A 54,627-nucleotide genomic window follows, 5' to 3' on the forward strand; every position below is an offset into this window, starting at 1 on the left:
GGGGTCACATCCATCTTCTGAACCTGGACGATATAGGGCAGCGAGACGATCTCGCGCGGAGCCGATACGATTCCGGGACCGCCCAAGAAAACGAGCGGCATGCTGAATCGAAGCACGAAGAAACCCAGCACGCCGATCACGCCCACGGCATAGATCAGGCGCACGAGGCGCCCTGTCGCCGAGCGGCGGCTTTCGACGGGATCGGGCACGTTGGGATCGAGGCGGCGAAGCTGAATGTTCATGCAGGATCCTTCAGGCACGCCGACCGGTCACGGCTCGCCGCACGCGAGGCGGAACGTAGTCGTCGTCGTGCGAGGCGGAGAACAGGATCTCGGACGAGAACGCCATGAAGCGCGCCACCTTCATCGCGACGCCCTGATAGAGCGGGAAGACCAGGGCGGCTGCGAGACTGAAGAGGCTCAGGGAGCGGCCAAACAGCAGGCTGGCGAGCGCGATGTTGAACAGCGCGAAGCCGAGCAGGAACAGGTAGACGGCCGTGAGGAACAGCAGGGTCTGCGGCCCGAAGAGCAGCGTGCAGTAGACGAGGTAGAAAGGAAACGAGAGAGTCGGCACGAGATCGAAGACGATGAAGTCGAGACGCTGCAGCGTGTCCGACAAGCTCTCCGGCTTGAAGATTTCCATTTCACGGTATTCGATGAGCCTGATGCGCAGGGCGTCCCTGTCCCAGCGCTGGCGCTGGCGAATGAGACTGACAGGATTGTCCGGCACCGCTGTTTCGGCCCATGCATCGGGCACGAAGCGCACGCGGTAGCCGTAGCGCCGCAGGCGCAGGGTCATCTCGAGATCCTCGCCCGGACCGGGATCGAGCCCGCCGCGCTGCACGAAGATGTCGCGCCGATACATGGAGCAAGCGCCGGAACAGCAGGAGATCGCGTTGATCAGGCTGAGGAACGATTTCCCGGCGCTGATCGACATCAGGTATTCGATGCCCTGCAGGGCCGTGCTGAGCGAAGCGTCCTCGTTGCTGACCCCGAGATTGCAGCAGGCTGCGGCCACGTGGGGGTCGCGGAACGCGGCAGCAAGCCGGGCCAGCGTCGTGGGTGCAAAAACGGTATCGGGATCCATGGCCAGGATCAGGTCGCCGCGGGCATAGCGGGCGCCTGCATTCACCGCGGGACTTCGCCCGCAGCGTGTGCCGTGATGGATGACCATGTGGACGAGGCCTGCGGCACGGGCCTGTTCCGCCATCGCGAGCGTCTCGTCGGTGGAGCCGTCGTCCACCACGATGATCTCCAGGGGCTTGAGCGTCTGTCCGTGGAGGGATGCGAGGGACTGAAGAAGACCCGTACCGCCGTTGAAAGCAGGAAGGATGACGCTGACCGTCACGCCTGCCCTGGCCTCGAGGGCCGCAGGCCTCCGCAGCCGTTGCATGAGGACGAGCGAAACGAGAGAAATCGTATAGCGGGGAATGTCGAGAACGAAGACGGCGAGCGCCAGCAGAACCCAGTCCGCCTGACCCACCAGCAGGAACATGTCGTTCAATAGGAAAGCCCGCTTCTGGTTGATGCTGCCGGCCGGCGCCATGCCGGCCGTGTGTCTGCCCCGCTGTCCGGAAGCCGGTTCGTTTCGTAGGCTGTAGACAAATTCACGGAGCCTGGAATTGTTATGACATAATGTTTCGACAGAATGGGAGGTGGTGGGCTCCATACCCATCGGAAAGCGAGGAGATCGTCCTTACAGCGCTACAGCAAACCGGCACCTGCATTGACCGCAAGCGCCAGGATGGTGGTGTTGAAGAGGAAGGACAGGATCGTGTGGGCGAGAGCAAGGCGGCGCATGCGCCGTGAGACGATCACCACGTCCGAGGTCTGCGCCGCGGCGCCGAGATTGAACGAAAAATACAGGAAATCCCAGTAATCGGGCCGACCTTCATGCGGGAAGGCGAGACCCCGTCGTTCGCCCCCGTCGCCGTAATACTCGTGTGCGTAATGAATGGCGTAGATCGTATGCACGAAGAACCATGAGCAGAGGATGGTGACGGCGGCGATCCCGAGACGAAAGGTCTGCTGCCCGCTCGGATCACCCCGGATGCCGGCGAGCTCCACGGCGATGGCGGCAAGACTTGCGACGGAGGCCCCCAGCGTCAGCGCGAGCACCACGATGGCGCTCTCGTCCTCCTGCGCCGCCCGCTCCTGCATTTCGGCGGTGGAGGAGCGCAAGGCCATAGCCCAGGCGAGACCCAGATAGCAGACGACGCCGATGTCCCAGGCGACGAGCAGGCGCGAATTCACCAGCCAGGACACCGGCAGCACGGCAAAGACCAGACATGCCGCGAAAGCCGAGCCGAGAAGCCGTGAACGCAGGCGGGCCTTGAGATGCATCATCGCTCACCTCTTCAGGCAAATGGCAGTCGGCCTCTGGAGCCTATCGCTCCCTGTTCTAGATGACCCAGCGTCACTAAAAAAGGAGATCAGGATGAACCGCAAGGCAAGAGCCGTCTGGCAGGGCACGGGCAAGGAGGGCACCGGCCATCTCACCGCCGATTCCGGCGTGCTGTCCTCGACGCCCTATTCGTTCAAAACCCGCTTCGAGAACGAGAAGGGCACAAACCCGGAAGAGCTGATCGCCGCGGCGCACGCGGGCTGCTTCACCATGGCGCTCGCCTTCCAGCTTCAGGGCGCCGGCTTCACGCCGACGGAGCTCGCCACGGAGGCGGTGGTCTCCCTCGAACAGGAAGGCAGCGGCTTCACGATCAAGAAATCGGCCCTGACGCTCAACGCCAGCGTGCCGGGCATCGACCGCGCCAAGTTCGAGGAGCTCGCCCGTGCGGCCGAGAAAAACTGCCCCGTGTCGAAGGTGCTCAACGCCGAGATCACCATGGACTTCACGCTGGCTTGAGCTCCAAGTGCCGTCATCACCGGCTTTGTGCCGGTGATCTCGATTGCATGAGGCGCGGCGCTCCACAAAAGCGAGATGGCCGGGACGAGCCCGGCCATAACGTGGTGGGTGGCATCCCCGGCGGTCCGCAGTACCGGGAAGGGGATCCACATTTACGATCAGCGCTATGGATTCCCTTCCCCTCCGCTGACGCGTCCTCCCGGGAATGACACGGCGCGTCTTTCGGACCTACGACCCGGCCTTCTTGTAGGCGTCGACGATGGCCTGTCCATCGGGGCCGGCCTTCTTCAGCCAATCCGCCGTGAGCTGCTCGCCGACCTTCAGGAGGCCTGCCTTCAGCTCAGGCCCTGGAGGCTGCACCTTCATGCCCTTTGCGGTCATCTGCTCCACGTACCACTTGGTCTTTTCCTGAGCCGTCTTCCAGCCCCGCTCCTCGGCGGTCTTGGCGGCCTTCAGCACGGCCTCCTGGGTCGGCTTGTCGAGAGCGTCGAAAGCGGCCTTGTTGACGAAGGTGATGTTCTTCGGAATCCAGGCCTGCGTGTCGTAGAAGTGCGTGAGCGACTCCCATACCTTCGAGTCGTAGCCGGTCGCACCCGACGTCATGAAGGTGTTGACCACGCCGGTGGCGAGCGCCTGAGGCAGGTCGGCCGCCTGCACCGTCACCGGCTGCGCGCCGACGATCTCCGCGATGCGCGCTGTGCCGGGATTGTAGGAGCGCCACTTCACGCCCTTCAGATCCTCGACGGTGTTGATGTCCTTCTTGGCGAAGATCCCTTGCGGCGGCCACGGCACCGCAAAGAGAAGCATCAGGCCCTGACTCGACAGCTTCTTCTCGAGCGCCGGACGCTGCACGTCCAGGAGCTTCTTCGCCTGGTCGAACGAGGTGGCCAGGAAGGGCACCACGTCGAGGCCGTAGACCGGGTCCTCGTTCTCGTGCAGCGACATCAGCACCTCGCCGGCCTGAGCCTGGCCGGTCTGCACCGCGCGCTTGATCTCCGGTGCCTTGAAGAGCGAGGCGTTGCCGTGGACCGTGATCTGCAGCTTGCCTCCGGTGGCGTCCGCCACGTCCTTGGAGAAGGCGTTCAGGTTCTCTGTGTGGAAGTTGTCCGGCGGATAGGCGGCGGGCAGGTTCCACTTTGTCTGCGCCAGCGCGGGTGCTGCCATCAGCAGCACTCCGGCGAGGCTCAACGTGAAGCGCGTCATGTGTTTCATCGGTCTGTCTCCCTTTTGCTTTGTAAACGAGCTTAATCCGGAAAGGCCATCTGCGGCAGCAGCATGACGATGCTCGGAAACACCGTGATGATCGCAACCGCCACGACGAGCAGGAAGAAGAACGGCAGCGAGGCCAGGGCCACCGTGTTGGAATCCTTGCCCGACATGGTCTGGAGCACGAAGAGGTTGAAGCCGACCGGCGGCGAGACCTCCGCCATCTCGACCACGAGAATGAGGAAGATGCCGAACCAGATCAGGTCGAAGCCTGCGGTCTTCACCATGGGAATCACCACCGCCGTGGTGAGCACGATCATGGAGATGCCGTCGAGCGCCGTGCCGAGCAGGATGTACATGATCGTCAGCGCCGCGATGAGCGCGTAGGGCGAAAGATTCAGGCCGTCGACCCACGACGCGAGCGCCTGAGGAATGCCCGTATAGGCCATCGAGGTCGACATGAAGGAGGCGCCGGCCAGGATCAGCATGATCATGCAGGTGATGCGCGTCGTGCCCATGACGCTCTTCCAGAACGAGTCCCACGACAGCGAGCCAGACCACCAGGCAATCGCCAGGGAGCCGAGCACGCCCCAGGCGGCGCATTCAGTGGCCGTGGCCCATCCGAGCAGCAGGGTGAGAAACACGAGCGCAATCAGGAGCGCGACGGGAATGAGGTTCGTCGATTCCCTCACCTTCTCGCGAAAGCTCATGCTCGGTTCAGGCGGGGGCGCCTTCTTCGGGTTGAGCAGAGACCACACGGCGATGTAGCCGGAATAGAGCGCCATCACGAGAAGCCCCGGCAGGAAGCCGGCCAGAAAAATCTGAATGATCGAGACGTTCGCCGCCACCGCATAGACCACCATGGTGATCGAGGGAGGAATGAGGATGCCGAGCGTGCCCGCGCCCGCGAGCGAGCCGAGGCTCACCATGTCGTCGTAGCCGCGCTTCTTCAGTTCCGGCAGGGCGATCTTGGCCACTGTCGCGCAGGTGGCGGCCGACGAGCCGGAGACGGAGCCGAAGATGCCGCAGGCCAGCACGTTGACGTGCATCAGCCGCCCGGGAAGCCAGTTGAGCCAGGGGGCGAGGCCGCGGAACATTTCTTCCGACAAACGCGTGCGGAACAGGATCTCGCCCATCCAGATGAAGAGCGGAAGCGCGGCAAGCGTCCAGGAGGCGGAATTGCCCCAGATCGTGGTGGCGAGCACCGAACCCGCCGGAATGCCGCCGCCCACGAACTGCATGCCGACCCAGCCGCAGGCCATGAGTGCAATGGCGATCCACACGCCGCCGGCGAGAAGCACCGCCAGCAGCAGGAGAAGCAGGCCGGAAATCTCGATGAGTTCCATGTCGCCCTACACTCCGCTCTGGATCGCGCGCTCCACCACCTCTTCGGCCGTGGTGGCGGGCGGCTTCTCATAGCGCGGGTCGCCGCCGCGCAGCACGTGGATGAACTCGTCGAGAAAGGCGATGAACAGGATCACGAGGCCGGTGGCATAGCCGATCTGAGGGATCCAGAGCGGGATGGCGAGCACGCCCTGGGCCATGTCGTTGAAACGCCAGCTGTCGTAAGTGAGCTGCACCGCATGCCAGGCGAAGAAGCCCACGAAGCCGAGCCCGATCACGAGGGAGAACATCTCCAACATCCAGCGGGTGCGCCCCTGCACGCGATCGGTGAGCAGCCCCACCCGGATCATCTCGCCGGAGCGGAATGTATGGGCCAGCCCTAGGAACGCCATGGCGGCCATGGACCAGGAGGCGAGGTCGTCACCGGCCGGGATGTTGATGCCCACACCTCGCCCGAGGGAGAGGCCCATCATCAGGAGAAAGATGATGATCAGGAAGAGGCCCGCGAGGTAGCCGGCGAAGAGATAAAGACCGTCGAGAGCGGAACGGAGCATGCAGCCTGTTTCTTTCGCGCCCGATGCGCGAGCCAGAGCTTAACGTGACGGCAGGCAGGGGCAAGGGCCTCAATGGGACTGAATGCACAAGCTTTCCGTCTTTCCTGCGCAAGGCATGGGCAGCCATGATCCTGGGGTATTCTCTGCCATCCCGGATGAAGCGATCTTCCCTGTCCCTTGCGGGGAGGGGCAGCCGCGCAACGGCCGGATGGGGGTCGCAATGCCGGAGCGAGGCGTTCGATCACTGTGTCAACCCTCAGCTGACTACGACATCACCGGCCTTGTGCCGGTGATCCCAATTATCCCAGCCGGCGGAGCCTCAGCGTATCGGGATGGCCGGGACAAGCCCGGCCATGACGTAGTGGGTTTGACGGAAAGGTCTCACCCGGTCGGACCACCCCACCCCTGCCCCTCCCCGCAAGGGGGAGGGATGCGCGGCGCGATCTTCGTCATGCGACCTCCGGCCCTCTCCTCGAACCCTCGCCAGCACCCTATCTTCATGCTAGAACAAAACACGAACAACTCTGCGGAAGACCGATGGACGAGAAGCTTTCGAAGAAGCTGCGCATCCTGGCGGACGCGGCCAAATATGACGCCTCCTGCTCCTCCTCGGGGGCGCCCAAGCGCAAATCGGACCCCGATGGCCTCGGCTCGACGGTGGGGACCGGGATCTGCCACGCCTACACGCCGGACGGGCGCTGCGTGTCGCTCTTGAAAATCCTGCTCACCAACTACTGCCTGTTCGACTGCGCCTATTGCGTGAACCGGCGCTCGTCCAACGTGAAGAGGGCCAAGTTCTCCGTCGACGAGGTGGTGACGCTCACGGTCGAGTTCTACAAGCGCAACTATATCGAGGGCCTGTTCCTGTCCTCAGGCATCATCCGCTCGCCCGATTACACCATGGAGCAGATGATCCTGGTGGCGAAGAAGCTGCGCCGGGATCACGGCTTTCGCGGCTACATCCACCTGAAGACGATCCCCGAGGCGAGCCCCTGGCTCATCGAGGAAGCGGGGCTTTGGGCCGACCGGCTGTCGATCAATCTCGAGCTGCCGACGGAGCAGAGCCTGGAGCGCTTGGCGCCGGAGAAGGACGGCGCCTCCATCGAGACCGCCATGGCCCAGATGTTCGAGCGTATCGAGGAGGCGCGGGAGGAACGCCGCCACTTCTCGCCGGCCGGCCAAACCACGCAGATGATCGTGGGTGCCGACGAGACCACGGACGCGGACGTGCTGCGCACCTCGGCCAAGCTCTACGGCCACTACGCCATGAAGCGCGTGTATTATTCCGCCTTCAGCCCGATCCCGGATTCGAGCGCCATCCTGCCCCTGAAGTCGCCGCCGCTGATGCGCGAGAACCGGCTCTACCAGGCGGATTGGCTGCTGCGCTATTACGGCTTCGACGTGGACGAGATCGCGTCATCGGCCGAGAAGGGCATGCTCGATCTCGACGTCGACCCGAAGCTCGCCTGGGCGCTCAAGAACCGCCATCGCTTCCCGGTCGACGTGAACCGTGCCGATCGGGAGATGCTGCTGCGCGTGCCCGGCCTTGGGGCCCGCGCGGTCGACAAGATCGTGGTGGCGCGAAAGCACACCTCGTTGCGCCTGGAGGATGTGGCCCGCCTCACCTCCGGCCTCAAGCGCGCCAAGCCGTTCCTCATCACGGCCGACCATCACCCGAAGGCCAGGCTCGACAAGCTCGACCTGCGCGAACGGCTGATCGAGAAGCCGGAGCAGCTGAGCTTGTTCGTATGAGCAGAAATGCAACGTGTCATCCCCGGCGGTCCGCAGGACCGGGAAGGGGATTCACTCGCACGCGCCGAGCCATGGGTTCCCTTCCCCTCCGCTGCGCTCCGGCCGGGAATGACACCGGAGAACACCCATGAGCCTCCACCGCATCATTCTCAAAGCCGGCGCGGATCTGCAGAACTTCCGCCGGGCGGTGCGCTGGCTGATCGCCGAGGAGCTGGCGCCCCAGCATGTGGTGTTCGCCATCGACGATGCGCCGGGCCTCTTCGGCGACGGGACGGTCGCTGACGCGGCGCCGGTCCCGCTTCCGAAGGGCGTGTCGCGGCTGATCGAGCAGGTAGTCTGCCATCGGGATCCCGAGCGCTACGCTCTCCTCTACAGCCTCGTCTGGCGCGTGCTGAACGGCGAGCGCGATCTTCTGGAGGTCGCAAGCGACCCGCTGGTCCACCGCATCGACCTGATGGCACGCTCCGTGCGGCGCGACCTGCACAAGATGCACGCCTTCGTGCGCTTCCGCCGGATGCAGGGAGAGCTTGAGCGCTTCGCCGCCTGGTTCGAGCCGGAGCATTTCATTCTCGAAGCGGCGGCCCCGTTCTTCGTCGACCGCTTCCGCTCCCTCGACTGGACCATTCTCACCCCAGTGGGTTCCATGCGCTGGAACCGGCATGATCTGACCTTCGGTCCATCCGCGCAGCGCGAGGATGCGCCTGATGAGGACAGCTTCGAGGAGGGCTGGCGCGGCTATTACGAGAGCGTGTTCAACCCGGCGCGAGTGAACCCCACGGCCATGCGGGCTGAGATGCCCAAAAAGTACTGGCGCAACATGCCCGAGACCGCCGCCATCCCGGGCCTGATCCAAAGCGCCGCCCAGCGCGTTGAACGGATGATCGAACAGGAGGCGACCATGCCCGCCAAACGCACGCCTGAACGCGCCATTGAAGCCATGTGGGACCAAGAACCGAAAACCCTGGAAGAACTCAACGCCATCATCGCGAAGGCAGGACCTCTTGTGCCCGGCGCCACGCAGGCCGTCTTCGGCGAAGGGCCCCAGCACGCGGAGATCGTCTTCGTCGGCGAGCAGCCGGGCGATCAGGAGGACCTGCAGGGGCGGCCCTTCGTCGGTCCCGCGGGCAGGCTTCTCACCAAGGCCATGGGAGAGGCCGGGATCGATCGCGGGAAGGCCTATCTGACCAATGCGGTGAAGCATTTCAAGTTCGAGCAGCGCGGCCACCGGCGCATCCATTCCAAGCCCACCACCGGCGAGGTGAAGCACTACCGGCCCTGGCTGATGAAGGAGCTGGAGCTGGTGCGGCCCAAGCTCGTGGTGGCCCTGGGCGCCACGGCCGTTCTAGCGTTGTCCGGCAAGGCGACGCCGATCACCCGCTCGCGGGGCCGGGCGACGTTCGGCCCCTACGAGGGCTACATCACCGTGCATCCGAGCTATCTGCTGCGCCTGCCGGACGAGGCGACGAAGCGCGAGGCCTACGAGGCGTTTCTGAACGACTTGCGCCGCATTCGCGATCTCGCTCAGGCCGATCTGGAGACCGGCGAGCTGCCGCTTGCGGCGGAATAGGCAGGGGCGCGGCTTACCCCTCTGGGGGAGTTGCCACGCCTTCCACAAGAGCAGACCCTGACCGACGCCGGAGCCGCTTTGGTTCGGCAGAGGGAGGCGCCGGGCAACCGGCGAACAGGCCATGCCAGAATTCGTGATCGAGCGAAACATGCCAGGTGTCGGCAATTCATCTGCTGCAGACATGCAGCAGGCTTCGCAGACTTCATGCAATGTCCTGCGTGAGCTCGGGCCCGACATCCAATGGGTTCACAGCTACGTCACCGACGACAAGATTTACTGCGTGTACCGGGCGCCGAACGAGGACATGATCCGCGAACATGCCCAAAAGGCCGGATTTCCGGCGAACAGCGTTTCCAAGGTTCAGAGGGTCATAAACCCTACGACGGCCGAGATGGATGGCGCACCCATGTACGCGTGACCATAGCGCCGGGGATGCTGCGAGAGCTCAGGCTCTCGCAGCGAGCTTCCGGCGGTGGTCGAGGTGCCGCATCGCGGGCGTTACCGTGATGCCATGGAGGACGATCGACACCAGGATGATGAATCCGGTCGTGCTCCAGAGAAGATGGGCATTGTCGAACTTCGCGTGATTCATGGCATAGGAGAGGTAGTACACCGAGCCGAGACCACGGATCCCGAAGAAACTGATCGCCGCCTTCTCGCCCGGCGGCGGATCGGTTCCGATCAATCCGATCCACCCGGCGAGGGGCCGCACCACGAACAGGGCCAGCAGGCCGAAGACAGCAGCCTGCCATGTGAGGGCGTCGAACAGGTGTCCGCCCGTCATGGCCCCGCCGAGCAGGACGAGAAGCACCATCATCATGAGGCGCTCGAGTTCCTCGGCGAAGTCGTGCAGCTTCTGGTGATAGTCGTGCCCCGGTTCCGTGGCGCGCAGCGCCAGCGCCGCGACGAACACCGCAAGGAAGCCGTAGCCCCTGACCATCTCGGTCAAGCCATAAGCGACGCAGGTGATGCCGAGCGCCACGAACCCGGCGCCGGTACGGGAGAGCTTGGCCCGGTTCGGCAGGTGAAAGGTCAGCCAGCCGAGCGCCCGCCCGATTGCGTAGCCCATGCCGATGCCGGCAGCGATCTTCCAGACGACCGCATAGGCAAACCATTCCGCCACGCTCGTGAGGCTCACCTCGTGCGTCAGGGCAATCGCGAGCAGGATGAAGGGAAAGGCGAGGCCGTCATTGAGGCCTGCCTCCGAGGTGAGCGTGAAGCGCACCTCGTCCTCCTCGCTGTCGCCCGGCGGCCCCACCTGCACGTCGCTGGCGAGCACCGGATCCGTCGGGGCGAGCGCTCCGGCGAGAAGCACGGCGGCGGCGAGGCTCAGGCCGAGAAGGCTGGTGCCGAGCCAGGCGAGGCCGAAGATCGTGAGCGGCATGGCAATGCCGAGAAGCCTCCAGGTAAGCCGCCACCGGTTCCAGCCGAAGGGCCGGTCGATCTTCAGGCCCGCGCCCATGAGCGAGATGATGACGACGAACTCGCTCAAGTGCTCCACGAGGGCGAGTTCCTCGTTGGGGTGGGGCATCACGCCCGGAAGCTTGGGAAAAGCGAAGATGAGCGCCCCCAGGCCGACGCAGAAGATCGGCAGCGACAGGGGCAGTTCCTTCAGGACCATGGGAAGCCAGGCGGTCAGAAGGACCACCACCCCGAACCCTGCCAGCACGACGATGTAAGCGTTCATAAGGCAGCGAACGCGGGCCAGACTCGGCAGTTCCGGACAGGAAGGGGTTAATCCCAGTTAACCGCCCCTTAAACCGCCACATTTAGGGTGCTCCAGAGCATCAAAGGCCGGAACCCACTGGCCATGACAATGCGGGGTTGATCACACGTGGCGAACGGACGTGACCGGCGCGAGCCGGTGTTCGATGCGCCCGCTGGGCAAGCGGGGGAGCTGGATTTTAACCTCTCGCCCGAGGATCGGGCAGGGGGAACGATGGCGCGCAGGCGAGCTTCTGGACAAGGCGGCGGTAGGCCTTCGGGCCCCAAGAAAACCAAGCGCCGGGGCGGCCGCTCCCTCTTCAGCAAGCTCGTTTATGCGGGTCTCGTGCTCTGCCTCTGGGGCGTGATCGGCGTCGGCGGCATCGTCGCCTATTACGCCTCGCAGCTTCCGCCTATCGACCAGCTTGCCGTGCCCAAGCGTCCGCCGAACATCGCCATCCTGGCGAGCGACGGCTCGTTTCTCGCCAATCGCGGCGAGACGGGCGGGCGCACGATGACCCTGAAGGAACTGCCGCCCTACCTGCCCAAAGCGTTCATTGCCATCGAAGACCGGCGCTTCTACGACCATTTCGGCATCGACCCGATCGGCATCGCCCGCGCGGTCTACCGTAACTTAAGCAACAGCGGCGGCCTGCAGGGCGGCTCGACGCTGACCCAGCAGCTCGCCAAGAACCTCTTCCTGACCCAGGAGCGCACCGCCTCGCGCAAGATCCAGGAGGCGATCCTGGCGCTGTGGCTCGAGCGCAACTACTCGAAGGACCAGCTCCTCGAACTCTACCTCAACCGGGTCTATTTCGGTGCCGGCGCCTACGGGGTCGAGGCCGCTGCCCAGCGCTATTACGGCAAGTCGGCCCGCAGCGTGTCGCTGTCGGAAGCCGCCGTGCTGGCAGGCCTCGTCCAGTCGCCGTCGCGGCTCGCCCCCAACCGCTATCCGGAGCGGGCGCAGGCCCGCGCGGAACTCGTGATCGCGGCCATGAACGACCTCGGCTTCATCACGCCGGGCATGACCAAGACGGCTTTGGGCGCGCCCGCCGAGCCCGTGCGCCCGAACGGCGCGGGATCGGCCAATTACGCGGCCGATTACGTGATGGACGTGCTCGACGATTTCGTCGGCACGGTCGAGGCCGACATCGTGGTCTCGACCACCGTCGAGCCTGCGCTGCAATCCGCGGCCGAGCGCGTGCTGGTGGAGGAGCTCAACGCCAAGGGCCAGAAGTTCAACGTGAGCCAGGGGGCGGTCGTGGCCATGCAGCCGGACGGAGCCGTGAAGGCCCTGGTCGGCGGCCGCAATTACGAGACGAGCCAGTTCAACCGGGCCATCGCGGCCCGCCGCCAGCCGGGCTCGTCGTTCAAGCCCTTCGTCTATCTCGCCGCCATGGAGCGGGGCTACACCCCCGACATGGTGATGGAGGACGCGCCCGTCGCCTACAAGGGATGGGCGCCCAAGAACTACGACCGCAAGTATCGCGGGCCGATCACGATCCGCGATGCGCTGGCGCTCTCCCTCAACACCATCGCGGTGAAGCTCAACATGGAGGTGGGCCCCAAGGCCGTGGTGCAGACGGCGCAGCGGCTCGGCATCTCCTCGCCGCTTCAGGCCAACGGCTCGCTGGCGCTGGGCACCTCCGAGGTGACGCCCCTGGAACTGGTGAGCGCCTACGCGGCCTTCGCCAATGGCGGCATCGGCGTGACGCCTTACGTGATCACCCAGGTGAAGACCACCGACGGGAAGCTCATCTACAAGCGCCCGGGATCGGGCGGCCTCGGGCGCGTGATCGATCCGGGCGTCGTGGCCCAGATGAACGACATGATGCACAACACCTTCGTCATCGGCACCGCCCAGAAGGCGCAGGTGCCCGGCTGGCCGATGGCGGGCAAGACCGGCACCACCGACGACTACAAGGATGCCTGGTTCGTGGGATTCACCGGCAATCTCGTGGCCGGCGTCTGGCTCGGCAACGACGACGGCGCGCTCACCAAGCGGGTGACCGGCGGCAACCTGCCGACGGAAGTCTGGCACAACTTCATGACGATTGCCCTCAAAGACCAGCAGCCGGTCCCGCTGCCCGGCCTCGAGCGCATGCGGACGCCGTCGGACGTTCCCGTCGCCGGTACTGGGGGCCCACGCTACGCCAATGCGGATGGCGAGGGCAGCTGGGTCGCGCCTGCACCCCAGCGGCGCGCCAGCCGCGAGAAGAACTTCTTCGAGAAGCTGTTCGGGCTTTAAGGCGCTATCACCGTTAACTCTGACACTGTCATTCCGGGGCCGCGCAAGCGGAGCCCGGAATCCATAAACACGACGCTTCAGAAAAGAATGAGGAGCGTTGCGCCTCTGCTTGCACCATTAGCGGTTATGGATTCCGGGCTCTCGCTCACGCTCGCCCCGGAATGACAGCAGGTGCGCTCAAAGAACTCACAGAGCATTACCCCGCACGTAATCGCCAGCCCTCTCTCCGCACGGCATGCTCGGCTCATCACGCGAGAAGGAGCCTGCCATGTCCACCTATGCCATCGGTCATCTGCACGACGTGAATGTCGGCCCCGACATCGTCGAATATCTCAGGCGCATCGACGATACACTCGCGCCGTTCGGCGGGCGGTTCATCATTCACGGAGGACAGGTGACGGTGATGGAAGGGGCCTGGACGGGAGACCTGATCGTGATCGCGTTTCCGGACAGGAGGAGCGCCCACGCATGGTACGAATCTCCCGCCTACCGCCGGATCCTGCCCCTGCGCACCAGGAACTCGCGCGGGGACGTGTTCTTCATCGAGGGCGTCGACGCCGATCACAAGGCGACTGACGTCCTCGCCGGAATCCCGGCGGATCAGCCCCTGGGCTGATGGCCTCTCGCCCGCCCCGTCATCAGGAAAAGCACGAGCGCCAGCACGCCGGTCGTGGCGATGGTGGCGGGGAGCGGGATCGCGGACGCGTCGAGGTTTCTCCCGAGCAGAATGCCCACGACGGCCGCAAAGGTCATCTGGCAGATGCCAAGCAGGGATGAGGCCGCGCCGGCCCGCTCCGGGAAGGGCATCAGGGCCGAGGCCATGGATTGCGGCATGGTGAGGCCGACGCCGATGCCGTAGATCGCCATGGGGGCGCTGATGCTGAACGAGGACGGCACGTCGAGGAGCACGAGCGTCAGCATGGTCACGCCGCCCACCGCGAGGCAGGCCACGCCGAGTTGGATCGTGCCGTCGAGGCCGCGCCGGCCCACCAGATGCTGCGCGAGATATGTGCCGCTGATGAAGCCCACCACCACGAAGGTGAAGGAAAAGGCGTAGGACATCTCATCCAGGCCGTAGATCGTCTGCAGCACGAAGGACGAGCCGGAGATGAAGGCGAAGAGCCCGCCATAGGTGAGCATGGAAAGGCCCACATAGGTCCGGTAGCCCTTGTGTCCCAGCAGCAGCTTGAAGCCGCGCAGGATCGACCCGAAGGAGATCGGCACCTCCGATTTCCGGCGAATGCTCTCGGGCATGCGCAGGCCGATGACGACCGCCATGGCGATGCCGAACAGGATCGTTACGCCGAAGGTCACCCGCCATCCGCTGAACCGTTCGATGACGCCGCCGAGAATGGGTGCTGCGGCCGGCACCACGCCCATGATGGTGCCCATCCGCGACAGTTCGCGCCCCGCCCGCGGCCCCTCGTAGAAGTCGCGCACGATGGCGCGCCCGAGCACGATGGGTCCCGATGCGCCGAGCGACTGAAGGAAGCGCGCGCCGATCAGGGTTTCGATATTGGGCGCAAAGGCGCAGACGATGCTGGCCAGGGTAAAAAGCCCGAGCCCGAAGAGCAGCACGGGCTTCCTTCCGACCCGGTCGGAAATCGGCCCATAGAAGAACTGGCCGGCCGCGAAGCCGAGGAGGAAGGCCGAGAGCGTGAGCTGCGTCTGGCCCGTGGTCGCGCCAAGCTCCGCCGCGATCACAGGGAGCGAGGGCAGGTACATGTCCGTCGAGAGCGGCCCCAAAGCGGTGAGCAGCGCCAGGACGACGGTAAGGGCCAGGGTGTCGGGCTTGAGCATGTTCTTGGGACGCAGGGATGATGGAAGGTCCCGACTAAGCCGAAACGGAGGACCTGTCACTCGTTAAGACGCCTCTCTCGTCACCACCGGCCTCGCCCCTCCACTCCATCTCGCTCCCTCGGCCCTCATCCTAAGGAGGTCGCGGAGCGACCGTCTCGAAGGAGGCTCCGGAGAGCACTGGACGATCCTTCGAGACGCAGCTGCGCTGCTCCTCAGGATGAGGAAGGGCCAAGAAAGACGTGGATGGCTGGGGCGAGCCCGGCCATGACGGAGTAGGTGTCATTCCCGGCCGAGATGGCGAAGCCATCGGAGGGGAAGGGAATCCATAGCGTTGAGCGTGATCATGGATCCCCTTCCCGGTCCTGACGGACCGCCGGGGATGACAGGTCGGTCACCCGATCCGGTGCAGGGCGCTGCCGTAGGTCTTGAGCCAGGCCTCCGCCTCGTCCGTGCGCGGGCAGAGCTGGTGCGTGATCTTCCAGAAGCGCTGCGAATGGTTGAGTTCGCGCAGGTGCGCCACCTCGTGGGCGGCGAGGTAATCCAGCACGAAGGGCGGGGCCATGATCAGGCGCCAGGAGAAGTTGAGGGCCCCGTTGGCCGAGCAGGAGCCCCAGCGGCTCTTGGTGTCGCGCACGGTGATGCGCTTGGCCGCGACGCCGAGCTGGGCCGTATGCTTCCTCACGGCGGCGGTGAAGTCCTTCTTGGCCTCGGATTCGAGGAAGTCCCGCACCCGGCGGGCCACATGGACGGCCTCGCCGGTCACGGCGATGATCGGCTCGCCGGCGCTGCCGCGGCCCGCCTGCGTCACGCCGCGCAGGGACGTCCAGTGGACGATGCGATGGGGAACGCCGCGAAGGGGCACCAGCGCGCCGGGCTCGAAGATCACCCGCTCCGGCACCCTGGCGAGGCGGTTGGCGATCCACTGGCTGTGGCTGTCGGCGAATTTCTGAGCCAAGCCCACGTCGGTGCGCTCGGGGATCGAGAGCACGACCTCGCCGGTCGCGTTGGAGACGCGCAGCGTGATCCGTTTGGCCGTGGGACGGCGCTTGAGGGCCACCTTGAAGGCTTGGCCCTCGTGCAGAACCTTGAGATGTGGCGGGTCCGCAGGGACGCGGCGGAACAGGGCGGATTTCATGTCCGCAATCTGTCCTGTCACGCTGATTCTGTCAGCGCAGCCGTTTGCCGCTCCTAGGAACGTATCAAGAACAGGCTCAGCCCCTTGACGCCTTCTTTCGGGCTGGCTCTCGAGCGTGATTCTCAATGAATTCAGCGATTCGAGGAGCGATCTGAGACCGGAACCGAGAACCGTTGAAGACGCCATAGTGACCGACCCCGGCCTGCAGGTGATAGAGTTTCTTGTCGGACGACAGGTTCGGGGTCAGTTCCAGGGCAGCCAAGGTCTGGCCGACGCCCGAAATGTCGTCCCGCTCGCCTTCGACCGCCATGATGGCGCAGCGCCGGATGGACATCAGATCCACCGGCTGGTCCCGGTGCATCATCTCGCCCTTGGGCAGCTCGTGGTTCACGAAGACCTTCTCGACGGTCTGGAGATAGAATTCGGCCGTCAGGTCCATGACGGCCAGATATTCGTCATAGAACTCCCGGTGCTTCTCGGCCGAATCGCCGTCGCCTTCCACGAGATGGTTGAACATGTCCCAATGGGCGGTCAGGTGCCGGTCGATGTTCATGGCCATGAAGCCGGAGAGCTGCTGGAACCCCGGATAGACGTCGCGCCAGAAGCCCGGATGGGACGGGGGCACCTTGGTGATGCAGTGGCGCTCGAACCACTCGATCCCGCGCTCCTCGGCCAGCCGGTTCACGGCCGTGGGGGAGCGGCGGGTGTCGATGGGGCCGCCCATGAGGGTCATGGAGCGGGGGATGCAGGGATCGTTCTCGGCCTCAAGGCGCGCGACCGCTGCGATGACCGGAACCGCCGGCTGGCACACGGCCATCAGGTGCAGGTCCGGGCCGAACTCCCGGCACAGGGCTTTGATGTAGTCGATGTAGTCGTCGAGATCGAACCGCCCCTCGGCCAGGGGCACCATCCGGGCATCGATCCAGTCCGTGATCATCACCTGATGGGTTGGCAGGAAAGTCTCCACGGTGCCGCGCAGGAGCGTGGCGTAGTGGCCGGACATGGGCGCCACGATCAGGAGCTTCGGCTGGCTCCTGGCGGCAGGATGGTCCCGCTCGAAGGAGATGATGCGGCAGAACGCGTGCTCCCACACGATCCGTTCCGTAACCGCCACCTTGGCCCCGTCGATCACGGTGGTGGGCAGGTCGAAGGCGGGCTTGCCGTAACGGCGGGTGGTGCGTTCGAACAGCTCGCAGGCGGCGGACACGGTCCGGCCATAGGGGGTATTGGTGAGCGGATTGCCAGGATTGTCAAAGAAATGCTTCGTCATATCGGAGGCCGCACGGGCGGGGCTCAAAAGCCAGTGCGCAGTATCGTACCAAACATAAGAAAAGTTCATCTGTGTCCCCAAAGGCCGGGTGCCTGGTTCTCACCCAATGCGGTAGGCTTTATCCTCAACCGTAATTTTAAGATTAAAGTTCCTTCAGCCTATTGCAACAAACTTGTCGATCCACTGCAAAAACCGTCACCATACTTTGGTTTCAGAGGGTTGCCTGAGGATTGCATGGTGCTTTCCAAGTCGTTGATAGGAAAATAGGCTGAAGGCTTCGGCTTGGCGAACAGGGGGGCGGCCCTATTCTGTTCGATGATGTTCAGAATCGAACCGAAGAACCTGACGCACCACGCCCGGCACCTGCGCCTGGACACCCTTGTGCGTCTCCGGTGGCTCGCCGTTGCCGGGCAGTCCGCGGCGGTGATCGGGGTCCGCTTCGGCCTCGGCTTCCCCCTGCCCTTTGCCCTGTGCCTTCTGGTGATCGTCGCCTCGGTCTGGGTCAACCTGCTGCTGCGCATCCAGTACCCGGCAAGTCACCGGCTCAGCGACAACGTGGCCACGGCGCTGCTCGCCTTCGACATCCTGCAGCTTGCCGGCCTCCTCTATCTGACCGGGGGGCTGGAAAATCCCTTCGCCATGCTGTTCCTGGCGCCCGTGCTCATCTCGGCCACGGCCCTGACGCCCGAGCGGACCCTGGGGCTCGGCCTCCTGGCCGTGGGCTGCGCGACCTTTCTGGTGCTCGCGCACCGGCCCCTGCCCTGGTTCCCGGGGCAGACCTTCTCCCTGCCTTTCCTCTATGTGACGGGGATCTGGACCGCGATCCTGCTCGGCACGGCGTTCACGGGCATCTATGCCTGGCGCGTGGCCGAGGAGGCCCGCCAGCTCGCCCAGGCCCTTGCCGCCACCGAGCTGGTGCTCGCCCGCGAGCAGCACCTGTCCCAGCTCGACGGTCTGGCGGCCGCCGCGGCCCACGAGCTCGGAACGCCGCTGGCCACCATCGCGCTGGTCACCAAGGAGCTGAGCCATGCCATGCCCAAGGACGGCCCTGTGGGCGATGACCTGAGGCTCCTGCAGGAGCAGGTGGAGCGCTGCCGCACGATCCTGACGAAGCTCACCTCCATGGACGAGGAAGACGGGGGAGAGTTCCTGGAGACCGTCTCGCTCAGTCATCTGGTGGAGGATATCGTCGAGCCGCAGCGGGCGGTCGGCTTCGACGTGAAGGTGATCACCAAAGGCGACGGACCCGAGCCCATGTGTCGCCGCAATCCGGGGGTGGTCTACGGCTTGTCCAACATCCTCGACAACGCCACGGACTTTGCCGAGAGCCAGGTCACGATCGAAGCCTGCTGGTCGCCTCACGAGGTTTTCATCGAGATCCGGGATGACGGCCCCGGCTACGCGCCCGATATCCTGCTCAGGGTCGGCGAGCCCTACGTCACCACCCGCAGCGCTGCCGAGCGGAGCGAGGACAGCGAGGAGGGTGGAGGACTGGGCTTGGGGTTGTTCATCGCCAAGACCCTGGTCGAGCGATCGGGGGCCGAACTGACCCTGACGAACGCCGCCCCGCCGGCCTCGGGCGCCATCGCGCGGATCGTTTGGCCGCGTCAGGCGTTTGAACGAGGTGCGGCAATTTCGCCGCAGGGAGGTTCGCTGGAGCCTCTCAAAGATTAGGGGATGAATTCCCATATGAGAAGGGAGCCGGAGAGGCTCGCCTCATAGGGAAAGTCCTTAGGATGCAAGGAGATATTCTGATGGCCGATGCGCCTGCCGCATTCGAAGATCGCGCCGACAAGAGTCTCTTGATCGTCGACGACGACCGGCCGTTCTCGACCCGTCTGGCCCGCGCCATGGAAGGCCGCGGCTACCAGGTGCGCGTGGCCGAGAGCGTGGCGGACGGCATTGCGGCCGTTGAGAACGAACCGCCGGCCTTTGCCGTGATCGACATGCGCCTCGGCGACGGCAATGGGCTCGACGTGATCGAGCGCCTGAAGCACCGCCGCCCGGACGCCCGCGGCGTCGTTCTCACCGGCTACGGCAACATCGCCACCGCCGTCACGGCGGTGAAGATGGGCGCCTTCGATTATCTCGCGAAGCCCGCCGATGCGGACGAGATCCACGCGGCCCTCATGGCCCAGCCGGGCGAACGGGCCCTGCCTCCGGAAAACCCCATGTCGGCCGACCGGGTGCGCTGGGAGCACATCCAGCGCGTCTACGAACTGTGCGGCCGCAACGTCTCGGAGACGGCGCGGCGCCTCAACATGCACCGCCGGACCCTGCAGCGCATCCTGGCCAAGCGCGCGCCTCGCTAACCTGCTTTCAGAGCCGTCCGTCCGCGATCCTGTCGGGATCGGCCAGCGCGTGCAGCAGGGATGCGGCCGCGTGCGCAAAGCGCAGGGTCACGGCCTTGCGGCGCGCGCCCGCCAGCGGGTGACGGGACGCCTCGCGCAGGATCGCCGCGCCGAAGCTGTCGGCGATGATCAGGCCGCGATCCTCGGGAAGGATGTCGAAGGGCACGGTCTCCGGCACCGCGAAGTAGAACCGGTCGCAGAAATCCTCGTAATCGGGCCATTTCCGGTCGGCCCGGAAATCGGCCACGCTCGACTTGATCTCGATGATGGTAAGCGCCCCGTCGGGTGCGAGCGCGATGAGATCGGCGCGCCGGCCGTTGGCGAGGGTGAACTCCGGCAGCGTGACATGGCCGAGCTGCGAGAACAGGCGCCGCACGCCGCGCTGAACGCCGGCCGCCACCGGCGACTGGCGCCCGTCGGCGGGCAGGATGATGGGGCGGGAGAGGGCTGCGGACGAATCGGACATGCCGCGTAGGGTACCCACTGACCGTTCGGCTGCAACGGCTCCATTGTCGCGTTTCTATCGAAAGCGGCCCCACAGCACCGACGCCAGCGGCATGACGTGGTTGCGCCGGAGCGCGATGATCAGGACGCCGCACAAGGCGAGCCCCGTTCCCAGGGCCATTCGCCCGTCGAACTGGTCCCCGGTCACGAGAATGCCCAGGGCCACCGTCAGCAGCGGGTTCATGATGGTCAGGGGGGCGATCATGTTGGCGGGATATTTCCCGATCAGGCCATAATAGATCGTATGCGCCAGCAGGGACACGACGAGGGCGGAAAACAGAAGCGCCGCCACGAAGCCCCAGCCGGCCGCCATCGCCTTGTCCACCTGACCGGTCTCCAGCGACGTCGTCAGGAGGATCATGGGCGCCACCGACGCCAGCCCGATCCAGGCCTGGAACTGAAGCGGCTTCACGCCGACGATCTGCTTCATCATCACGGCGGCAAGCGATCCGACCGCGGCGGAGGCCAGGATCAGGACGAGCCCGCCCGAGAGCGGAAACCCGGCGTTGGGGTCCCACATCACCAGCACGCCGCCGACGAAGGTGAGCGCAATGCCCAGGCCCCGCCTCCAGTAGATCTTCTCCCCCAGCATGGCGACGGAGAGAAGCGTGGTGATCGGCAGGCCGAGCTGGCTGACGATCGCGGCGCTGGAGGGACTGGCCGTCCTGATGCCGAGGAAGAACAGGGCGAAGCCGCCGCCGCCCATCAGGAATCCGACCAGAAGGATGCGCCATCGCGGGCGCGGCGCCGGCAGCAGCCAGGGCAGGGCGAGCACGGCCACGATGCCGAAGCGCACGGCCGCGTAGAACAGGGGCGGGATCTCCATCCCTGAGACGACGATCTTGCTGACGATGGTATGGGCCGCCCACAGGAAGCAGACGAGAAACATCAGGAAGAGATCGCGAAGGGCCATGGTGTTGCATAGCTCGGCAGTGCGGAGGGTTGCAAATGCCGGAAGCGAGGGGCTGGCATGCCGGCAGGCGATGGAACCGCCTTTTCCGACCGCGCGACGTTTCCCGGGCCTCGACCAGCGCCGTCCGAAGCGGATTCATTCCACGCTTCGCCCGAGACGTGGTTCCTCACGCCGCAGGGCCGTTCAGGAACCGATCGCGTTGCCGCCACGTTCGCCCGGATCGTTCACGGATGCGGAGGTCCGCTTGCAAGCCGACACCAGGATTACTCTCGAGCGCATCGAGGGTTACATCGAGGGCTTTTGGTGGATCCTTCCCAATCTCGGCATCGCCCTTGTCGTCTTTTCTCTTTGCCTGATTGCCGCGAGCGTCGCGCGCCGGGCCGTGCTGCGGGTGTTTCGGCGGCGCAGCCGTTCCGATCTTGCCACCATGCTGGCGGGAACGGCGCGTTGGGGAATCATCGGACTTGGGCTTCTGATCGTCGCCACGGTCATCTTCCCGTCGATCAAGCCGGCGGATCTCCTCTCGACCCTCGGCATCGGCTCCGTCGCCATCGGATTCGCCTTCAAGGACATCCTGCAGAACTGGCTGGCCGGCCTTCTCATCCTCCTGCGCCAGCCGTTCCGACCCGGCGACCAGATCGTCGTCGGCAAGCACGAGGGCACGGTCGAGCACATCGAGGCGCGGGCGACGCTGATCAAGACCTACGATGGCCGCCGGGTGATCATTCCCAACAGCTCCGTCTATACCGACGCCGTGACGGTCAACACCGCCTTCCCGCTCCGCCGCAGCCAGTACGATGTGGGCATCGGGTACGGCGACGACATCGACCGCGCCTGCGGGATCATCCTCGATGCCATTCGCAACCTGGAAGGCGTGGCGGAGGACCCGCCGCCGGAAGCGTTCGCCTGGGAGCTCGACGGCTCGACCGTCAATGTCCGCGTCCGGTGGTGGACCCACTCCAAGCGCTCCGAGGTGGTTCGGACCCAGGGCCGTGTGATCCGGGCGATGAAGAAGGCCCTGTCAGAGGCCGGCATCGACCTGCCCTTCCCTACCAATGTCGTTCTTCTGCACGACCAGACGGAGGAAGCGGATGGGGACCGCAGCCGCCAGCGGGAGGGCTGGCCCGTCGAGGGCAATTCAGCTGCCCGCCGCCTGAACGGGGTCGAGGACGAGCCCGAGCGCAGGCCGCGGGCGCGGCGCCGGTCCTGATCATCGCGGCGGCGGCGAATTCCTCCGCGAACTCCGAGCTCTTCCTAATGCAGCATGAGGTGATGCGGCGACAGGTTCTCCAGCATGTCGCGCAGGTCTTCCATATGCGGATTGATGCCGAGCGCGATCTGGAAGGCGGCGCGCGCCTCGTTGAGGTGCCCGTTGCGCAGGCAGATATTGCCGAAGCCGGCGATGGCGCCGAAGTGGCGCGGCTCGAGGCGCAGGGTTTGGGCGATGTCGAGCAGGCTGTCCGCGTCGCGTTTCTCGATGGACGCGAGGGTGGCGCGCTTGTTCCAGGCCTCCGGCCAGTCCGGGTACATGGCGACCAAATGATCGAGCAGGGGCTTGGCCTTCTTGAGCGAGCCCGACCCTAAAGCCTCCACGGCCGCCGCCATGGTCTCCTCCGCGATCCGGTCCTCGTGCGAGCTCCACAGGGCCCAGATCTGGTCTTCGATCTCCTCCACCGGCCGAGGCGGCTCGTCCATGGCGAGTTCCTGGAAGAGGGCGGTCAGGCGGCGCGGCAGCTCCGGGCATGGGGTGCGGACGGGAACCTCGAGAACGAGCTGGAAGACCGGATCGAGCGGCAGGGGGGACATCATGGGTGGGCTCACCGATCCTCCGTGGCAGGTAGCCAAGGCAAGGGACATAGAGTCGAAGCGCGGCACGGCGAGAGGGCAAAACGGTACCGATTGCCGAATGCGGGAAACGGCTCCCGTGTGTCCGGGCGCACTTTTTAGGTGCTATTCCCCTCCACCGAGTCGAAAATTGTTCTAGGCTCCGCTAACGTCACCGCAACCGAACGATCATTGGAGCTGTCCTTGGGAGCCGTCATCGAGCGCGACCCTCTGCGCCTGGCCTGGAGAACCTCGCCCCTCCGCCATCTTGCCGGCTTCGGCCTGCTGATGCTGGCGGGCTTTCTGATCCTGATCGGCCTCGATCTGGTCCGGCAGATCGTCGACCGGGCGACCGGCGGCGCTGACGCCTGGAATGGGCCGGCCGCCTTCCTGCGGATCGCTCTGGCTCCGCCGGCCGACCTGTGGCCGGGATCCCTGGTTCTGTTTCCCGGCTTTGCCCTCGATCCTGAAACCTTCGCCCTTGCGGCCGTGATCGGCGTGCTGGCCATCCCTCTGCTCATCGGCCTGATCCTTGTGGCCCTCGAATGGGTGGCGGTCGGGATCGGCGTGCGGATGCTGACGCGAGCCCAATCGGCCGCCCTCGACATCATCCTGAAAGCGCCCTCCGCCTCCCACGACGAGATCGCCATGATCTCGGCGCTCGCCTCCCGGGGTCTGGCCCGCGAAAACGGCGTCCTGGGTTCGAGCCTCCTGATCCCGGTGAAGCTCGGCGGCATGATCGGGCTGGCCTGCGCCTATGTGTTCGTCACGGACTGGCACCTGGGTGCCGTTCTGGCCGTGGTCCTTGCCCTCGGCATGGTTGTCAGCGCGCGCCGGACCCTCCTGCGCTTCGACGCCGCCGCGGCCCGCCACCGGGAAGGGGAAGAGGCCCAAGGGGTGTTCGCGGATCTCGAGCAGCGCCTGCCGGCCCTGCGCGCCCATGGCACTGCGCCTTTCGAGCGCGACCGGGTGCGCCGGGCCCTCTTAAGCGGCCATCGCCCGGTGATGCGGGAGGAATACCGCCTGGCCGTCACCGAGGCCGCCTCCGCGGCCGTGCTCATGATCGCCCCCCTGGCTGTTCTGGCTCTCGGCGCCTGGTTTTCGCAATCTCGTCCTTTGACGGCCGGAACGGTCGCGGCCAGCGTGCTCGCGGCGGCGCTCGCCGCCTACGGCACCCGCGAGGTGGTCCAGTGGCACCGGCTGATCATGCGGGCGCGGGCGCTGCTCATCGACCTCGGCAAGGGCCTGGCGCCGCTGAAGCTGCGTGCGGCTCTGAAGGGAAAGGCCAGCCTGCCGGACAACGGCGCGCTCGTGGCCCAGGGCGTCTCGGCCTACGACCCCCCGAGCGGCGCCCGCGTCGCATCGGTCAACCTCACCCTCGCCTTTCCGTCCCACGTGGCCCTGGTGGGTGACGGGGATGCGGGCCCGAGGCTCCTTGCGGCGCTCATGAGCGGCCAGCTGCCGCCCTCCATGGGCCGCCTGACCTATGGCGGCGTGGACCTCGCCGCCGCCAACCCCGTGGAGCGCAGCCAGCGCATCGCCTTCACGGGATCGACGGTGCTGATCGAGGGCAGCCTCAAGGACAACCTGCTCTATGGCTGCTCCGCGCCGGCGGGCGAACTCAACCACCGCCTGTCCGAGGCGATCGCCGTTGTTGGGCTCGAGCGACTGACCCATGCCCGCGGCCTGTCCGGCACGATCGATCCGGCCCAGGAGCCGAAGTTCGCGGCCGCCATCGTGGAGGCGCGCCGCTTCGTCGAGGCGGCGCTCGCCGCCGAGGACCTGGACCGCTTCGTCGACCCCTTCAGCGCGACGCGCTACAACCGCTATTCGACGATCGGCGAGAACCTGCTCTTCGGAAAGCCGATCGGCGATGCCTTCCGTGAGGATCGCCTGTCGGGTCACCCCTTCGTGCGCGCCATTCTGGAGGCCAACGAGCTCACCAAGCCGCTCGCCCGGATCGGCCTATCGATCGCGACCAGCATGATCGAGATCTTCTCGGAGATTCCGGACGGTTCCCCCCTCTTCGACCGCTTCTCCTTCTTCTCGGCGGCGGACCGGCCCTATTTCCAGGATCTCGTCGACCGGAAGAACGAGCAGCGGCGCAGCGACCAGACCTCCCGCGATCAGGAACGCCTGATCGGCCTCGCGCTCCGCTACAACGAGAGCCGGCACCGCCTGGGGCTCCTCGAACCGGACCTGGAGGAGCGCATCCTCGTGGCCCGGGCCGATTTTGCCCGCATGCTGCCGGTGAGCCTGAAGTCCTCGATCGAGTTCTACGACGAGGCGCGGTTCTGCGCGGCGGCGAGCATTCAGGACAACCTGCTCTTCGGCCGCATCGCCGCCGACCAGGCGGGCGCCCTCGAGGCGGTGCAGGAGGTGACCCGCCGGGTGCTGACCCAGCGCGGCCTCGACGGCGAGGTCTCGCGCATCGGGCTCGACACGCCGATCGATCCGCAAGGGGACGACCTGACCCTGACCGAGCTTGCTGCCGTCGATCTCGTGCGCGGCCTCGTGCGCCGGCCGAGCATCCTGGTGGTCCAGCGGGCGCTCGACGGCCTGCCGGGACCGGCCGCCGACAAGCTGGTGATGAGCCTGCGCCGGGCCCTCGTCGGCCGCGGCCTGATCCTGGTGACGCCCGAGATTTCGCCGGCCATGGATCAACCGCCCTTCGATGCTGTTATCCGTTTCGAGCGGGGCGAGCCCGTGATGGAGCGCCGCACCCGGCGGCTGGAGGCGTTAAGTGCGTGACATATTTCGCCTTGACCAGCCGTCCTTCTCGGGGGCAGCTTACCGCGGTCCATGTGCGCCAGCGCACATAAGTGGGGTTTTCGATCCATCATGATCCTGCCATGGTAAGGCGTGTTGCATCCTCCGAGGCGTTGCAGGTCCGATTTTGGGGCACTCGCGGCTCCACCTGCGCATCCGGACCTCAGTTCGTCGAATTCGGATCGCACACGCCTTGCGTCGAGGTCCGATGCGGCGAGCGTCTCTTCATCCTCGATGCGGGCACCGGCCTGTCCTCCCTAGGCATGGAACTCGGCCAGAACGCTCCCGACAAGATCGACATCCTCCTCAGTCACCTTCACCTCGACCACATCAGCGGCCTGCCCTTCTTCAAGCCGGCCCTCCTCGCCAAGGAGCGCGTGATCCGCACCTATTGCGGTCATCTCGATGGCGAGAGCGCCATGGAGCCCTTGGGGAGGCTCTTCGCACCGCCCCTGTTTCCCGTCCGCCTCGGCCAGCTTCCGGCCCGGTTCGAATATCACGGCTTCAGGGCCGGGGAGCCGATCACCTTCGACGACGGAACCCGGATCGACACCCACCTTCTCAACCACCCGGGCGGCGCCACCGGCTATCGGCTCAGCCACGGCGGTCGCAGCGTCTGCTACATCAGCGACGTGGAGCACAGCGACCCCTGGCCCGATCCGGATCTCGCCGCCTTCGTCCGGGACACCGACCTCATGATCTTCGACGGCATGTTCTCGGATGCCGAATATTCGTACTGCCGCGGCTGGGGCCATTCCACCTGGCAGAAGGGCGTGGAACTCTCGAAAACCGCCGGCGTGAAGGCGCTGGCGATCTTCCATCTCTACCCCGGCCACGACGATGCCTATCTGAAGGCCGCCGAGGCCGAGATGCAGGCCGTGATGCCCACCGCCTTCATGGCCCGCGAACGCCAGTTCATCGCCTTCGTGCCCGCTGTCGACGAGACGGTTGCGGACGAGGCGCAGACCGGCGAGGTGCCGGCGATCTGACGCATCGTGCGGGTCCGGAGGGCCACATCATGAAAGATGAACCTGGTTTCGCTGAGGCGGACCTCCGGTTCCGCGCGAGACCATGCGCCGCTTTGAGGGATCGAGTATCGGATCGATCCCGAAAGTGCCTTCCACTTTTGGGTCCGATGCTCTAAGCGGGCCATTCATGACCTCCCCCATACTCGTCACCGGTGCGGCCGGGTTCATCGGCTTCCATGTTGTGCAGAGGCTCCTGGCCGATGGGCACCAGGTGGTGGGCGTCGACAGCTTCACGCCCTATTACGATGTCGGCCTGAAAGAGGCCCGCTTCGCCAGGCTGAGCCCCCACAACACCTTTCTCGGCGAGCGCCTGGACCTTGCCGACCAGCAGGCCACCCGCGACCTGTTCCGGCACCACCGCTTCGAGCGTGTGATCCATCTCGCCGCCCAGCCGGGCGTGCGCTTCGTCGATCCCCAGCCCTATGCGGCCTCGAACCTGATGGGCTTCATGAGCATGCTGGAGGCCTGCCGGCACGGGGAGGTGCAGCATCTCGTCTACGCCTCGTCGAGCTCGGTCTACGGCGCCAACCGCAAGCTGCCCTTCTCGGAGCACGACACGACGGATCACCCGATCAGCCTCTACGCCGCCACCAAGAAGGCCAACGAGGTGATGGCCCATTCCTACGCGTCCCTGTTCGGGCTCCCCTCCACGGGCCTGCGCTTCTTCACCGTCTACGGTCCCTGGGGCCGGCCCGACATGGCGGTGTACAAGTTCACTCACGCCATCAGTGAGGGCCGCGAGATCCAAGTGGCGAATGCGGGCCAGGTCCGGCGCGACTTCACGTATGTGGACGACATTGTGGAGGGCATCGTGCGCCTGGTCGACCGCGCGCCCTCAGGCGATCCGGCCTGGAATGCGGAGGATCCCGATCCGGCCACGAGTGCTGCGCCGCACCGGGTCTACAACATCGGCAACGACTCGCCCGAAGAGGTGAACCGTCTCATCGCCCTCATCGAGGACGCCCTGGGCAAAAAGGCCAACCGCGTCGACGTGCCCCTGCCGCCCGGCGACGTGCTGGAGACCCGCGCGGATGTGACGGACCTTCGCCGCGACGTGGGCTTTGCGCCCGCGACATCGCTCGAGGAGGGCATCAGGCGCTTCGTCGCGTGGTATCGCGCGTATCACGGGGCGTGAGCGCATGACCGTTGACGCCGTGGTGACCGTTGTTCTGTCATTCAGCCTGATTGGGGCTGCCCTTCTCTCGGCGGGGCTTATCGTAGTCCTGAAGCCGCTGCTCGTCCGCTATGCGCTGGCTCGTCCCAATGCCCGCTCGAGCCACAAGGTGCCGACCCCGCAGGGTGGGGGGATCGCGGTCGTCGGCGCGGCCCTCCTTGTGAGCGCCGCAGCCCTGCTCGCCCTCGACTCTCCGCTCACGTCCTTTCTCGTTGTTGCAGCCGCCGCCATCGGGCTGGCTCTTGTAGGCGCCATCGACGACATCCGCCCGTTGCCGGCCATCTTTCGCCTCCTGTTTCAGATTGTGGCGGTAGCCGCGATCGTTCTCGTCAGCGGCGTCCGCATCCTGCCCGAAACCGTTCCCCTGACGATGGAGCAAGCGCTTCTCATATTCGGCGGCGTCTGGTTCGTGAATCTCGTGAACTTCATGGACGGGCTCGATTGGATCACCGTTGCCGAGATGGCGCCGATTACGGCCTTCATCGCCGTGCTCTGGTTGCTGGGCTTCCCTCCGGCACCTGCAATCGTCGCTGCCTCGCTCTGCGGCGCGCTCCTCGGCTTCGCCCCCTTCAACAGGCCCGTCGCACGGCTCTTCCTCGGCGACGTCGGCTCGCTGCCCATCGGGCTTCTCGTCGGCTGGATGCTGCTGCACCTTGCCGGAACGGGTGGGCTCGCGGCCGCTCTCCTGCTGCCGCTCTACTATCTCATGGACGCCACCATCACCCTGCTGCGCCGCTTACGCCGCCGCGAAAAGGTATGGGAGGCGCATCGCAGCCATTTCTACCAGAAGGCCACCGACAACGGCTTCTCGGCCCTCGACGTCAGCGGCCATGTGTTCGGGCTCAACCTTGTCCTCGCCGGCCTCGCCGCTATGACATTGGTCTGGCCCTCGGGCACCGTGCAGGTTGCGGCGCTTGTCCTAGGGGTCATCCTCGTCAGCCTGGTCCTCAGGCGCTTTTCCACCCCCCGCCAGACAATTCCTTTGGAGGTTTCCCGATGAACGCACCCCTGATTGCCCTGACCGGCTCGACGGGTTTCATCGGACGACATCTCCTCACCGAGCTCCCCAAGCGCGGCTACCGGGTCAGGGTGCTGCTGCGCCGCCCTTCCGAGGTGCCGGCGGGGGCCGCGAGCGCCGTGATCGGCGATATCGCCTCGCCGCACAACATGGCAGCCGCCCTGCGGGACGTGGACATGGTGATCCACTCGGCGGGCCTGGCGCATGCCATGTCGGGCCGTCCGGAGGACGATTACCGCAGCATCAACACGCAGGCGACGGTGAAGCTCGCCCAGGCTGCCGAGCGGGCCGGCGTGAAGCGCTTCGTCTTCCTGTCCTCGATCCGGGCGCAGAGCGGTCCTTCCACTGAGCGCGTGCTGACGGAGGACATGGAGCCGAAACCCACGGATGCCTATGGCCGCTCCAAGCTCGAAGCCGAGCACGGCCTGGCCGAACTCAGGCTGGACTGGGCGGCCCTTCGCCCGGTTCTCGTCTACGGCCCCGGCGTGAAGGGCAACATGGCCGCCCTGCTCGGCCTCGCGCGGTCGCCCTGGCCCCTGCCGCTCGCGGGCTTGAGGGCCAAGCGGTCGCTTCTCTCCCTCGACAATCTGGCGGCGGCGGTGGACACGGTCCTGAAAACGGACGGGCCTCTCAGGCGACCCTTCATCGTGGCCGATCCGGAGCCGGTGACGATTCCCGAAATGGTAACGGCGCTCCGCAAGGGTCTCGGGCGTGGGCCGGGGCTGATCCCGGTTCCGTCCTTCGTTCTGCAGGGAGCGGCGGCTCTCGCGGGCAAAGGCGAGGCCTATCAGCGTCTGGCGGGCTCCCTCGTGGCAAGCCCGGAGGCCTTGCGGCGCTTAGGCTGGCAGCCGGTCAGTTCGACGCGAGACGCGCTTGCGGAACTGGCGCGGCAGGCGGGGGAGCAGGCTTCCGGCGCTTGAACTCCGGGATCGCCTCCTCGAACACCCGCTCGGCCAGGGTACGGTCGCCCTCCGCGAGGGCACGGTCCAGGATCCTGAGCCATTGCTCGACCCGCTCGCGGTCGGCGAAGATCGGCTTGGCGGCCATGACGCCGTCGATGCCGATTTCCGTGCGCGGCTCCTCGCGGGCGAAGAGGATCTCGTGCAGGCGCTCGCCGGCCCGGGCCCCGGTGACGGCGATCTCGATATCCTCCCCCGGCTCGTAGCCGGCAAGCCGGATCATGCGCTCGGCAAGCTCATAGATGCGCACGGGCTGGCCCATCTTCAGCACGTAGACCGAGGCGCGCTCGTCCCCGTTGGAGCGCTCCGTCAGGGAGCGGCTTTCCTCCGCGTGGGACGCGGAGGTGAGCACCAGATCCGCCGCCTCGCGGGTGGTCATGAAATAGCGCACCATGTCCGGGTGGGTGACCGTGACCGGTCCGCCGCGGGCGATCTGCGCCTTGAATTTCGGCACCACGGAGCCGACGGATCCCAGCACATTGCCGAATCGCACCGCGATGGTGCGGGTGGCGCCGTTGCGGCCCATGAACTCGGCATCGAGCGCCTGGCCGTACATCTCGGCAAAGCGCTTGGTGGCCCCTAACATGGAGACCGGATCGATGGCCTTGTCGGTGGAGATCATCACGATGGTGTCGGCCCCCGCCTCGACCGCCGCATCGGCCACGTTCACCGAGCCGAAGACGTTGGTCTTGATGCCCTCGGTCCAGTTCTTTTCGAGATAGGGCACGTGCTTGAGGGCGGCTGCGTGGAAGACCACCTCCGGCTTGAACGCGTTCATGACCTCGCGCACCCGCTCCCGGTCGCGCACGTCGGCAATGACGCCGTCCACGTTGGTGTCGCTGGACAGGAGGGTCGGGTTCTCCAGGATGTGGTGCAGGGACGGCTCGGAGCTTTCGAGGATCATGAGATCGCTCGCCCCGAAGGCCACCGCGCGGGTGCAGATCTCGGACCCGATGGACCCGCCCCCGCCCGTGACGAGCACGCGCTTGCCGCGGATGAAGGCCTCCAGCCGCTGCCGGTCGATCTGCACGGTGGGGCGCAGGAGCAGGTCCTCGATCTCCAGCGGCGCGAGTTCGGCGTTGCGCATGCCTTCGCCGAGGCTCGTCACCCGCACCAGCGGCAGGCCGAGACGGCGGGCGCGGGCGAGCAGCCTGTCCGGGTTCGCCTCCGGCATCAATGCGCTCGGAGTCGCCACCAGCCGGCGGATGGGAATGCCACGCTCCTGGAAGTCCTGGACGACCTGGTCGAGGTCGTCGAATGTGCCCAGCACCGGGACGCCGCGCATGGACTGGCCGAGATCGTCGGTGCGGTAGGAGAGGATGCCCTTCGGCTGGATCTTCTTGACGGTGCCGGACTCGATGGCCCGCAGGATCACCTCGATGTCGCTGCCGCGCCCGAGCAGCAGGGTCGGCGTGCTGGCCTCGCGCTGCAGGCTGTTCCGGGACCGGGCATATTTCAGGTAGCGGAAGGCCAGCCGCGGGCCGCCCAGCAGGAACATCTGGATCAGCCAGTAGAGGGCGATCGAGATCTTGCCCAGGAAGAAGGTGCCCAGGAACTGCGGCGAGACGAGAATGTAGTCCACCACCAGCAGGCTCATCGCCAGAATGCTGGAGGCCCGAAAGATGTTGAACAGGTCCGGCAGGGAGGCGAAGCGCCACTTGGAGCGGTAGAGGTGGGAAAACCAGTAGACCACGCCCGCAAAGGCGATGAAGGGCGGCAGGAAGAGCGGCAGGTGGACGAGCCGCTCGCTGAGGAGCGTTCCCTCGAAACGCACGAAGAACGTCGCGACAACGGCCACGCCCGTCATCACGAGATCATGTATAACGATGAGAGTTTTCTTGAAGTCCTGCCGATTCATAGCCCTGCCGTCTGCTGCTTCGGGGTATCGGATGGGCTCACATCTTTGTCAATGTAACTCTGTCGCCTCAACGATGCCTCCGGCGCAAGCTCCTCACCCGTCGGACAGAGGGCTCTGTGCGATCACCAGAAGGCGGTCTGCCTCCCGGGCAACGCGCGCCCGGATGCCGAAGCTGGAGGCGAGCCGGGCTTCGGTCATGACCGCCTCGGGAGGGCCCGAGGCTTCGACTTTTCCCTGATTCAGCAGGACGATATGGTCGGCGAAACCGGCTGCCAGATTCAGGTCGTGCAGGATCGCCACCACGGTCGCGCCGGTGCGGGCATGGGCCTTGAGCACCTCGAGCACTATGAGCTGGTGGCGCGGATCGAGGGCGGCAACGGGCTCGTCGGCCAGGAGCACCGGCGCCTGCGTCGCGAGCGCGCGGGCGAGCAGCATGCGGGCGCGCTCCCCGCCGGACAGGGAGGTGGCGAGTCGGTTCTCAAAGCCCTGCAGCCCGACGGACCGGAGCGCCGCCTCGACCGCCGCCCGGCCTTGTTCCGGCAGAGCGTCCGGCTCCTCGCCATGAGGCAGGCGGCCCAGCGCGACGACGCCCGCGACCGGCAGGGGCCAGGCCACCCCGCCGCCCTGCGGCAGATAGGCGACGGCCCGCGCCCGTTCGGACGCCCGCATCCGGGCAACCGAGGTTCCATTCAGGTCAACCTTTCCGCCCGAGGGCCTCATCAAGCCGGCCATGGCCCGCATGAGGGTCGTCTTTCCGGCGCCATTGGGCCCGATCAGCGCCGTCAGGCGCCCGGGCTCGGGGGACAGGTCGATGCCCTGGAGGACGCGGCGGGGGCCCAGATCAACCGTGAGGGAGAGGATTTCCAGGCGCATCATGCGGGCGTCTCCACCAACTCCGCCCTGCGGCGGGCGATCACCCACAGGAAGAACGGAACGCCGAGCAGGGCCGTCAGGACCCCGACCTTGACCTCGGCTCCGGACGGGATGAGGCGCACGGCGCAATCCGCCGCCAGCAGCAGGGCTGCTCCCGCAAGGCCTGCGGGAACGAGCGTGCGCGCCGGATCGTAGCCGGCGAAGGGCCGCACGAGATGGGGCGCCACCAGGCCGACGAAGCCGATGGACCCGGCAACCGCCACCGAAGCGCCCGTGCCGATGGCGGCTCCGGCGACGATCAGTCCCCTGAGCCGCGCCACGTCCGTCCCGAGGCTGCGCGCCGTCTCCTCGCCGAGCGTCAGGGCCCGCAGGCCCGACGAAGCCTTCAGGATCAGGAGCGAGGCCAGGAGAATGAAGGGCATGCCGAGCCCCACATGGACCATGGAACGGTCCTCGAAGGAGCCCAGCAGCCAGAACACGATCTCCGTGACGGCGAAGGGGTTGGGCGAGAGGCTGATGGCGAGCGACGTGCCGGCTCCCGCAAGGCTGCCGACCGCAAGGCCGGCGAGAACGAGCACCACGATGGTGGTGCTTCTCCCCGCTACCGCCACCACGAGGGCGATCGACAGGAGAGCCCCGGCGATGGCCGCTAAGGGCAGGGCCCAGGACAGGGTGCCGACGAGGCCGGAATAGATCACGAGCACGGCTCCGAAGGCCGCCGCCTGCGGCGCCCCGAACACCGCCGTATCGGCGAGCGGATTGCGCAGCAGGCCCTGCAGCCCCGCGCCCGACAGTCCGAAGATCCAGCCGATGAGAAGGGCCAGAAGGGTGCGCGGCAGGCGGATCTCCCGCACGACGATGCTCGCCGCCCCCTGATCCGACGCGAGCGCCTTGAGCGCCTTGACGATCGAGATCGGCGCCGGGCCGATCACCAGGGAGGCGAGGCTCAGTGCGGCGATGAGGACGATGAGACCGGGGATGAGGGGCGAGCGGCGGAGGGGCATGGATGGCGGCTTCGTTGCTCCATCGATAGAGCATGAAAGGCCGGGATGGCAAAGCACCCCATACATCGTCATCCCGGACGGCAAAGCCGATCCGGGATCGTTCGACAAGCGTGGGGCGCGTTCACCTCTCCCGTCCCAAGTCGGGCGTTCCCGACTTGGGCCAGCAAAAGCAGATCTCGGGAATACCCGAGATCCGGGGAGAAGGAGACCCGCGTTCCATCCTGCACGCGATCCCGGGTCTTCGCAGTGCTCCGTGCGGGACGACACCCGAAAGTCCTGCAGAATGCGGGTTCGATCTCCTGACGCTCCATGGTACGAAGCGGATCAGCACCCTGGTAAACATCGATTGAGAGAGCGGCATGAACCGTCTTTTCGCCAACCTGCCCACCACGATCTTCGAAGTGATGTCGAGCCTGGCCCGGGAGACCGGCGCCATCAATCTCGGCCAGGGCTTTCCGGACGATCCGGGACCGGAGGACGTGCGGCGGGCGGCGGCGGATGCGGTTCTCAACGGCTACAACCAGTATCCGTCGATGATGGGCATTCCGGAGCTGCGCACGGCAATCGCGGCCCATTACCGGCACTGGCAGGGGGTCGATCTCGATGCGAACACCGAAGTGATGGTGACCTCGGGCGCCACGGAGGCGCTGGCGGGCGCGATCCTGGGCATCGTGGAGCCGGGCGACGAGGTGGTGCTGTTCGAGCCCATGTACGATGCGTATCTTCCCCTCGTGCGACTCGCCGGCGGCGTGCCGAAATTCGTCACCCTGCAGCCGCCGCATTTCCGCCTGACGGAAGAAGCGCTGGCCCAGGCCTTCTCGCCGAAGACCAAGGCGGTTGTGTTCAACAACCCGCTCAATCCGACGGCCACAACATTCTCAGACGAGGATCTGAACCTGCTGGCCGATTTCTGCCGAAGGTATGATGCCATCGCGATTTCGGACGAGGTCTGGGAGCATGTGGTGTTCGACGGCAGACAGCACAGGCCGATCCTGGCGCTCGACGGCATGCGCGAGCGCTCGGTGAAGATCGGGTCGGCCGGAAAGATCTTCAGCCTCACGGGCTGGAAGGTCGGCTTCGTGTGCGCCGCCCCGCATATCCTGAAGGTGCTGGCGAAATCCCACCAGTTCCTCGCCTTCACCACCGCGCCGAACCTGCAGGCCGCGGTGGCCTACGGGCTCACCAAGGACGATGCCTACTTCGATGGCATGCGCAAAAACTTCGCCCGCAGCCGCGACCGCTTCACGGACGGCTTGAGGACGCTGGGCTTCGACGTGATCCCGAGCCAGGGAACCTACTTCGTCAACATCGACATCGCGCCCTTAGGCGAGACCGACGACGTCTCCTTCTGCCGACGCCTTGTCACCGAGCACGGAGTCGCGGCGATCCCGGTCTCCGCCTTCTACGCGGAGGGCGCCGTGAAGAACGTGGTGCGCTTCTGCTTCGCCAAGAAGGATTCGACCCTCGATGCCGGCCTGGAGCGGCTGGCGAAGGCGATCAAAAAGGCTGCCTGAAAACCGGCAGCCGGGGCAACAACTTGGACATTGTTTCTTCGCTCAGAATTTCCTAGCCTGCTCCCGTCAACAATCTCATCTTGAGGAGTTCCCACCCCTGATGTTCCGTCTTCTCGCTTCCGTTGCCCTCACCTTAGGGCTTGTGACCGCCGCCGCCGCCCAGGAGCGCGTGGTCAACGTCTACAACTGGTCCGACTATGTGGATCCGAAGGCGCTGGACGAGTTCACGAAGCAGACCGGCATCAAGGTGGTCTACGACACCTACGACAACAACGAGATCGTCGAGACCAAGCTTCTGGCCGGCAAGTCGGGCTACGACATCGTGGTGCCGTCGGGGCCCTTCGTGCAGCGCCTGATCGGCGCCAAGGTGTTCCAGAAGCTCGACAAGGCGAAGCTGCCGAACCTCGCCAACCAATGGCCGGAAGTGACGCAGCGCCTCGCCGTGTTCGATCCCGGCAACCAGTTTGCCGTGAACTACATGTGGGGCACCACCGGCATCGGCATCAACGTCAAGAAGGTCAAGGAAGCCCTAGGCGACGTGCCGCTCAACACCTGGGACCTGGTGCTGAAGCCCGAGGTGTCCTCGAAGCTGAAGGCCTGCGGCATCTACATGCTGGACTCGCCCGAAGACCTCTTTCCCGGCGTGCTCGCCTATCTCGGCATGAACCCCGACTCCAAGCGCGTCGAGGACCTGAACAAGGCAGGCGACGCCCTGTTCCGGGTGCGCGGCAACATCCAGAAGTTCCACTCCTCCGAGTACATCAACGCGCTCGCCAACGGCGACATCTGCGTGGCGGTGGGCTATTCGGGCGACATGATCCAGGCCAAGAGCCGGGCCGAAGAGGCCAAGAACGGCGTCGAGGTCGGCTATGTCATTCCCCGCGAGGGTGCGCTGATGTGGTTCGACAGCTTCGTGATCCCGGCGGACGCCAAGAACGTGGCCGAGGCGCATGAATTCATCAACTTCATGCTCCGCCCCGAGATCGCCGCCATGAACACGAACTTCGTGTCCTACGCCTCCGGCAACCTCGCCGCGAAGCAGCACATCGACAAGGCGATCCTCGACAACCCCGGCATCTATCCGGACGAGGCCACCATGAAGCGGCTCTTCACCAACACGGCCTACGACGAGCGCTCCCAGCGCACCGTCACCCGTCTCTGGACCCGGGTGAAGACCGGCCGTTAATCCGCCGCTCAGCTTCCGTGGCGCACATTCGGCGCGCCCGCCAAGCCTCGCCTCAGGGCGAGGCTTTTTCGTTTGAACAGGATATCCCGTCATGCGTTCCGTAGCCGTCGCACTCCTCGCAATCAGCCTGGTCTCTCCCGTCTTTGCGCAGGCTCCCACCTCTCCACGCCAGCCCACGATCAGCGTGATGGGCGCGGGCGAGGCGGAGCTGAAGCCGGACTTCGCGCGCATTCATGTGACGGTGGCAACGCAGGCCGAGACGGTGGCGCAGGCAAGCGCCGCCAACAATACCGCCACGGAGCGGGTGCTCGCCCGCATCCAGGGCCTCGGCATCAAGCGCGAGGATATCCGGACAGTGAATTTCCAGGTCTTCCAGACACCCCAACAGGTGGGCCCCGACGGCAAGGAGGTGAAGACCCCGAAATTCTCGGCCCATCACCAGCTGCGGATCACCACCCGCGACCTCGACGGCGTCGGGCGCCTCGCGGGCGAAATCCTGGCGAGCGGCGACATGACGTTCCAGTCGGTATCCTTCGGCCTCGACCGGCAGGAGGAGGGCGCGGACAAGGCGCGCGAGGCCGCCGTGCGGGACGCGAAGCGCCAGGCCGGCGTCTATGCCGCCGCCGCGGGCGTGTCCCTCGGCCGTCTCCTTGAGATCCGGGACGGCTCCGCCCAGCCCTTCGAGCCGCAGCCCGACATGCGCATGTCCATGGCGATGGCCAAGGGAGCCGAATCGGTGCCGATCGTGCCGCCGGCGACGATCCGCTACACGGCCAATGTCCAGCTCGTCTGGGAAATGGCCGGGCAGCCATAAGGGCCCCCGGCCGAGAGGCCGCTAGGCCGCCTTGACGCTGTTGAGGAACTGGTGGATTTCGGCTCCGAGGCGCTGTGCTTGGTGCTCCAGAGCCACCGAGAGATCTGCAACAGTCCGAGCCGCATCGAGAGAGTGCACAGCTACGCCCTGTGTGGTCTCGATCGCGGAGGTGCCGGCCTGCGCTTCCGTGGAGACCTGGGCCACCGACTGGGCGATCTCCGACACCGCCGCCGTCTGCTGGCTCACGGTTCCGGCCACAGTGGACACGACCCCTGCCAGATCCTCGACGGAGGCCTGCACGGTGCCGAGCGCCACCAGGGTTTCCCGTGAGGCGGCCTGCACCGCCTCGATCTGCCGGGCGATCTCCTCGGTGGCCTTGGCGGTCTGGCCGGCCAGATCCTTCACCTCGTTGGCCACCACGGCAAAGCCCTTGCCGGCCTCGCCGGCGCGGGCCGCCTCGATGGTGGCGTTGAGCGCCAGCAGGTTGGTCTGCGCCGCGATGGAGCGGATGAGGCCCGCGACCTCGCCGATCTGCGACGTTGCCGACGACAGGACAGACATGCTGCCCGAGGCACCGCGGGCCTCGAGGACGGCGCGCTCGGAGGCTTTCGCCGAGGCGTTCGTCTGAGCGGCGACTTCGGCCAGGGACGCGTCAAGCTCTTCGGCGGCGCTCGCCACCGCCGACATGTTGTGCGCGGTTCGCATGGAGGCGCTGCCTGCGATCTGCGCCTGCTGGGTGACGTGGTTCGCCGAACCCTCCAGCTGGCTGGATGCCTTGGCAAGATCGCCCGTCACTTCCCTGACCTCGGCCAGGATCCGCTCGACCGTGGCATCGAAGGCCATGATCGCATGGGAGATCGCGTGGGCGCGTTCGGCATCGAGAGCCGCCATGCCCTCGCGCTCCTGGGTGAGCCGCTCGCGCTCGCGGGCATTGTCGCGGAAGACCAGGACGGTGCGGGCCATGGCGCCGATCTCGTCCGTGGCTGCCGTCGAGGGGATATCCGTGGACGCATCGCCGTCGGCGAGCCGGCGCATCGCCTGCTGCAGACGGGTGAGCGGCAGGGAGATCGAACGCCCGACGATGAAGTTCAGGACAAGGCCGAACAGAAGCGTCGCGCCCATGGCCCAGAGGATCAGGGTGAAGGTGCGCTGCTGCGAGGCGGTGAGCTGCGCCTCGGTCTTGTGCGCCTCGGCCCGGACCTTGGCGAGCAGCTGGTCGAGAACCGGCACGAGCAGGTCGAACTGCCCCATCAGCTTCTCGCTCTGGCCGGCCACCTCCCGTTCCAGCTCGCCCCAGGCATGGAAGGCCTCCTGGAACGACACGCTGGCGCTCTCGACGGCAGCCTTCTCCTTGGCGAGATCGCCGGAGAGCTGGGCGAGGGCGCGGGTGAAGCGTCCCTGCTCGACCTCGAAGGCTCCCAGGATGCTCTCCTCGAGCAGGATCCGGGCGCGGGCCTCCTGGTTGAACATGCCGAGCATGGCGGCCCACAGGCGCCAGGCAATGGTCTCGCCGCTGCCCGTCAGGGGCCGCACCAGCTTCTCGAGGTTGGCTTCGGCCTTGAGGAGGCGCCCCTGGGCTCCCTCGTCCGGCTTGGTGCCGATGCCGGTATAGAGCTTGTCGAGGGACCTGCCCTGGCCGAGCAGGGCGGAGGCGTGCTGCTTCAGGGCGGCGATCTCGGGCTCGATCAGAGCCGCGCCGGGTGCCGTGCCCATGTCGTCGAGCTGGGCCGCCAGGGCCTTGTGCTGGTCCATGAAGGCCTGGCCGTGATGGCTGAGACGGCTCGTGGTCCATTCGCTGGCCGCCACCTTCAGGCCGTCGGCCCGGCCGCGGAACCCATTGGCCTTCTCGGCGAGCGCCGAATAGGTCTGCTGCGTCGACAGGGCCTGCTCCACCTCGGAACGGCCCGTCTGGAACACCGCCCCGATGACCGCAAAGCCAAGCACCATCACGCCGCTCAACGTCGCGACGCGCATCCGCACCGACGGTTGCTTCAACCGAGCCAGAAACGCCATTGCCCCGAATCCCTCTTGTCACGTTGCGGCAAGATTGCGGGGGACGTCTTAAAGATATCTTTACGTTAGGTCAGAACCCGGCCCCTACCGGGTTCACGCGGCTTTCGGCAGCTCGGTCATGATGGCGTAGAGGGCTGTCGCATCCCGCGTGGCGCGCACCCGCTCGATCAGGCCGGGTTCGCGCAGGACGCGGGCGACCCGCGCCAAGGCCTTCAGGTGATCCGCACCGGCGCCCTCGGGGGCCAGGAGCAGGAAAAGAACATCCACGGGCTGGCTGTCGAGAGCCTCGAAGTTCACTGGCTTGTCGAGCCGCGCCACGAGGCCGAAGATCCGGGTCAGGCCCGGCAGCTTGCCGTGGGGAATGGCAATGCCTTCGCCGATCCCGGTGGAGCCGAGGCGCTCGCGCTGCAGAAGTGCCTCGTAGATGGCGCCATCGGGAAGGCCCGTGAGCCGGGCCGCCTGGGAGGCCAGTTCCTGAAGAGCCTGTTTCTTACCGCTGACGCGCAGGGCGGGCAGAACGGCCTGAGGGTCTAGAAAGTCCAGCAAGGGCATCGATCACGCTGCATTCTTGATGTGAAGCCTGGAAGGCCTCTCACCGTTCCACGCAAGAACTGGGCCAAAAGAGGTATTTCCCCTCAAGCCTGTGCAAGCGGCGGATCGACCCAACCGATCGCTCCGTCGCCGCGGCGATATACGACGTTCAGGCGTCCGGTGCTAGCGTGGATGAACACAAGGGCGGCCGCTCCCGTGAGATCGAGCTGCATCACGGCGTCGCTGACGGAGAGCGTGTGAAGCGGCTTCGTGGTCTCGGCTACGACGATAGGATGATAGCCCTCCTCCTCCATGGTTTCGTCGCTCGGCGCCTCGAAGACCGCGTAGGGCACCTCCAGGCCGCCGGTGCGCGCGCCGGCGCCCGACTTGTCCTTGAGCCGCTGCTTGTAGCGGCGCAGGCGGTTTTCGATCCGACCCGCGGTCTGGTCGAAGCTGGCATAGGCGTCCCCAGCGGCGCTGGAGGCTTCGAGCGTCATGCCCGAGGTGAGGTGGAGCACGCAATCGGTGCGAAAACCGCCGCCGTCGCGGGTGACGGTCACATGACCGGAATAGCCGCCGTCGAAATACTTCGCCAGCGCGCCGGCCATGCGGTCCTGGACCTGGGACCTGAGAGCTTCACCGATATCGAGATTCTTCCCCGACACTCTCAACGTCATCGCATTCTCCTCACCTGACACCTTTACCTTGGCGCCTTCGCTTTGCCGTGATCCTTCAGGAATGACGCTTGGAGATGATGATCCGAATGGGAGCCAATGCAAGTCTTGAAATCGCGAGCACAACCGGTCAAGCTTCACGACCGTGCCGGCGACGACGATCCGCCGAGGACGGGATGCGCAGGGCTTCCCGGTATTTCGCCACCGTGCGGCGGGCGACCTGAATGCCTTCCCGTTTCAATTTCTGGGCAATTGCCTCATCCGAGAGCACATCGTCGGGGCTTTCCGCCTCGATCAGCCGCCTGATTCGATGGCGGACCGCTTTCGCGGCGTGCTTGCCCTCTCCCGTGGCGGCGCCGAAGAAGAACTTCATCGGATAGGTGCCGCGCTCCGTGCCGATGGCCTTGTTCGCGGCGACCCGGGAGACGGTGGATTCGTGCATGCCGACGGCGTCCGCCACGCTTTTCAGCGTCATGGGGCGCAACCCGGCGATGCCTTCGCGGAAGAAATCCTCCTGCTGGCGGGCGATCTCGGCCGCGACCTTCAGGATGGTCCTGGCGCGCTGCTCCAGGCTGCGGGTGAGCCAGCTTGCCGTCTGGACGCACTCGGACAGGAAGGTCTTGTCCTCGTCCTTGCGCAGAACCCTGGCCACCTCGGTGTAATAGGTGCGGTTGAGCAGGATGCGGGGCAGGGTCTCGGTATTGAGCTCGACCGCCAGGCTGCCGTCGGGGGCAGGCCGGACCAGCACGTCCGGCACGAGCACATCGACGGCGGCGGGCGCGAAGGCGAGACCGGGCTTCGGCTCCAGGCGGCGGATCTCGGCCAGCATGTCGGCGAGATCCTCCCGGTCGACGCCGCACACCTTCCGCAGGGCGGCAAAATCCTGCCGGGCGACGAGATGGAGATTCTGGAGCAGCGCACGCATGGCCGGATCGAGCCGGTCGCGCTCCCTCAGCTGGATCTCCAGACATTCGGCAAGATCGCGCGCACCGATGCCCGGGGGGTCGAAGGTCTGGATCAGCCGCAGCGCCGCCGCGACATCGGCGGGCGACGCGCTCAGCCGTCGGGCGATTTCCGCCTGGTCTTCCGCAAGATAGCCGGCTTCGTCGAGGCTATGGATCAGGTGCTCGCCGATCGCGCGCAGATGCACATCGGAGGTGGCGAGATCGAGCTGGGCCTGCAGATGTTCGGTCAGGCTGGCAGTGCGGGCCAGCGTCTCCTCCAGCTCAGGCCTGATCTCGCCGTGAGCCGCGCCTGGCGCCCCGGACGCCCCTCCTGTGGCGGCTTGGCCCCGCAACGGGGCCGGGCCGGGAACCATCCTGGCGCCTGCGGCCTGCGCCTTCTCCTTGGCGCGGAGGAAATCGGCGAGGCTCGGCACGGGCGCGTCGATCTGGGACTCGCCTTCCTGCAGAAGAGGATTGCGCTCGAGCTCCGCCGCCACATAGGCGGCGAGATCCGCATGGGAGAGCTGCAACAGCTTGATGGATTGAACGAGCTGGGGCGTCAGGGTCAGGGACTGGCCCTGGCGCAGCTCCAGCCGTTGCATCGCACTCATGACCGCACCCGAAAGGCATGCTTCTTGCGTGCCTCATCGGTTCTACCGCGGTCGGCCGCCCGTGGTCAAAGGGCCGATCGTCCCAGAGCATTTTTCGGCGAAGTGGATCCGGTTCCCCATCGAAAATGCGGCAAACCAATGAAGAGATGATCCCACGCCAGTGGAAGCAACTCTAGAGCCGGAAATCCTCGCCCAGATACAGGCGGCGCACGTCCTCGTTCGCCACGATGGCGTCCGGCGTGCCCTCCGTCAGCACGCGGCCGGAATGGATGATGTAGGCCCGGTCGATCAGCCCGAGAGTCTCGCGGACGTTGTGGTCCGTGATGAGCACGCCGATGCCGCGGCGGGTCAGGTGCCGCACGAGGTTCTGAATGTCGCCCACGGCGATGGGGTCGATGCCCGCGAAGGGCTCGTCGAGGAGCATGAAGGTCGGCTCGCCCGCAAGCGCACGGGCGATCTCGCAGCGACGCCGCTCGCCGCCCGAAAGGGCGATCGAGGGCGACTTGCGCAGGCGCGTGATGTTGAACTCCTCGAGGAGCGCGTCGAGCTTGCGCTCACGCTCCTTGCGGCTGGGCTCCACGATCTCGAGCACGGCGCGGATGTTGTCTTCCACGTTGAGGCCGCGGAAGATCGAGGCTTCCTGCGGGAGATAGCCGATGCCCAGACGGGCGCGGCGGTACATGGGCAGCCCCGTCACGTCGTGGCCGTCGAGGCTGATGACGCCGCGATCCGCCCCGACGAGCCCAGTGATCATGTAGAAGATCGTGGTCTTGCCTGCGCCGTTGGGTCCGAGCAGTCCGACGGCCTCGCCGGCCCGCAGCTGCAGGCCCGCATCCTGCACCACGGTGCGGCCGCGGTAGCTCTTCTGCAGGCCTTTCACGGCCAGGATTCCCGCGCCGCCGAAGACAGCCTCGTCCTGGGTCCGGGAAAGGCCGTGAGAGACCGGCCCGGCCGCAGGCGGCTCCAGGAGGCTCAGGTCCGAAGGACCGGGTTGAGAACGGTTGAAGAGCGGTTTCACAGGATCGTCGCTGATGATGAAAGGGCAGACGCGGGAGGAAGCTTTCCCGCCTTAATTCGTGGCCGGCTTTTGCTGGGGCTTCGGCCTGGCGTTGCCAGGGGCGTTGGCTCCTCCGCCGGCTCCCGTCGGGGCCGGGCCGCCGTTGCCGGGCACGAACAGCGCCCGCACGCGGCCTCCGGGAGTGGTTTCGATATTGGCCACGCCGGTGTTGATGTCGTAGAGAACCCGCTCGCCCTTGGTGACGTTCGGCCCGTCGCTCAAGGTGGCATTCCCGGTGAGCATGATCTTGTTGGAGCCGCGATCGAAGGTGGCGTTCTCGCCTGTCGCCACCTGGGTCCGGGACACGATGGTGACGGGTCCTTTGCAGTCGATCTTCTTGATCGCGCTGTCGTCCGTCCCCTGGGCGGCCGGGGTGGCCTGCCCGCCGTTCTGGTCCCGCTGCTCGTAGAACACGGTCATGACCGTGCACTTCATGGTGCTCTCGCCTTGGACCGCCACCACGTCTCCGGTGAAGACCGCGCGGCCCTCCTTGTCGAAGACGTCGAGCTTGTTGGCATCGATCTTGATCGGCTCCTTGCTGGAGCCGAAATTGCCGAAGCCGACCGCGCGCTCCCGGCCGGCCTGAGCCCAGGCGATCTGGATCGGAAGGGAGGCGAGAAGCGCGACGGTGAGGGCGGCGCGTGAGAAACTCATCATGGACGGGTACTTGTCTGTTGAGGCGCCGGGACCGAAGCGGGCATCGTGGAGCCTGTGCCGGCGGCGTCCTTGGGCGATGGGGCGGAGCGGGACGGCTCCAGAACGGTGCGCACCCGGCCTTCGAAGCTCATGACCTTCCCATTGTCCGTCACCTTCAGCTTGTCGGCCTCGATGGAGCCGCTGCCGAATGAGACCACGACGGGCTGGTTGGACGTGACGGCACCGGACTTGAACTGGACGAAGGCCGACTGGAGCTTGACCTCGTGGCCCGCATCCGTGGTGACCACGATGTTGTTGCGCAGCCGCATCTGCTCCCTCTTGGTGTCGAGGACACCGCTGGCAGCCTGGAGCCATGCGACGCTGCCGCGGTCGTCGGTGACGATCCGCGCCTTGAGCTCCTTGAGCTGCACCAGATTGGGCTTGCGCACGTCCTGCGTGGCCTCGCTGGCGGTCACCTCATAGGGGCGGTTGTCGTTCTTGAAACCGGTCAGCCTGGGGCTCGCCATGGTGACGTTGCTGCCGCTCACGCCGATCGAACCGAAGCTCAGGTTCTCGATGTTCCGGAACGGATCGTAATAGGCCACGAAGCCCACGGCGCCCATGCCGATCAGGGACCCGACGGGAATGGCGATCTTGGCAAAGCGCACCCAGCGGGAATGGCGGCGGGCCTTGGTGTAGGCGCGCGTCGACCGGCCGGCCAGCCTCAAGGCCGGGCCGTCACGCATCGTGCTGCCCTGGATTACCGCCACTGTTGAAACCCCCTCCGCCTCTCGATCGGCATCGCGCCATGCCCGACGGTCATGGCGATGTTATGACGGATATGGGTTTTATGGGGGAAAGTTTAAGTGCCCGTCAAGAATGGGCGAAAATATCGGTCTCCGGCCAGCCGAGAAGGTCCAGCTGTGCCCGGGTCGGCAGGAAGCTGAAGCATTGGTGGGCGATGCCGAGGCGGTTCTCGCGCTCCAGCATGCGGTCCAGCCTCTCCCTCAGGGCATGCAGGTGCAGCACGTCCGAGGCCGCATAGTCGAGCTGGGCGGGGGTGAGCGTGTCGGCACCCCAATCGGAGGATTGCTGCTGCTTCGACAGCTCCACGCCGAGCTGCTCGCGCGCCAGATCCTTCAAGCCGTGGCGATCGGTATAGGTGCGCACGAGGCGCGATGCGACCTTGGTGCAGTAGACCGGGCGCGGCATGGTTCCGAAGGTATGGAAGAGCACGGCCAGATCGAAGCGCGCATAATGGAAGATCTTGAGCACGCTCTCGTCGGACAGCACGCGGATCAGGTTCTCCGGCAGGGGACCGTCCTTCAGGATCTGCACCACGTCCGCCGTGCCGTCCCCGGTGGAGATCTGCACCACGCAGAGCCGGTCCCGGTGCGGGTTGAGACCCAGCGTCTCCGTGTCGATCGCGATGGCAGAGCCGGGCTGGTAATTCGCCGGCAGGTCGCCGCGATGGAAGCGTGTTGTCATGGGAGATCCAAAAATGCGCTCGACAAGGATCTAGCCTGTCTCGGCGGCGGCTTCAACGGACGAGAAAAGCCCCGCTTGCTGCGGGGCTTTCCGGCTCAGGCGAGGCGGGAGGCCTCAGTAGCAGGTCTGGACCCGGCGAACGACGACACGCCCATACGGGGTGACGATCCTCCGGCGCTCGAGGAAGCAGCGCGGCGGAGCGTAATAGGCCGGAGCATAATAATACGGGTTGGCCGCCGCGCTCGCGATGGCTCCCAGGGCCAGGCCGCCGATCAGACCGGCCGCGATGGCACCGCCGTTGGAGCGCCGGTAATAGCGGTAGGGGTAACCATAATGGCGGCGCGGACCGTAATAAGCGGACCGGTAGCCTCCGTAGAAGCGTGGACCGTAATAGGGACGGGGAGCGAAGGCATAGGGGCGATAGCCCCATCCGGCTCTGTAGTGGGGTCCCCAATAGGGCTGGGCTTCGGCGGGAGCGGGCTGAACGATCATGGAGCCGGCGAGAACAAGACCCGCCGTCATCAGGGATTTGAACGACACGCGCATGGTGCCCTCCAAGAAGCAGGAGCTCCCAAGACAACGGTTCGCCGAGCGTCCATGTTCCGCTTTTGTCTTGCGCCGCCGCACAGGCCGCGGGCGGCAGGATCCTTGCTATCCAACCGGTCGAGGCTGATCCGCAGCTCCGGTCTTCGCATTCGTACTCGGCTGGCTCAGATGGCGGCCCTGATGAAGGGCTGGCCGCGGCCGTTACCCCCGGAGACTTCTCTACCCTGACCGGGCATCGGCTTCATTGATGCATGTGAAACTTGGCCTTAAAGGCGTCTGTCCGATTCCATTTCGTGTTCGAACGCCTGCCGCCCCCGAACCCGGGAGCCATTTCCCGCTTGCCCCAAGTTCGGGCGCCATCCGCGGCAAATTCCAAGGAGTATGCCCAGGCTTCGCATAGGTTAATGCAGAAGGCCCACGGGAAGGGTTTGCTAGCAGGCTCGAACGGGAAAGGGCCGTTGAGTGTCAGTCGAAAACTCCCTGAAGGACCAGATGCTCAGTGCCATTCCGCATCTGCGCGCCTTCGCCATCTCCCTTTCCGGCAGCGTCGACAGGGCCGACGATCTGGTGCAGAGCGCCCTTCTCAAAGGGCTGAGCAACCTCGACAAGTTCCAGCCCGGCACCAGCATGCAGGCGTGGCTCTTCACGATCCTGCGCAACGACTTCCTGACCCAGATCCGCAGGAAAAAGCGCGAAGTCGAGGATCCGGAAGGCTCCTGGGCCGAGAAGGTCGCCGTCATGCCCGACCAGGCCGCCCGGCTCGACCTCACTGACATGCTGAAGGCGCTCGGCAAGCTGCCCGTCGACCAGCGCGAGGCGCTTCTCCTCGTGAGCGCGGAAGGCCTCTCCTATGAGGACGCGGCGCGCATCTGCGGCACCAATATCGGCACCATCAAGAGCCGCATCAATCGCGCCCGCAACCGCCTGGCGGAACTGATGAAGTTCGACGCAGACGTCGATTTCGGGCCCGATCGTCTCGTCAGGGCCGCCCTGTTCATGCACGCCTCGCCTTAGGCATCACGCCAACCAGGGCGTCCGGCGAACCGGACGCCCGATTACACGATCAGAGCTTGGTCTCCTCGCCTGCGCGGCTGATGGCGATGCGCTTCACGTTCGGCCTGCTCTGCGCCGATTTCGGCATCGTGACGGTGAGCACGCCGTTCCTGAAGGCCGCATCGATCCTGTCCTCCTCCACATCCCAGGCGAGCGGAATGCGCCGTTTGAAGCGGCCGTAAGATCGCTCGCTGAAGGCGCGCTCCTTGTCGTCGATCTCCGACCTCTTCTCGCCGCGGATGGTGAGGACGCCGTCGCCCATCAGCACCTCGACATCCTTGTCATCAAGGCCCGGCAGCTCGGCCGAAATGCGAACGTCCTTGTCCGTCTCGGCGACCTCCACATGCGGCCCCCCCGCCATGCGGCCCATGCCGGCGAACGGGGCCATGTCGAAGCCGCGGAAGACATCGTCGAAGAGCCGGTTCATCTCGCGATGGAGCGTCATGAAGGGATCGCCCTCATCGCGGTAGCGGCTCGGGGTCGTCTGGTGGTTGCGACCCCATGGAATGAGATCGCGCATGTTCATGCCGTCATCCTCCTTATCCCAAACGTGCGGGTACGGCGTCGGCCTGAAGCCGGCGCCGTCGACGTGATCGATCTGCGTTAGGCCGCCTTGCCGTGCTCGATCTGGGCAGCCTGGTTGTCTTGCCCTAAGCTCTTCACGCCGCCTGGGTTGATCTCGATGCGGCGCGGCTTCAGGGCCTCGGGCACCTCGCGCTTGAGGTCGACCGTCAGCAGGCCGTTCTCCAGGCTCGCGCCCGTCACCTTCACGTGATCGGCGAGGTTGAAGATCTGCTTGAAGGCGCGGGTCGCGATGCCGCGGTGCAGATACTGCCTGCCCTCGTCCTGACCCTTCTTCTGGCCTATTACGAGAAGCTGACCTTCCTTCTGCGTGAGCTCGATCTCCTCAGGAGAAAAGCCCGCAACCGCCATGGTGATGAGGTACTGGTCCTCACCTGTCTTCTCGATGTTGTAGGGCGGCCAGTTGGTCATGGATTCGACCTGGGTCGATTGGTCGAGCATGTCGAACAGCCGGTCGAAGCCGACCGTGGAGCGGTACAGGGGGGAGAAGTCGAAAGCTGATCTCATAGCCACATCCTCCATTGAGCAACATGGGTCCGAGAGCGCCGGACACCCGCCGGCGCCCGTATGGCCAAGCCTTTGAAAGGCCTTGGCGATCATGATGTTAGGAGCGCTTTTTCCGGTTTTCAAGAGGGTCGCGCCAACCTGATCACTTGCTTGTGAAACGGGCTGGCCATAGGGGCCGTCAGGTTCTAGCATCGCGCTGCTTCGACCAGGGAACGACCGACATGCTTCGCATTCTCTCCCTCGCCTTGTTGACGATTTTTGCCGCCCCGTCTTTCGCCACGGAGGCGCCCGCCGGCAGCACCGTCGTCGCCCAGGAGCAGCGGCCTCCCCAGCAGACCCCGAAGCGGGATTGCGAGAGGAAGCAGGACGAGGGCGTGAGCTAGGCCTCGCCGCGGGAGCGGGCGCCGCTTCCACGATTGCCGGTGCTTTCCTACGCAGCCCGGCCCCGCGCCTCGTTCGCCAGCCGGATCAGCATCGGCCGCACCTCGTGCGGGCCGGAGAGCGCCCTTGGGAAGGGCAGGCGCAGGATCTCGTCGCCCAGCGCCACCTGTACGCCTTCAGGGTCGATGCCGATCAGGCGCCAGGCGCCTTCGCGGGCACCGCAGAGCTGCGTCGCATAGAGCGCCACCGCATCGGCATGGTCGTCATTCATGTGCTCCACAGCCTGGGCCTCGAAATCGTAGAAGTCGAAGAACCCGGAGAGATCCGCCAGCAGATCCTCTTTGGCCATGCGGTAGGCCCGGCCGAAGCCGCCGTTGAGGCTGGCGGACGCGACACCTAAGCGCCAGAAGGCGAAATCGGGAAAGTCCACGTAGAGCTCGGCCTTGGGATGCTGCAGCAGGTAGCGCCGGCGGATGTGGCGCGCCTCGTCGCTCTCCCGCTCGAGCCTGTAAGCCTTCGCCTGGAGGGTCAGGCGCGGATGGGCCAGCGGGTCGCCCTTGCCGAGGGACGACAGGAGCAGCGAGCAGCGCGGATCGGCCTCCAGCAGGCGCGTATGGGCGGAGAGCTGCGAGGTGAGAATGAGGGGGGAGCCATCGAGATCGGTTCCCACCTGCACGAGGCTCGCGAACGGCATGCCGCTCTCCGCATCGTTGGTGGCGAGGGCGCCTGACCGCACCGTGCGCATGAGCTTCTTTGCGAGCCCGCGGGCTTCGTCGTCGACCGGCAGAAACGGATCCTTCGCCATTGGCCTCACTGCTCCCTGCCTGGCCGGTCCGCCGGGGGGCAATATGTCCCGCGCAGCGCCTCGAAGCGGCCGACCTGATCCGCCTTGAGGGTCCGGTCCTCGTTGCGGCCCACGAAGATCTTGAACATCATGCCGCCCTCCTGGTTGACGAACTGCACCGAGCAGGAGCGCCGCCCGAAGAAGGGCCGGTCGATGAAATAGATGGACCGGCAGCGCTCCATCCTCAAGTGCCCCCCGATGGGCGTCTCGCCATGGATGTTGAAGTAGCCCCGGCCTTCATGTCCCGGCGGAACGCTCCCCTGGCATTCGAACACGCCGTCGCGGGTATGCACCACCAGGGTGATCGCGCCCCATTCCGTCAGATCCCGCCAGATCGCCCCATAGTGATCGCCAGGCGCCCGCATTGCGGCCTCGGGCGGAAGGCAGTCGAGCACCGCCTGCATGGGCACGCCACGGCTCTCGGCAATCGCCTCGAGGATGCCGTCGGGCCTGGCGGCAAGGTCCTGGCGGATCAGGTCGGCTGTCATTGCGCTCACTCCGCCGCCTTCGCCACCGCGACGGGGCCGACGGTCTGGATGACCTCGAAGCCCTCGAATTCCGGATGGCCGAGCGTCAGCGGCCTGTTGGAGCCGGTGCTGGCGCGGGTATGCGAGGCGCGAAACTGCTCCGAGCGCGTCCAGGCTTCGAACTGCGCCTTGGAGGCCCAGACGGTGTGCGAGGAATAGAGCACGTGATCCTCGCGCTCGGGGCCGCGCAGCATGTGGAATTCGATGAAGCCGTCGAGCTCGTGCAGGTAGCTTTCGCGCGTGAGCCAGCGCTGTTCGAATTCCTGTGTGGCTTCCTTCAGAACCTTGAAGCGGTTCATGGCGATGAACATGGGTGTCTCCGTTCTCGGCAAAAGGCGCGGCAGGATGCAGGATCCTGCCGCGTAGACAATCTCACCAGCGGACCGTCGCATTGAGCGCGAAGGTGCGGCCGGGAGCCCGCAGCAGGTCGAGGTTGCGGTTGGAGGCCAGCACGCCGACCACGTCCTGCGCGTTGTGGTACTCGACGTCGAGCAGGTTGTAGGCGCTCACGTTGAACGACAGGTTCGGCGTCGGGTTGTAGAAGACCAGCGCATCCATGGTGACGTAGGAATCCGGCCGGAAATAGGTCGCGTCGCTGACCTGGTTCTTCGCCGCCGCGCCCCGCGCGCGAAGCTCGGCGCCCCAGCCGGCCTCGTGCTCGTAGCGGATGCCCGCATGGGCCGTGAACGGATCGACGGAATCGAGCGCCAGCCCGGTCTCCTCGTTCTCGCCCTGCGCATAGGCCAGCGCGCCGAAGATCGACCAGTTGGTCGTGATGCGCCAATCGGCCTTGGCCTCGATGCCCCAGATCCTCACGTTCGACAGGTTCTGGTACTGGAACTGGGTGAGGCCCGCCGGCGAGGTGCCCACCGTCACCGTCTCGATGAAGTCGTGGTAGAAATTGTAGAAGCCCGACACCTGGAAGCTCGAGCCGTCGTCGAAGCGCCCGCGAACGCCAGCCTCGAAGCCGTCGCTGGTCTCGGGCTTGAGATTGCCGTTCGGCAGGATCTCGTAGAAGAAGACCGGATTCGAGAAGCCGAAATTCGCCGTGTCGTAGGGCGGCGCGCGGAAGCCGCGCGAGTACTGGCCGAACAGCCGCAGCTGATCCGTCAGGTCGTACGTTGCGCCGAACTTGGGCGAGACGGCGAACTCGTTCTGCTCCTCGACGGTAAAGTCGCGCTGGTTCGACCGGGCGAAATCCTCATCCGGGTTCGGGTCGAGGTGATAGGTGTCGAAGCGGATCGCGGGAATGAGCCGCAGCCTTCCCAGGCGGGCCGTATCCTGGACGTAGAAGCCGGCCTGCAGCGTCTCCGTGTCGGGGAAGTTCTTGTTGGGATAGGTCTCGCCCGCGATGGTGCGCGTGACGACGCCCGTGACCAGGTCCCGCTCGAGCCGGTCGCGCGGGCGCGAGGTCGTGGTGGCGTCGACGGAAGCGCCGTAGATGAAGCTGTGCTCCCAATCGCCCCACTGCCGGACGCCGGAGAGCTGGATCTCGGCGCCGTAGATTTCCTGATCGAAGCCGAAATCCGAGAAGCGGATGCGGCCGGGCGCCGTAGGCGGGCCGGCAAACGAGGTGCCGCGCTGCTGCAGCGTCTTCTCCTCGCGGTCCACCTTGGTCCAGTACACGCTGGTGCGCACCGTGTCGGCCACGGACCAGGTCACGGGCAGCGTCCAGTCGAAGCTCAAGCGCGGACGGGTGGTGGTGTCATCCGCATCGGAGTCGAACACCCGGGCAAAGGGCATGCCGCCCCCGCCTGGGGTATTCGAACGGTCGCTGAGAAGATCCGTGCCGACCTCCTTGCGCGTGAACTCGCCGGTGAGCTTGAACTGCCCCCATTCGCCGCCATTGTAGAGGAGCTTGGCGAGCGCGCTGTCGGCGGTAAAATCCTGCGGGTTGGGTCGCAGCGTTGAATCGTCGTCGAGGTTCGGCTTCACCTCGTGGCCCTGGCGGTGGGTGTAGAGAATGAGCGCCTCCCACGGCCCTAAGCGCCCGGCGCCGGTATAGGTCTGCAGGAAGCTTCTGTCCTCGGTGTCGTGTCCGGTCTTGGCCGAGAGATACCAGTCCTTGCCGACGAGGTTGAGGTAATCGGCCGGATCCTTGGTGACGTAGGAGACCACGCCGCCGATGGCGTCGCTGCCGTAGAGCGCGGAGGACGGACCGCGGATGATCTCGACCTGCTTCAGGCTGTCGAAATCGACGAAGTCGCGGGTATAGGTGCCCGCGCCGATGTTGGTCTCGGGAAAGTCCGGCACCTTCACACCGTCGATCTGCACGCGCACCCGGTTCTCGCCGATGCCGCGGATCACGTAATTGGTGGCGCCGCCGCGGTTGGGCTGGTTGCCCACCGAGACGCCAGGCTCCTCGCGGGCGAGGTCGCGCGGCGAATTGATGTTCCTTTGGTCGATGTCCTGCTGGGACGTGACGCTGACCGTCGAGGCGCTGTCATAAACGGGTGTGGGCACACGCTCGGCCGTGATGGTGATGGCGTCGAGCGTGGTGAACAGGGGCGCTTCCGGCGCCGGAGCCTGCGTCTGCACCTGCGCCTGCGCGCCGGTGGCGAGCGTTGCGCCTGCGAGAGGGCAGAGAACGAGAAGGGCGAGAGGCGAGGTAGACGCGCGAAGTCCTCCGCGCAGGAAGGTAATCATCCTGACGATCCCAGTCTTTCATGATGCTTTTCTTGATGACTGGCTGGCTCGCGCAGAAACCGAATTCACGCTGGCTGGCTGCTTGGTCCCTTCCTGCGGGAGGAGGGTTTACATCCGATAGCCAAATCAAGTAACTGCGTCAATACGGACAACGATATTCGTAGTTTTACATAGTTCTAAACTGCGAATACATAAGAAATTTAGATTTATCCGAAATTAGAATAAGTAAAATCTGGAGACGATCGTGCATAACCCGCCTTCACCGTCGGAAGCCAAACCCGACAGGGCCCCCCTGGCGAAAGAGATCGATGTAGCGAGCCTGATCGGGACGGGACGCGAAGTGGTGCTGCTTCACCGGGGCGAACGCTACCGCCTGCGGGTCACCGCAAACGGCAAGCTGATCCTCACCAAGTAGAAGGCTCCTTTCGATGCTGTCACGACGCACGCTGCTTCTCGCCTCCCCTTTCGTACTCTGCGCCCCGCATCTGCGCGCAGCCCCCGCGCGCCGGATCGTCAGCGTCGGCGGCGCGGTCACGGAAATCCTCTACCGGCTCGGCCGGGCCGGAGAGATCGTGGGCCTGGATTCGACGAGCCTTTACCCTGAGGAGGCTCTCAAGACCAAAGCCAATGTGGGCTATGTCCGCGCGCTCGGCGCGGAAGGCATCCTCTCGCTCAACCCGACCCTCGTCATCGCCTCCGAGGGTGCGGGCCCGCCGGACGCGCTGAAGCTGATCGAGCAGGCCGGCGTCGCCATCGTCCGCGTCCCCGACGAACCGAGCCCGGCCGGAATCGCGAAGCGGGTCGAGGCGATCGCGCAGGCTGTCGGCGCGCCTGAGCAGGGTGCCGCGCTCGTCGGGGAAATCAACGCGGGCTTCGCGCACCTCGCCGAGGCCCGGGCAGGGGTCGAGCGCCCGACGCGCACGCTCTTCGTCCTTTCGCTGCAGAACGGACGGCCGCTCGTCGGCGGGCAGGGAACCACCGCCGATGCCATGCTCTCGCTGGCCGGCGCCGCCAACGCGGCCGCGTCCCTCACCGGCTGGAAGCCCCTGTCGGACGAGGGCCTGATCGCGGCGGCGCCGGAGGCCATCGTCATGATGAACCACGGACCCGGCGGCGCGGCCTCCGACCCCTTCGCTTACCCTGCCTTTGCGGCAACGCCCGCCGCCGACGGCAGGCGGCTCGTCGTCATGGATTCGCTCTATCTCCTCGGCTTCGGCCCGCGCACGCCCGCCGCCGCCCGAGACCTGATGGCGGCGCTGCATCCCGATCAGGTGAGCGGCGCAAGGCGATGAGTTCCGCTGCACTGGCTGCTGCCCCCATGCGCTTCAGGCTGCGCGATCACAGGACGCTTCTGCTGACGGGGCTCGCCGGACTGGTCCTGCTGATGAGCCTCGTGGCTCTCGGCCACGGCGCCGCAGGGGTTCCGCTCTCCCGGATGCTGACGATCCTCGCGGATGCCCTCACGGGCCGTGCAGTGGCGCTCGGCGGCGACGGGCTCATCATCCTGCAGGTGCGCCTGCCGCGCCTGCTGCTCGGGCTTTTGATCGGCGCAGCGCTCGCCTCCTCGGGCGCCCTGATGCAGGGCCTGTTCCGCAACCCGCTCGCCGATCCGGGCCTCATCGGCGTCTCCGCCGGCGCAGCGCTCGCGGCCGCCACGACGATCGTCCTCGGCGATGCCCTGCTCGCGCCCATGATCGGGCCCCTGCCCTTCACGGCCCTGCCCATCGGGGCGTTCACCGGCGGGCTCCTGACCACGCTTGCACTCTATCTCGTCGCAACGCGCAGCGGCCGCACCTCGATTGCCACCATGCTGCTCGCCGGCGTCGCCTTCGGGGCGCTGTCCGGCGCGATCATGGGCCTGTTCTCGTATGTGAGCGACGACCGGCAGCTGCGCGACCTGTCGTTCTGGTCCCTCGGATCGTTGAGCGGCGCAACCTGGACGAAGGTGATGGTGACGACACCCTTCATCCTGCCGTGCCTGCTCGCCATGCCCTTTCTTGCGCGCGGACTGAACGCGCTCGCCCTCGGCGAGGCGGAGGCCTTCCATCTCGGCGTGCCGGTGCAGCGGGTCAAAGCGCTCGCCATCCTGCTTGTGGCGGTCGCCATCGGGGCCTCGGTCGCAGCGTCCGGCATGATCGGCTTCGTCGGCATCGTGGTGCCGCATGTGCTGCGCCTGATGGCGGGTGCCGATCACCGGATGCTGCTTCCCGCCTCGGCGCTTCTGGGCGCGGCCCTGCTCGTCGCCGCCGACACGGTGGCGCGCACGATCGCGGCGCCGGCGGAGCTTCCCATCGGCATCCTCACCGCTGCCATCGGGGCGCCGTTCTTTCTCTGGCTGCTGCTGCGTCGTCCGGGAGGC

Annotated in this window: 53 protein-coding genes (2 of these 53 only partly in view); 22 read left to right on the forward strand and 31 right to left on the reverse strand. The window is 66.0% G+C overall.

Annotation, left to right across the window (positions count from 1 at the left end):
- The 3 genes from AC0QTX_RS07685 to AC0QTX_RS07695 all read right to left on the reverse strand — a co-directional run.
- Positions 1-242, reverse strand: partial view of an HlyD family secretion protein gene (locus AC0QTX_RS07685; protein WP_474603235.1) — the 5' portion only. 814 nt of this gene lie to the left of the window's left edge; only the first 242 of its 1,056 coding nucleotides appear in the window; its start codon is at positions 240-242; its stop codon lies off the left edge, out of view.
- A gap of 10 nt (positions 243-252) precedes the next feature.
- Entirely contained in the window at positions 253-1,545 is a 1,293-nt protein-coding gene (locus AC0QTX_RS07690) for a glycosyltransferase family 2 protein (RefSeq protein WP_474603236.1), read from the reverse strand.
- Positions 1,546-1,703: 158 nt separating this feature from the next.
- A complete protein-coding gene (locus tag AC0QTX_RS07695; RefSeq protein WP_474603237.1) occupies positions 1,704-2,345 on the reverse strand; it encodes a DUF1345 domain-containing protein in 642 nt (213 codons plus the stop codon).
- A 91-nt stretch (positions 2,346-2,436) separates the two neighbouring features.
- Between AC0QTX_RS07695 and AC0QTX_RS07700 the strand changes: the two genes are divergently transcribed.
- The gene (locus AC0QTX_RS07700; RefSeq protein WP_474603238.1) at positions 2,437-2,859 is read left to right on the forward strand and encodes an OsmC family protein; all 423 of its coding nucleotides are present in this window, start codon (positions 2,437-2,439) and stop codon (positions 2,857-2,859) included.
- A gap of 228 nt (positions 2,860-3,087) precedes the next feature.
- Here AC0QTX_RS07700 and AC0QTX_RS07705 read toward each other — a convergent pair whose 3' ends face one another.
- From AC0QTX_RS07705 to AC0QTX_RS07715, 3 genes are read right to left on the reverse strand one after another with little or no spacing between them, the layout of a single operon-like run.
- On the reverse strand, positions 3,088-4,071 hold the full coding sequence (locus AC0QTX_RS07705) for a TRAP transporter substrate-binding protein (protein ID WP_474603239.1): 984 nt from the start codon (positions 4,069-4,071) through the stop codon (positions 3,088-3,090).
- A 32-nt stretch (positions 4,072-4,103) separates the two neighbouring features.
- Positions 4,104-5,411: a TRAP transporter large permease gene (locus tag AC0QTX_RS07710; protein WP_474603240.1), complete on the reverse strand. Its 1,308-nt coding sequence runs from the start codon at positions 5,409-5,411 to the stop codon at positions 4,104-4,106.
- A 6-nt stretch (positions 5,412-5,417) separates the two neighbouring features.
- Positions 5,418-5,963 (reverse strand): TRAP transporter small permease, encoded by a 546-nt coding sequence (locus AC0QTX_RS07715; RefSeq protein ID WP_474603241.1) that lies wholly within the window; start codon positions 5,961-5,963, stop codon positions 5,418-5,420.
- Between the two features lie 537 nt (positions 5,964-6,500).
- Here AC0QTX_RS07715 and AC0QTX_RS07720 point away from each other — a divergent pair.
- The 3 genes from AC0QTX_RS07720 (at position 6,501) to AC0QTX_RS07730 (ending at position 9,700) form a co-directional block, all read left to right on the forward strand.
- The gene (locus AC0QTX_RS07720; protein WP_474603242.1) at positions 6,501-7,715 is read left to right on the forward strand and encodes a putative DNA modification/repair radical SAM protein; all 1,215 of its coding nucleotides are present in this window, start codon (positions 6,501-6,503) and stop codon (positions 7,713-7,715) included.
- A 127-nt stretch (positions 7,716-7,842) separates the two neighbouring features.
- Positions 7,843-9,282: a UdgX family uracil-DNA binding protein gene (locus AC0QTX_RS07725; RefSeq protein WP_474603243.1), complete on the forward strand. Its 1,440-nt coding sequence runs from the start codon at positions 7,843-7,845 to the stop codon at positions 9,280-9,282.
- Between the two features lie 121 nt (positions 9,283-9,403).
- On the forward strand, positions 9,404-9,700 hold the full coding sequence (locus tag AC0QTX_RS07730; protein ID WP_474603244.1) for a DUF4242 domain-containing protein: 297 nt from the start codon (positions 9,404-9,406) through the stop codon (positions 9,698-9,700).
- 27 nt (positions 9,701-9,727) lie between these two features.
- On the opposite strand, the gene AC0QTX_RS07735 is transcribed toward AC0QTX_RS07730, so the two are convergent.
- Entirely contained in the window at positions 9,728-10,969 is a 1,242-nt protein-coding gene (locus AC0QTX_RS07735) for a cation:proton antiporter (protein ID WP_474603245.1), read from the reverse strand.
- 147 nt (positions 10,970-11,116) lie between these two features.
- Here AC0QTX_RS07735 and AC0QTX_RS07740 point away from each other — a divergent pair, with 147 nt between their 5' ends.
- Both AC0QTX_RS07740 and AC0QTX_RS07745 read left to right on the forward strand, forming a co-directional pair.
- Positions 11,117-13,234: a transglycosylase domain-containing protein gene (locus tag AC0QTX_RS07740; RefSeq protein WP_474603246.1), complete on the forward strand. Its 2,118-nt coding sequence runs from the start codon at positions 11,117-11,119 to the stop codon at positions 13,232-13,234.
- 268 nt (positions 13,235-13,502) lie between these two features.
- Positions 13,503-13,850, forward strand: coding sequence for a DUF1330 domain-containing protein (locus tag AC0QTX_RS07745; protein WP_474603247.1), 348 nt, complete (start codon positions 13,503-13,505; stop codon positions 13,848-13,850).
- Here the strand turns inward: AC0QTX_RS07745 and AC0QTX_RS07750 are convergent.
- The 3 genes from AC0QTX_RS07750 to AC0QTX_RS07760 all read right to left on the reverse strand — a co-directional run bounded on the left by AC0QTX_RS07750 (position 13,835) and on the right by AC0QTX_RS07760 (position 17,508).
- On the reverse strand, positions 13,835-15,034 hold the full coding sequence (locus AC0QTX_RS07750) for a multidrug effflux MFS transporter (RefSeq protein WP_474603248.1): 1,200 nt from the start codon (positions 15,032-15,034) through the stop codon (positions 13,835-13,837). The genes AC0QTX_RS07745 and AC0QTX_RS07750 overlap by 16 nt on opposite strands.
- A 391-nt stretch (positions 15,035-15,425) precedes the next feature.
- Entirely contained in the window at positions 15,426-16,169 is a 744-nt protein-coding gene (locus AC0QTX_RS07755; RefSeq protein WP_474603249.1) for a M48 family metallopeptidase, read from the reverse strand.
- A gap of 76 nt (positions 16,170-16,245) precedes the next feature.
- Positions 16,246-17,508 carry a polyhydroxyalkanoate depolymerase gene (locus tag AC0QTX_RS07760; RefSeq protein ID WP_474603250.1) on the reverse strand — a complete coding sequence of 421 codons (1,263 nt, stop codon included), beginning with the start codon at positions 17,506-17,508 and terminating at the stop codon, positions 16,246-16,248.
- A gap of 249 nt (positions 17,509-17,757) precedes the next feature.
- On the opposite strand from AC0QTX_RS07760, the gene AC0QTX_RS07765 reads away from it, so the two are divergent.
- Together AC0QTX_RS07765 and AC0QTX_RS07770 are read left to right on the forward strand one after the other, a co-directional pair.
- Positions 17,758-19,113 carry an ActS/PrrB/RegB family redox-sensitive histidine kinase gene (locus AC0QTX_RS07765; protein ID WP_474603385.1) on the forward strand — a complete coding sequence of 452 codons (1,356 nt, stop codon included), beginning with the start codon at positions 17,758-17,760 and terminating at the stop codon, positions 19,111-19,113.
- Between the two features lie 80 nt (positions 19,114-19,193).
- Positions 19,194-19,751, forward strand: a complete 558-nt coding sequence (locus tag AC0QTX_RS07770; RefSeq protein ID WP_152568916.1) for an ActR/PrrA/RegA family redox response regulator transcription factor — start codon at positions 19,194-19,196, stop codon at positions 19,749-19,751.
- 7 nt (positions 19,752-19,758) lie between these two features.
- On the opposite strand, the gene AC0QTX_RS07775 is transcribed toward AC0QTX_RS07770, so the two are convergent.
- Positions 19,759-20,256, reverse strand: coding sequence for an MmcB family DNA repair protein (locus AC0QTX_RS07775; RefSeq protein ID WP_474603251.1), 498 nt, complete (start codon positions 20,254-20,256; stop codon positions 19,759-19,761).
- A 54-nt stretch (positions 20,257-20,310) separates the two neighbouring features.
- The gene (locus tag AC0QTX_RS07780) at positions 20,311-21,207 is read right to left on the reverse strand and encodes a DMT family transporter (RefSeq protein WP_474603252.1); all 897 of its coding nucleotides are present in this window, start codon (positions 21,205-21,207) and stop codon (positions 20,311-20,313) included.
- A 244-nt stretch (positions 21,208-21,451) separates the two neighbouring features.
- Between AC0QTX_RS07780 and AC0QTX_RS07785 the strand changes: the two genes are divergently transcribed.
- On the forward strand, positions 21,452-22,417 hold the full coding sequence (locus AC0QTX_RS07785; protein ID WP_474603253.1) for a mechanosensitive ion channel family protein: 966 nt from the start codon (positions 21,452-21,454) through the stop codon (positions 22,415-22,417).
- A 44-nt stretch (positions 22,418-22,461) separates the two neighbouring features.
- Here the strand turns inward: AC0QTX_RS07785 and AC0QTX_RS07790 are convergent, their stop codons facing one another.
- Positions 22,462-23,016, reverse strand: coding sequence for a tetratricopeptide repeat protein (locus AC0QTX_RS07790; protein WP_474603254.1), 555 nt, complete (start codon positions 23,014-23,016; stop codon positions 22,462-22,464).
- A gap of 219 nt (positions 23,017-23,235) precedes the next feature.
- On the opposite strand from AC0QTX_RS07790, the gene AC0QTX_RS07795 reads away from it, so the two are divergent.
- The 5 genes from AC0QTX_RS07795 (at position 23,236) to AC0QTX_RS07815 (ending at position 29,940) form a co-directional block, all read left to right on the forward strand.
- Complete coding sequence (locus AC0QTX_RS07795; RefSeq protein ID WP_474603255.1) at positions 23,236-25,782, forward strand: ABC transporter ATP-binding protein; 2,547 nt, start codon at positions 23,236-23,238, stop codon at positions 25,780-25,782.
- Between the two features lie 101 nt (positions 25,783-25,883).
- Positions 25,884-26,789: an MBL fold metallo-hydrolase gene (locus AC0QTX_RS07800; protein ID WP_474603256.1), complete on the forward strand. Its 906-nt coding sequence runs from the start codon at positions 25,884-25,886 to the stop codon at positions 26,787-26,789.
- A gap of 166 nt (positions 26,790-26,955) precedes the next feature.
- Positions 26,956-27,963, forward strand: coding sequence for an NAD-dependent epimerase/dehydratase family protein (locus AC0QTX_RS07805; RefSeq protein ID WP_474603257.1), 1,008 nt, complete (start codon positions 26,956-26,958; stop codon positions 27,961-27,963).
- A gap of 4 nt (positions 27,964-27,967) precedes the next feature.
- Positions 27,968-29,002, forward strand: coding sequence for an MraY family glycosyltransferase (locus AC0QTX_RS07810; protein ID WP_474603258.1), 1,035 nt, complete (start codon positions 27,968-27,970; stop codon positions 29,000-29,002).
- A complete protein-coding gene (locus tag AC0QTX_RS07815; RefSeq protein WP_474603259.1) occupies positions 28,999-29,940 on the forward strand; it encodes an NAD-dependent epimerase/dehydratase family protein in 942 nt (313 codons plus the stop codon). Before AC0QTX_RS07810 ends, AC0QTX_RS07815 begins: the two co-directional genes overlap by 4 nt.
- On the opposite strand, the gene AC0QTX_RS07820 is transcribed toward AC0QTX_RS07815, so the two are convergent.
- The 3 genes from AC0QTX_RS07820 to AC0QTX_RS07830 all read right to left on the reverse strand — a co-directional run bounded on the left by AC0QTX_RS07820 (position 29,873) and on the right by AC0QTX_RS07830 (position 33,714).
- Positions 29,873-31,837, reverse strand: a complete 1,965-nt coding sequence (locus AC0QTX_RS07820) for an SDR family NAD(P)-dependent oxidoreductase (protein ID WP_474603260.1) — start codon at positions 31,835-31,837, stop codon at positions 29,873-29,875. The two genes, AC0QTX_RS07815 and AC0QTX_RS07820, sit on opposite strands and share 68 nt — an antisense overlap.
- A gap of 93 nt (positions 31,838-31,930) precedes the next feature.
- Positions 31,931-32,713 (reverse strand): ABC transporter ATP-binding protein, encoded by a 783-nt coding sequence (locus AC0QTX_RS07825; RefSeq protein ID WP_474603261.1) that lies wholly within the window; start codon positions 32,711-32,713, stop codon positions 31,931-31,933.
- The gene (locus AC0QTX_RS07830; protein WP_474603262.1) at positions 32,710-33,714 is read right to left on the reverse strand and encodes a FecCD family ABC transporter permease; all 1,005 of its coding nucleotides are present in this window, start codon (positions 33,712-33,714) and stop codon (positions 32,710-32,712) included. Before AC0QTX_RS07830 ends, AC0QTX_RS07825 begins: the two co-directional genes overlap by 4 nt.
- 359 nt (positions 33,715-34,073) lie before the next feature.
- Between AC0QTX_RS07830 and AC0QTX_RS07835 the strand changes: the two genes are divergently transcribed.
- The 3 genes from AC0QTX_RS07835 (at position 34,074) to AC0QTX_RS07845 (ending at position 37,228) form a co-directional block, all read left to right on the forward strand.
- Positions 34,074-35,228, forward strand: a complete 1,155-nt coding sequence (locus tag AC0QTX_RS07835; protein WP_474603263.1) for an aminotransferase — start codon at positions 34,074-34,076, stop codon at positions 35,226-35,228.
- A 100-nt stretch (positions 35,229-35,328) separates the two neighbouring features.
- Positions 35,329-36,414: a polyamine ABC transporter substrate-binding protein gene (locus AC0QTX_RS07840; RefSeq protein ID WP_474603264.1), complete on the forward strand. Its 1,086-nt coding sequence runs from the start codon at positions 35,329-35,331 to the stop codon at positions 36,412-36,414.
- A gap of 91 nt (positions 36,415-36,505) precedes the next feature.
- Positions 36,506-37,228 (forward strand): SIMPL domain-containing protein, encoded by a 723-nt coding sequence (locus AC0QTX_RS07845; protein WP_474603265.1) that lies wholly within the window; start codon positions 36,506-36,508, stop codon positions 37,226-37,228.
- A gap of 21 nt (positions 37,229-37,249) precedes the next feature.
- Here AC0QTX_RS07845 and AC0QTX_RS07850 read toward each other — a convergent pair whose 3' ends face one another.
- The 9 genes from AC0QTX_RS07850 to AC0QTX_RS07890 form a co-directional block, all read right to left on the reverse strand.
- A complete protein-coding gene (locus AC0QTX_RS07850) occupies positions 37,250-39,241 on the reverse strand; it encodes a methyl-accepting chemotaxis protein (RefSeq protein WP_474603266.1) in 1,992 nt (663 codons plus the stop codon).
- A gap of 93 nt (positions 39,242-39,334) precedes the next feature.
- Positions 39,335-39,793, reverse strand: coding sequence for a PTS IIA-like nitrogen regulatory protein PtsN (gene ptsN, locus AC0QTX_RS07855; protein WP_474603267.1), 459 nt, complete (start codon positions 39,791-39,793; stop codon positions 39,335-39,337).
- An 83-nt stretch (positions 39,794-39,876) separates the two neighbouring features.
- On the reverse strand, positions 39,877-40,449 hold the full coding sequence (gene hpf, locus AC0QTX_RS07860; protein ID WP_474603268.1) for a ribosome hibernation-promoting factor, HPF/YfiA family: 573 nt from the start codon (positions 40,447-40,449) through the stop codon (positions 39,877-39,879).
- A 127-nt stretch (positions 40,450-40,576) separates the two neighbouring features.
- Complete coding sequence (rpoN, locus tag AC0QTX_RS07865) at positions 40,577-42,001, reverse strand: RNA polymerase factor sigma-54 (RefSeq protein ID WP_474603269.1); 1,425 nt, start codon at positions 41,999-42,001, stop codon at positions 40,577-40,579.
- A gap of 172 nt (positions 42,002-42,173) precedes the next feature.
- Positions 42,174-43,019, reverse strand: coding sequence for an LPS export ABC transporter ATP-binding protein (gene lptB / locus AC0QTX_RS07870; RefSeq protein ID WP_474603270.1), 846 nt, complete (start codon positions 43,017-43,019; stop codon positions 42,174-42,176).
- Between the two features lie 51 nt (positions 43,020-43,070).
- On the reverse strand, positions 43,071-43,715 hold the full coding sequence (locus AC0QTX_RS07875) for an LptA/OstA family protein (protein ID WP_474603271.1): 645 nt from the start codon (positions 43,713-43,715) through the stop codon (positions 43,071-43,073).
- Positions 43,712-44,464 carry an LPS export ABC transporter periplasmic protein LptC gene (lptC, locus tag AC0QTX_RS07880; RefSeq protein ID WP_474603272.1) on the reverse strand — a complete coding sequence of 251 codons (753 nt, stop codon included), beginning with the start codon at positions 44,462-44,464 and terminating at the stop codon, positions 43,712-43,714. Before lptC ends, AC0QTX_RS07875 begins: the two co-directional genes overlap by 4 nt.
- Before the next feature lie 103 nt (positions 44,465-44,567).
- Entirely contained in the window at positions 44,568-45,182 is a 615-nt protein-coding gene (locus tag AC0QTX_RS07885) for a ribonuclease D (protein WP_474603273.1), read from the reverse strand.
- Positions 45,183-45,296: 114 nt separating this feature from the next.
- Positions 45,297-45,728, reverse strand: coding sequence for a hypothetical protein (locus AC0QTX_RS07890; protein ID WP_474603274.1), 432 nt, complete (start codon positions 45,726-45,728; stop codon positions 45,297-45,299).
- A 462-nt stretch (positions 45,729-46,190) separates the two neighbouring features.
- Here AC0QTX_RS07890 and AC0QTX_RS07895 point away from each other — a divergent pair, with 462 nt between their 5' ends.
- Positions 46,191-46,742: a sigma-70 family RNA polymerase sigma factor gene (locus tag AC0QTX_RS07895; RefSeq protein ID WP_474603275.1), complete on the forward strand. Its 552-nt coding sequence runs from the start codon at positions 46,191-46,193 to the stop codon at positions 46,740-46,742.
- Positions 46,743-46,791: 49 nt separating this feature from the next.
- Here AC0QTX_RS07895 and AC0QTX_RS07900 read toward each other — a convergent pair whose 3' ends face one another.
- Both AC0QTX_RS07900 and AC0QTX_RS07905 read right to left on the reverse strand, forming a co-directional pair.
- Entirely contained in the window at positions 46,792-47,307 is a 516-nt protein-coding gene (locus AC0QTX_RS07900) for an Hsp20/alpha crystallin family protein (protein ID WP_474603276.1), read from the reverse strand.
- A 77-nt stretch (positions 47,308-47,384) separates the two neighbouring features.
- Positions 47,385-47,870, reverse strand: a complete 486-nt coding sequence (locus AC0QTX_RS07905; protein WP_474603277.1) for an Hsp20 family protein — start codon at positions 47,868-47,870, stop codon at positions 47,385-47,387.
- 221 nt (positions 47,871-48,091) lie between these two features.
- On the opposite strand from AC0QTX_RS07905, the gene AC0QTX_RS07910 reads away from it, so the two are divergent.
- On the forward strand, positions 48,092-48,253 hold the full coding sequence (locus AC0QTX_RS07910; RefSeq protein WP_474603278.1) for a hypothetical protein: 162 nt from the start codon (positions 48,092-48,094) through the stop codon (positions 48,251-48,253).
- 47 nt (positions 48,254-48,300) lie between these two features.
- On the opposite strand, the gene AC0QTX_RS07915 is transcribed toward AC0QTX_RS07910, so the two are convergent.
- The 4 genes from AC0QTX_RS07915 to AC0QTX_RS07930 all read right to left on the reverse strand — a co-directional run bounded on the left by AC0QTX_RS07915 (position 48,301) and on the right by AC0QTX_RS07930 (position 52,268).
- Positions 48,301-49,056 (reverse strand): HugZ family pyridoxamine 5'-phosphate oxidase, encoded by a 756-nt coding sequence (locus AC0QTX_RS07915; RefSeq protein ID WP_474603279.1) that lies wholly within the window; start codon positions 49,054-49,056, stop codon positions 48,301-48,303.
- A 5-nt stretch (positions 49,057-49,061) separates the two neighbouring features.
- Positions 49,062-49,583: a heme utilization cystosolic carrier protein HutX gene (gene hutX, locus AC0QTX_RS07920; protein WP_474603280.1), complete on the reverse strand. Its 522-nt coding sequence runs from the start codon at positions 49,581-49,583 to the stop codon at positions 49,062-49,064.
- Positions 49,584-49,588: 5 nt separating this feature from the next.
- Positions 49,589-49,933: a heme-degrading protein HmuQ gene (gene hmuQ / locus AC0QTX_RS07925; RefSeq protein WP_474603281.1), complete on the reverse strand. Its 345-nt coding sequence runs from the start codon at positions 49,931-49,933 to the stop codon at positions 49,589-49,591.
- Positions 49,934-49,994: 61 nt separating this feature from the next.
- Positions 49,995-52,268 (reverse strand): TonB-dependent hemoglobin/transferrin/lactoferrin family receptor, encoded by a 2,274-nt coding sequence (locus AC0QTX_RS07930; protein WP_474603282.1) that lies wholly within the window; start codon positions 52,266-52,268, stop codon positions 49,995-49,997.
- Between the two features lie 244 nt (positions 52,269-52,512).
- On the opposite strand from AC0QTX_RS07930, the gene hemP reads away from it, so the two are divergent.
- The 3 genes in view from hemP to AC0QTX_RS07945 are tightly spaced (at most 13 nt apart) and all read left to right on the forward strand, a layout consistent with a single transcriptional unit that may run on beyond the window.
- The gene (hemP, locus tag AC0QTX_RS07935) at positions 52,513-52,683 is read left to right on the forward strand and encodes a hemin uptake protein HemP (RefSeq protein ID WP_474603283.1); all 171 of its coding nucleotides are present in this window, start codon (positions 52,513-52,515) and stop codon (positions 52,681-52,683) included.
- 13 nt (positions 52,684-52,696) lie between these two features.
- Positions 52,697-53,560, forward strand: a complete 864-nt coding sequence (locus AC0QTX_RS07940) for a heme/hemin ABC transporter substrate-binding protein (RefSeq protein WP_474603284.1) — start codon at positions 52,697-52,699, stop codon at positions 53,558-53,560.
- A protein-coding gene (locus tag AC0QTX_RS07945) for a FecCD family ABC transporter permease (protein ID WP_474603285.1) crosses the window boundary here: on the forward strand, positions 53,557-54,627 show its 5' portion. The gene runs 12 nt beyond the window's last position; 1,071 of the gene's 1,083 nt are visible here — the first part of the coding sequence; it begins with the start codon at positions 53,557-53,559; its stop codon lies beyond the right edge, outside the window. Before AC0QTX_RS07940 ends, AC0QTX_RS07945 begins: the two co-directional genes overlap by 4 nt.

The sequence above is a fragment of the Microvirga sp. jy35 genome, from assembly GCF_056148915.1.

What these genes read in the sequence shown, in the direction of transcription:
- AC0QTX_RS07690 (WP_474603236.1), bottom strand. Translation starts at nt 1,545, where the DNA reads ATGGCGCCGGCCGGCAGCATCAACCAGAAGCGGGCTTTCCTATTGAAC.
- AC0QTX_RS07695 (WP_474603237.1), bottom strand. Translation starts at nt 2,345, where the DNA reads ATGATGCATCTCAAGGCCCGCCTGCGTTCACGGCTTCTCGGCTCGGCT.
- AC0QTX_RS07700 (WP_474603238.1), top strand. Translation starts at nt 2,437, where the DNA reads ATGAACCGCAAGGCAAGAGCCGTCTGGCAGGGCACGGGCAAGGAGGGC.
- AC0QTX_RS07705 (WP_474603239.1), bottom strand. Translation starts at nt 4,071, where the DNA reads ATGAAACACATGACGCGCTTCACGTTGAGCCTCGCCGGAGTGCTGCTG.
- AC0QTX_RS07710 (WP_474603240.1), bottom strand. Translation starts at nt 5,411, where the DNA reads ATGGAACTCATCGAGATTTCCGGCCTGCTTCTCCTGCTGCTGGCGGTG.
- AC0QTX_RS07715 (WP_474603241.1), bottom strand. Translation starts at nt 5,963, where the DNA reads ATGCTCCGTTCCGCTCTCGACGGTCTTTATCTCTTCGCCGGCTACCTC.
- AC0QTX_RS07720 (WP_474603242.1), top strand. Translation starts at nt 6,501, where the DNA reads ATGGACGAGAAGCTTTCGAAGAAGCTGCGCATCCTGGCGGACGCGGCC.
- AC0QTX_RS07725 (WP_474603243.1), top strand. Translation starts at nt 7,843, where the DNA reads ATGAGCCTCCACCGCATCATTCTCAAAGCCGGCGCGGATCTGCAGAAC.
- AC0QTX_RS07730 (WP_474603244.1), top strand. Translation starts at nt 9,404, where the DNA reads ATGCCAGAATTCGTGATCGAGCGAAACATGCCAGGTGTCGGCAATTCA.
- AC0QTX_RS07735 (WP_474603245.1), bottom strand. Translation starts at nt 10,969, where the DNA reads ATGAACGCTTACATCGTCGTGCTGGCAGGGTTCGGGGTGGTGGTCCTT.
- AC0QTX_RS07745 (WP_474603247.1), top strand. Translation starts at nt 13,503, where the DNA reads ATGTCCACCTATGCCATCGGTCATCTGCACGACGTGAATGTCGGCCCC.
- AC0QTX_RS07750 (WP_474603248.1), bottom strand. Translation starts at nt 15,034, where the DNA reads ATGCTCAAGCCCGACACCCTGGCCCTTACCGTCGTCCTGGCGCTGCTC.
- AC0QTX_RS07755 (WP_474603249.1), bottom strand. Translation starts at nt 16,169, where the DNA reads ATGAAATCCGCCCTGTTCCGCCGCGTCCCTGCGGACCCGCCACATCTC.
- AC0QTX_RS07760 (WP_474603250.1), bottom strand. Translation starts at nt 17,508, where the DNA reads ATGAACTTTTCTTATGTTTGGTACGATACTGCGCACTGGCTTTTGAGC.
- AC0QTX_RS07765 (WP_474603385.1), top strand. Translation starts at nt 17,758, where the DNA reads ATGTTCAGAATCGAACCGAAGAACCTGACGCACCACGCCCGGCACCTG.
- AC0QTX_RS07770 (WP_152568916.1), top strand. Translation starts at nt 19,194, where the DNA reads ATGGCCGATGCGCCTGCCGCATTCGAAGATCGCGCCGACAAGAGTCTC.
- AC0QTX_RS07775 (WP_474603251.1), bottom strand. Translation starts at nt 20,256, where the DNA reads ATGTCCGATTCGTCCGCAGCCCTCTCCCGCCCCATCATCCTGCCCGCC.
- AC0QTX_RS07780 (WP_474603252.1), bottom strand. Translation starts at nt 21,207, where the DNA reads ATGGCCCTTCGCGATCTCTTCCTGATGTTTCTCGTCTGCTTCCTGTGG.
- AC0QTX_RS07790 (WP_474603254.1), bottom strand. Translation starts at nt 23,016, where the DNA reads ATGATGTCCCCCCTGCCGCTCGATCCGGTCTTCCAGCTCGTTCTCGAG.
- AC0QTX_RS07800 (WP_474603256.1), top strand. Translation starts at nt 25,884, where the DNA reads ATGGTAAGGCGTGTTGCATCCTCCGAGGCGTTGCAGGTCCGATTTTGG.
- AC0QTX_RS07805 (WP_474603257.1), top strand. Translation starts at nt 26,956, where the DNA reads ATGACCTCCCCCATACTCGTCACCGGTGCGGCCGGGTTCATCGGCTTC.
- AC0QTX_RS07810 (WP_474603258.1), top strand. Translation starts at nt 27,968, where the DNA reads ATGACCGTTGACGCCGTGGTGACCGTTGTTCTGTCATTCAGCCTGATT.
- AC0QTX_RS07815 (WP_474603259.1), top strand. Translation starts at nt 28,999, where the DNA reads ATGAACGCACCCCTGATTGCCCTGACCGGCTCGACGGGTTTCATCGGA.
- AC0QTX_RS07820 (WP_474603260.1), bottom strand. Translation starts at nt 31,837, where the DNA reads ATGAATCGGCAGGACTTCAAGAAAACTCTCATCGTTATACATGATCTC.
- AC0QTX_RS07825 (WP_474603261.1), bottom strand. Translation starts at nt 32,713, where the DNA reads ATGATGCGCCTGGAAATCCTCTCCCTCACGGTTGATCTGGGCCCCCGC.
- AC0QTX_RS07830 (WP_474603262.1), bottom strand. Translation starts at nt 33,714, where the DNA reads ATGCCCCTCCGCCGCTCGCCCCTCATCCCCGGTCTCATCGTCCTCATC.
- AC0QTX_RS07835 (WP_474603263.1), top strand. Translation starts at nt 34,074, where the DNA reads ATGAACCGTCTTTTCGCCAACCTGCCCACCACGATCTTCGAAGTGATG.
- AC0QTX_RS07840 (WP_474603264.1), top strand. Translation starts at nt 35,329, where the DNA reads ATGTTCCGTCTTCTCGCTTCCGTTGCCCTCACCTTAGGGCTTGTGACC.
- AC0QTX_RS07845 (WP_474603265.1), top strand. Translation starts at nt 36,506, where the DNA reads ATGCGTTCCGTAGCCGTCGCACTCCTCGCAATCAGCCTGGTCTCTCCC.
- AC0QTX_RS07850 (WP_474603266.1), bottom strand. Translation starts at nt 39,241, where the DNA reads ATGGCGTTTCTGGCTCGGTTGAAGCAACCGTCGGTGCGGATGCGCGTC.
- ptsN (WP_474603267.1), bottom strand. Translation starts at nt 39,793, where the DNA reads ATGCCCTTGCTGGACTTTCTAGACCCTCAGGCCGTTCTGCCCGCCCTG.
- hpf (WP_474603268.1), bottom strand. Translation starts at nt 40,449, where the DNA reads ATGACGTTGAGAGTGTCGGGGAAGAATCTCGATATCGGTGAAGCTCTC.
- rpoN (WP_474603269.1), bottom strand. Translation starts at nt 42,001, where the DNA reads ATGAGTGCGATGCAACGGCTGGAGCTGCGCCAGGGCCAGTCCCTGACC.
- AC0QTX_RS07875 (WP_474603271.1), bottom strand. Translation starts at nt 43,715, where the DNA reads ATGATGAGTTTCTCACGCGCCGCCCTCACCGTCGCGCTTCTCGCCTCC.
- AC0QTX_RS07885 (WP_474603273.1), bottom strand. Translation starts at nt 45,182, where the DNA reads ATGACAACACGCTTCCATCGCGGCGACCTGCCGGCGAATTACCAGCCC.
- AC0QTX_RS07890 (WP_474603274.1), bottom strand. Translation starts at nt 45,728, where the DNA reads ATGCGCGTGTCGTTCAAATCCCTGATGACGGCGGGTCTTGTTCTCGCC.
- AC0QTX_RS07900 (WP_474603276.1), bottom strand. Translation starts at nt 47,307, where the DNA reads ATGAACATGCGCGATCTCATTCCATGGGGTCGCAACCACCAGACGACC.
- AC0QTX_RS07905 (WP_474603277.1), bottom strand. Translation starts at nt 47,870, where the DNA reads ATGAGATCAGCTTTCGACTTCTCCCCCCTGTACCGCTCCACGGTCGGC.
- AC0QTX_RS07910 (WP_474603278.1), top strand. Translation starts at nt 48,092, where the DNA reads ATGCTTCGCATTCTCTCCCTCGCCTTGTTGACGATTTTTGCCGCCCCG.
- AC0QTX_RS07915 (WP_474603279.1), bottom strand. Translation starts at nt 49,056, where the DNA reads ATGGCGAAGGATCCGTTTCTGCCGGTCGACGACGAAGCCCGCGGGCTC.
- hutX (WP_474603280.1), bottom strand. Translation starts at nt 49,583, where the DNA reads ATGACAGCCGACCTGATCCGCCAGGACCTTGCCGCCAGGCCCGACGGC.
- hmuQ (WP_474603281.1), bottom strand. Translation starts at nt 49,933, where the DNA reads ATGTTCATCGCCATGAACCGCTTCAAGGTTCTGAAGGAAGCCACACAG.
- AC0QTX_RS07930 (WP_474603282.1), bottom strand. Translation starts at nt 52,268, where the DNA reads ATGATTACCTTCCTGCGCGGAGGACTTCGCGCGTCTACCTCGCCTCTC.
- AC0QTX_RS07940 (WP_474603284.1), top strand. Translation starts at nt 52,697, where the DNA reads ATGCTGTCACGACGCACGCTGCTTCTCGCCTCCCCTTTCGTACTCTGC.